We start from the raw sequence: 57540 nt of genomic DNA, 5'->3' as shown, positions 1-57540 counted from the left end.
AGCGTCGCATGGGCAATCCCGGAGCTGGCCTCCCATCGCGGGACTCGATAGGCATGAGCCCAATGATTAATTGAAAGATGTTTTCAAAGGCTTGTCCGAACTGAATCAAGCCACCTGGCCCGCGCTTTCAATCTCCCGCGCATGCCCCTTCGCGGTCTTGCCCGCCTGCTGCACGGCCCATTTCATGAACTCCGCTATCGCCCATTCTTCCCGCCGTTCTTTCGCGCAATACACGAAATAGTCGAACTTGAGCTCCGCCGTGGCATTGGTGACCTGCACCAGCCGTTTGCTTTGCAGAGCCTCGGAAGCGAAGACGCTGTTGACCAGTGCGATGCCCTGGCCGGCACAAGCCGCACTTATCAACAGGGACTCGTCGCCATAACTGGAACCCTGAATCATCTTGCGATTGCTCATGCCGAACGCGTTCATCCAGACCTTCCAGTAGTTGCGCTCGGTGTCCTGCAGCAGCGGGAACGTCAGACAATCCTGCGGGCTCTCGATACTGCGCTGGGTGCTGAGCAGGTGCGGGCTGCACACGGGGATCAGGTAGGACGACCACAGGTGCGTCGCGTGGTTGTCGCAACAGGCCGCCGTCTCACGCTGTATGCAGATATCCACATGGCCGTGCTTGAGCTCCGAAAGACCGTTACAGATCTGAATCGATATCTCGACGTTGGGGCAGCGCTCCTTGAAGCTGCTCAGTGCCGGGATCAGCCAGGAGCTGGCAATCGTAGAGGTCGTGCTGATCACCAGGCGCGTCTGACGTGGCGCCTTGAGTGCGGCGCGCGACCAGGCTTTTTCGATGACGTCAAAGGTGCCGGCGAGTTCGTCGAACAGGCTGCGTCCGGATGGGGTGAGCTGGATGCCCTTGGCGTCTCTCTCGAACAGGCGCCTGCCGATCTGGTCCTCCAGCCCTTTGATCTGCTGGCTGATGGCGGCCGGCGACACACACAGCTGATCCGCTGCACGTTTCATGCTGCCGGCCTTGCACACCTCAACGAACGTGCGGAGGGATATCAACGGGATCGCTCTGCTCATCCTGCATACCTCGCCGTGAGAGTGCTGTCAGTGAGCCAAGTGACGGAAAAGTGTCTTTGAGTTGCCATCGGATGAATCCCCAAAGCGTTCTTATCACCCGACGCTGGATATTTCAGGCACAGCCGGGCCCGGCCGGGTGTTTACCCGGCGCCGATATCAAGTGTGGGTAACGTTGCTGTCAGGTTGTGGCGGCGCGGTCTTGAGGAACAGGTGCCGGCTTCGGCTTGCTTTGGCTCAATACGAACCAGACGGCCAGGCAGATGAGGCCGCCGCCGTAAAGGTGTCCGGCGGAAACCTTTTCCCCCAGGAACATCACCCCCCACAGGACGCCGAAGGGCGGGATCAGGAAGGTCACGGTCAGCGAACGGACCGGGCCGATATCGGCGATCAGGCGGAAGTACAGAATGTAAGCGCAGGCCGTGCACACGAAACCAACGGCTGCCAGTGATAGCCATACGGTTGAGTCGCCCCAGGTGGCTGGCGGGTTGACGGTCGCGGAGACGGCGAAGAAGGGCAGCAGGAACAGCGTCGCGCCAATCTGGCTGCCGAACGCCACGAGCTTGGCATCCAGTCCTCCCCGATCGCCGATCCACTGACGGGTCAGGAAGCCTGCGGCGCCGTAGCAACTGGTCGCCACCAGGCAAGCGAGTGCGCCCATGACCACCGATGTGGTGAACGTCACCGGGCCTGTGGTGGTGAGTAAGGTTATGCCCAGTAAACCAAGAAATACGCCTATGGCTTTCTTGGGCGTCAGTGAATCACTGAAAAACACAGAACCTATTAATACGCCCATCAATGGAGTGGTCGCATTCAAGATGGCGGAATAACCTGCGGGCAATAACAGGGCCGCCATGCTGTACATCAAAAACGGAATGCCGGAGTTGATGATGCCAAGGATCAAGGTGGATTTGAACTTGCCGTTGAACTCATGCCGGGTTCTTAAAATGGCCAGAATCACCATCAAGCCAATAGCGCCGAGCAACACGCGAAAGAAAGCGGTCGGCAATGCGCCCAATACCGGTGCAGCAACGCGCATGAACAGAAAACTGGCTCCCCAGATGGCGGCCAGAACAATGAGTCGAACGTAGTCGGAGACTTTCATTGCGCTTCCTTTCTTGATCCGTATCGCTGATCCGCTGACCGAAAAGTTGTTGATTGACGCTCCTCGAGTCAGGGTGTGATGATTTGAGCAGTGTCTAGGGCGGTGCTCAAGCGAGCTTTTCTTAAGCACATTAGATTTTCTTAACCGAGGTCAGGCATGAAATTCCCGCCCCTGCACGCGCTGTTGTGTTTTGAAGCGACGGGGCGCCACGCCAGCATGAAAGGCGCGGCCGGTGAGCTGTTTGTGACCCCTGCGGCCATTAGCCAACAGATCGCCAAGCTCGAAAAAGCCGTTGGCGTCACGCTGTTCATCCGCAACACCAAACGCCTGGAGCTGACGGCCGAGGGCAAGATCTACCTGCGGGCCATTCGTCCCGCGCTCGGGCAGATATCCGACGCCACCCAGCGTCTGATGAGCGACAACGGCCCCAATACAATCACTGTCAGCTGCACCAGCGGCTTTGCGATGCAATGGCTGCTGCCCCGCCTGCCTGATTTCCAGGCCATCTGCCCCGGCATCGAGGTGCTGATCAGTACCACCAATCGGCTGGTTGATTTGCTCGGCGACGGTGTCGACTTCGCCGTGCGCCACGGCCTGGGGCGTTACCCCGGTCTGGAAGTGGAGATGCTGATCAACGACCGACTGCAGCCTGTCTGCAGCCCCTCTCTGCTGCCGGATTCCCGGTATCTGTCCTCGCCCATTGACCTGAAAAGCTACAACCTCCTGCACGACGAACACCGCGAAGACTGGGCGTTATGGCTCCGTGCAGTGGGTATCGAAGATGGCGAGGCCGCTGTTCACAAAGGTTCGGTGTTCGTAGATTCCAACGGGGTCATCGAGGCTGCCCTGGCGGGAATGGGCATTGCGCTGGTGCGTCGTTCGCTGATTCGGGAAGAGCTGGCGTCCGGCCGATTGGTCGTACCGTTTCGCGCGACGATCGACACGCCGATTGCCTACTACCTGGTTTATGACGAGACGGCCATTCTTCCCAAATCCAGCAAACAGTTTCGCGACTGGCTAGTGTCTCAGGCCGTCGCCAGTCAGCGTGAATTCACCACGCGATAGTTCGCGATCATCCACCCTCGATTCTGCGTTGTGGCCACTGACGTTTTCCCGGCTAAAGCCGGTCCTGCAGTAATTATGTGTAGGACTGGCTTTAGCCGGGAAGCGGGCAGTGCGTACACCCTCAATTTCTGCGGTGTCATAAAGCGTTGGTTAGTTATCAACGCAGTTAAGTCCTGCTTCAGTGTCCGCGGGTGATACACCCGCGCTGATAAATCCAGTCAACTTACTGATTATTCAAATAATTTAGCCAACGCCTGTTAAGTCAAACTTAACCGCTGCTTGCGGATTTCTAGTTTGCCCACTGGGGCACTTTTCTTCAGTTTATCCCTTAACTGGCACGCGCCCGTCAGCTCAGTCTGGCGCCGATAAAACAGCGAGCAGGATGCTCTGGCTGAAGGAAAACCTCATGACTGATTTCGATATTTTTCGCCCTATGGCGTGGGACAAACTGGTTCATGAATATGACCTGGATGGCGCAAGGTTACTGCCGTGGAACGGCTATCCGACGCCCATCGGCGGTGGCTGGTGCGTCGTGCGACCCCACACCAAATCCTTGTCGCACACCCAGATAGACCAGGAATTCTTTATCGGCATCAAGGGTACCGCTCAGTTGATCGTGGGAGATCAGACCTACCCATTCACCATGGGTGACATCGCGGCCATTCCCAAACACACCGATCACTATGTGTTCAACAACACTGACGAAGACTTCCACTTCTACGTCGTGTGGTGGGATCGAGATTCCGCCAACCGCTTTCTCGATGAAGATGCCCGGCAGGCAGTGGCCTCCAATGAGTTCGTCCTGCACAAGGCGACGGTTCATGACGTGTCCGATCAGAGGGCGTCGTGATGGGCAAGTTACTCGTGACGATCACGCCGCCCACGCCAAATGGTGATTTGCATATCGGTCATATGGCGGGGCCGTTTCTCGCGGCAGATATCTTCACCCGCGCCCAACGTCAACGCGGTCACGATTGCACCCTCGTCTCATACTCCGATGACTATCAGTCCTACATGTTGCGGCGAGGAATCGAGCTGGACCGGGCCCCTCAAGCACTTGCGCTGGAGAACACCGACAAGATCAACGACACGCTGAAGAAGATGGGGATTGAAGTCGACTTCTGGATGCGCCCGTACGGCAACAGCTACTTCAAGAATGCCGTCGAGGAGATGTACGAGCACGCGGTAAAGGCGGGGGCCATTTACAAAAAAGTCAGCCAGGAACCGTATTGCGAAGACTGTGATAAGTGGGGCTACGAAGCCTTTGGGCGGGGCAACTGCGACCACTGTGGCTCGGACTCGGATGCCAGCCAGTGCGAAGAGTGCGCGCACACGCCCAATGCCTCGAAAATGAGCAACTTCCGCTGCAAGTTATGTGCGACGCCCATGATCTGGCGTCCCATTGAGCGTGAATTTCTGGCGCTGTCGAATTTCCGCAACCACCTCAAAAGCACGTTCGAACATGCGCCACTACGGCCATTCATTCGCCGTTTCCTGGAGGAGGAATTCGAAATCGGTCCGGCGGACTGGGGCATTACCCGGCCTTACGATGGCGGGCTGGATCTCAAGCCCGATGGCAGCCGGCGCATACACACCTGGGTCATGGGCCTGTCCGGTTACTTGGCGGCCTTTCGCGAATACCTCAACGAACACAAGCTTGCGCCGTGGGAGTACGACGAATACTGCCGCTCCGGCAAAGGCCGCCTGGTGCACTTTCTGGGCTATGACTGCGCCTTCAGCCACATGATGGTTTACCCGTCGCTGCTGCAGACCATGCACGGCTATCGCATGCGCCAGACCTTCTACACCAACCAGTTCCTGACCTTGAACGGCAAGAACCTTTCCACCAGCCGCAACTATGCGATCTGGGCGCGGGACCTGGTGGCCGACGCCTGCACTGACAGCGCGCGCTTCTATCTGGCGTTGATCGCGCCGGAGCAGGACACCGATGACTTCGATGTCCAGAAGTTCTCCGCCTGGCGTGAACACACCTTCAATGAGGTCCTGGCCAAACTGGCCACCCAGGCTGAGCGCGAACGGGTGGACGGCGACAGCCTGAAAGTCAGTGCGGCAGACGCTGCGGCCCTCAAGATTCTGGTCGCGCGCTGGTTCGAAGCCACGTCGGTGGATCATTTCAGCATGAAGGGGCTCGCCGTGCTGCTGTCGGACATCATCAACGCCGCCCGTGATCGTCAGACCCTCGGCAAGCGGATTCTGCCGTACATGGCGCTGATCGGTGCCATCGGGGCGCCGGTGTTCCCGGATCTGGCGAAACAGATCCTGCGCTATTGCCGCTTTACTGAAAAAGAAGTCCTGCAGCAGCTGGTGTATGTCAGCGCGGTCGAGTACGAAATCTGACCGAGAGGCGCGCGACGACGATGAAAACTTCATTTGATGTGATCGTGATCGGGGCCGGCATCATGGGCGCTTCGATCGCAGCGGCGCTGGTTGAAAGCGGCCTCGATGTGGCGCTGATGGAGAAAGGCATCGCTGGCGCCCAGGGCGCAACGCGGGACACGGGCGGCATCGTTCGCGGTCTGGAGCTGGACGCCGCGCTGCGTCCGTTGACCCGGCGCGGATCACTTTACGGCAATCCAGGCATCGTCCACGCCTTCTACGAAAGCGCACTGAATCGCAGTGGCGTCGCTTACATCGCCAGCGCCGAAGTGTGCGGGCAATACCTGGAGGCGGTGGACAGCCAAGGCTGCGAGGGCATTGAACTGCACGCCTCCGTCGATGCATTGGATAACGGCCGTTTCTCGCCATTCTGCGCCGGGGAATGCCTGCTTATCGAACGCAATGGCGGCACGGTGGATGCCCGTGTCACGGTTTCGAACCTGTGCCGCTACGTCAGTGAAAAAGCAACGTACCTCGATCACCTTGCCGTGGATCGCTGCGTCGAACTGGACGGCCATGTTCAAGTTCATGCCGGCAAGCTGTGCCTGGAAGCGACGTGGTTGGTCGATGCCTGTGGCGCCAGCGGCCCTTTGCCCCGGCCGAGCAACGCCGTGCACGCGCGGACGATCCCCTTCACGCGTTTCGGCTGCGACCAGGCTCCGAGCATGCCGATCGTTGCTCACCATCTGAATACCTACCTGCTGCCGCTGGGACGCAATCTTGTGCAAGTGGGCGGCCAGCGACGGCAGCGCGCAGAACATGCGGATCAGCTGAACATGGCGCCGCTGGATAACGAGCAAGACGTCATGGACCGCGTCTCTCGTCTCGGCTACGACCGGCACCACAGTTTGCCGGTGGTCACACAGGTCGGCTGGGATGCGTACACCGAAGACGGTCGCCCGCTGATCGGCCGTTCCAGCGCCAAGAGCCACGTCTTTGTAGCCACCGGATTTTGCGGGATCGGCTTCAAAATGGCACCCAATGTTGCAGAGCTGCTGGCATTCGAGCTGGGCGGATTGATGTCCGGCGTGTCGATGGATGCGGCTTATAGATCGGTCATGGAAGCGTTCCGCCCTTCGCGGTTCGCAGAGGTGGTGTTGTCATGATGCGCCTGGGTATCTGCGCGGCCCTCGACGTCGGCACCACACTGCACGCGCGCGGTTTCTTGCGCAGCGTGTACCTGTCCAGTCACCTGTTCCCCCATGTACGCCGCGCGCGCCATTTCTATTTTGATGACGGCGCCAGCGCTGACGGCGGCCGTGCGGCGGCAAGGCATTTCATCGACGCGAAGGTGGATGCTGTGATTGGTCATTTTGCTTCGGACTCTGCCGCAGCAGTTGTTGAAAGTTATGCACAGGCCGGAATTCCGTTGATCCTGCCCGCGTCCACCTGCGCAGCCTTGACCGACGCCGGGAAAACCACGTTCCGCATTTGTGCGTCTGACCGACTGTTGGCCACACGCCTTATCGAATTTGCCAAAGCTGAAGGCCTGAACAGGCTCGCTTTGTTCACTGACCCGAGCCTGCATGGGCGTCAACAAATGCATGAACTGCGTGAGGCAGCGCAGTTATCCACAGTCGAAGTGGTCGACGATGTGAATATCGCCAATGCCATTGTATTTTGCGGCCGCTTGAAAGCCAGTCGGCAGTTTCTTGTGGACAACCGCGCTTCCAACTGTGGATTACCCATTTTTTTTACCGATGACGCTGCTTCACCGGCGCTGGTGGAAGGATTGGAAAGAACCGGCACGGTGTTCGTCATCAGCTTTCCCATGGCGGGAGATCTGGCAGAGGCGCAGTCATTCGATGCGACTTATCAACAGGTCTACGCCGAACACGCGCCGGTTTACGCCGTCGAGACGCTTGCAGCGTTTGCCTTGGTGGACCGAGCCGCCGCTGATCAGCGCGAACTGCTGGACGCGCTACGTTTTGATCACTTTGCCACCCCTGCCGGCCCTGTCAGCTTCCGCGACGGGGAGAACAATCACGCACGGGTTTCGCTGTGGGTTTACACCGACGAGCACGCCCATGAACGACGTCTGCTGTGTTGAAGCGGCCTGCCCAAACGCTTGCCACGTCTTTTGAAACTTTCAGGAAGAATAACCATGACTCAGTATGAAACCGATGGTGTGCGTGAATCGCTGGACGTCATTTCGGTCGGCTTCGGCCCGGCCGGTATCGCTCTGGCCTGTGCGCTGGAAGATGACGCGGAAGACAACGGCAGAAAGCCTTTCCAGCGCGTTTGCTTCTTCGAAAAAGGGCGTGATTCAACGTGGCATGGCGCGTTTCTGCTGGCCGGTACAGACATCAACCACCATGTGTTTCGAGACCTGGTGACGCCGCGCAATCCGCGCAGTCGATTTTCCTTCGCCATGTACCTGAAGGAGAAGGGGCGGCTGTACAAATTCGGATTGCTCGGACGTCCGGCCAGCCGGGTCGAATGGTCCGACTACATCGCATGGGTCGCTGCGCAACTCCAGGACTACGTTGCCTACGACGAAGGCGTGCTCGATGTGTTACCGGTGGCGGAAAAGGGCATCCTGAAGGGCGTGGATGTCGTAACGGCCAAGGGCGCTTATCGCACCAAGCGGCTGGTGCTTTCCCACGGCAGCCTGCCCCGGATACCGAACGCATTCAGCCCGCATCTCGGCGGTCGTGTCTTCCACACGTCCCAGTACCTGAAAAACATCCACCTCGGCGGCGGTCCGATCGCGCAACGCTGGCTGGTGCTGGGCTCGGGTCAGAGCGCGGGCGAAGCGGTGACGCACTTGCTCGGTGCCGCACCCACCACACAGGTGCATTCGGTGCACCGCGGTGTGGGTTTCAAGGTGGGGCAACTGGGGCAGTTCCCCAACATGGCGTTCCTGCCGGAGCACGTCGACTATTTCCACGACCTGGAGCCGGGCCGCCGCAACCGGGTGTTTGAAGAAATCCGGTCGACCAATTACGCAGGCATCGACGTCGACGAGAGTCAGTCGCTTTACTCCTTCCTGTACGAAGGCGAGGTGACGGGCCACCGACGTCTGAACCTGCACGCATGGTCCGAAGTGACGTCGGTGGAAAAAGTGGGCGATGCCTATTCGGTGGTGCTGCGTGACAGCAATACCGGCGTTGAAACCGTGCTGTACGTCGACGGGATTGTCCTGGGCACCGGCTACGAACAGCTCGCAGTGCCGCCGCTGCTGACCCTGCTGCAACCCTGGCTGGTGCGCGACGAGGACGGCACGCTTGCGGTCGACCGGCATTACCGCGTTGCCCTGCAGCACAGCGAGGGCGTGCAGATTTTGGCCAACGGCACGTCGGAAAAGACCCACGGCATCAGCGACGCTCAGTCATTTTCCATGGTCGCCCTCCGTGCGCAGCACCTGACCGATGCGTTGCTGGCGACCCAGCCCCGGCAGCGCGCGCCGGTGGTGACCATGCCGAGCTACACCCGGCCTGCACGCATCGAGGCACGGCCATGAACTTCATTTCCCACATCGTCGGCGATTCAAACTTCGTCAGGGTAAAAGGCCTGGGTTTTGAAAACCTGCACCTGAAGCTTGAGTCCTGCAACCCTGCGGGCTCGATCAAGATGAAGACGGCCATTGGCCTGATCGATTCCTACGCCGAGCGCCGACTTATCCACAAGGACACCGTTCTCATCGAGTCCTCGTCCGGCAACCTCGGCGTTGCGCTGGCAATGATCTGCGCCGAGCGCGGCTACGCGTTCTGCTGCGTCGTCGACCCCAACACCAACCTGCACAACATCAAGATGATGGAAGCCTTCGGCGCACAGATCGTCATCGTCACGGAGCGCGATGACAACGACGGTTATCTGGGCACGCGCATTCGGTACATCCGCGATGCCGTGGCCCGTGATCCCCGTCATCTCTGGCTCAACCAGTACAGCAACCCGGCCAACGCCAAGACCCATGAGCACACCACGGCACGGTCGATTCATATCGCGTTTCCGGCGCTGGACTATCTGGTCGTCGGGGCTGGCACCACCGGCACCTTGATGGGCTGCGTGCAGTATTTCCGCAAGCATTCGCCGCGCACCAAGATCATCGCGGTAGACAGCGCGGGTTCGGTAACTTTCGGTCAGGCGCCCGGTCCGCGCTTCATTCCTGGACTTGGCTCCAGCCAGATGCCGCCGATATTCCGCGCCCACCACTTGCACAAGCAGCAAGTGGTGGATGAGCGCGCCACTGTCGCCATGTGTCGCTGGCTGGCGAAGTCGAACGGCGTGCTGGCGGGCGGTTCCACCGGGACCGTGGTGGCCGGGTTGGCAGCGCCCTCGCTGGGGATTCCCAAAGACGCCGTTGTCGTGGCGATTTCCCCGGATGCCGGCGAGCGTTACCTTGAGACGATCTACAACGATGAGTGGGTGATGCAGAAGTTCGGACGTGCCGAGCTGACTGCGCTCAGCTCGCAAACGATCACGCGGTATCTGAAGCAGTACGTCCACACGTTCGAGGGAGAAGCGCTGAATGTCTGACTTTCACGTGATCCCCGGCGCTGTCATCAAAGACATCCTCGACAGCCACGCCCACGACATGGTGCGACGCATTGAGCAGGTGTATCTGCAGCACCATGACGGCCAGACGCTCAACCCGGACAGCTATTTCCTGCGTTTCCCTCAACAACCTGCCAACCGGATCATCGCGCTGCCGGCGGCGCTGGAGGGAGAGGATGCCGTGGCCGGGATCAAGTGGATCTCCAGCTTCCCCGGCAACGTCGCTCAGCAGAAGCCGAGGGCGTCAGCCGTGGTCATCCTCAACGACCGCGAGACTGGCTATCCCTTCGCCTGCCTTGAAGGTGCGCAGATCAGCGCAGTGCGAACGGCTGCTTCGGCGGCGTCGGGCGCTTACTGGCTCAACGGTCAGTCACGTAAGGCTGCATGCGTAGGATTTATCGGGGCTGGGGTGATTGCCCGCACCATCGCGCGAATGCTCAGCGTTGAAGGATGGGACATCGGCCACGCCGTTGTTCACGACTTTGACATGGCGTCTGCAGACGCTTTGACAGGCTTTATCGAAGGTGTCGACTTATGCACAGCCCGGACTGGCTCGCTGGAACAGGCGTTGGCAGCCGATCTGGTGATCTTCGCCACCACGGCCGGCGAGCCTTACGTCAAACCGCCTATGGCATTTCGCGCCGGGCAGGTTGTGCTGAACATTTCGTTGCGGGACATCGCGGCCCAGTTGCTGTTAGAGGCGAACAACCTCTGCGACGACGTCGAGCACTGCATGAAGGCCAACACGTCGCCGCATCTGGCAGAGCAATTGACGGGCAGCCGCGCGTTCATGAACGGCACGCTGGCCGGCCTTATTCGTGGCGAGGTCGAGCTTGATCCCGTAAAGCCCTCGATTTTCTCGCCGTTCGGCCTTGGCGTGTTGGACCTGGCCCTGAGCAAATTCATCGTCGACACCGCACTGGCAGAGTCTCGTGGCGTCGCCATCGAATCGTTCTTCGGAGAAACCTTGAGATGGAACTGAGTGCAGTGCTGGCCGGCGAAAAGTTATCCCCAGGGTCGGATAAACCCGCCATCAGAATCGGCATTGTCGGCTGCGGTTCACGCGGGCTGACGGTGCTGGAGCGTATCGGTGCGCTGGCGGCTGGCACGACGCGGGGCATAGAGGTCAATGTATTCGACCCTCAGCGTCCGGGGCCAGGTCTGCACGCTGTCGATCAACCCGAATACCTGATGCTCAACACCGTCGCCTCGCAGATTTCGATGTTTCCGGACACGGCCGCCCTCAATGGTCACACGGGACGAAAAGGACCGAATTTTTACGAGTGGTGCCTGCGTTATAAATCTTCACGCAGCGTACAGCCCAATGAGTTCCTGCCGCGCAGCTGGCTGGGAGAGTACCTGGCGTGGACTTACGAGGAAGTCATTCGCAGTCTGCCGACAAACGTGCGCGTCATTCATCATCCTCACGCTGTGGATAACATAGAGCACACCGATATGGGCCAGTTTGTACTGTCCACAGCCAAGGTGGAGCGTGCTGTGGATTGGCTGGCAATCACAGTGGGTCATGCGCAGCGGTTGCGGGATAAGCGTGGGGAGCTGCCCAGATCGTTAGCAACGGACCGCCACGCTAATTCGCCTCATTTCGGGTTATCCACAGAAGCGGTTGGCATCGAAGGACTAGGCTTGACCGCCATGGACGTCGTTGCCGATTTGACGGTCGGGCGCGGAGGCCAATTCAGCAAACGAGCGGAAGGCTTACTCTACGAGCCGAGTGGGCGAGAGCCACGAATCTACATGTTCTCGCGCAGCGGTCTGCCGTACCGCACACGGCCGGACATCGTGCCCCATCGGACCTCGAATGCGGCGCTGATTTTTACATTGTCGGCGGTCGCTGATCTGCGAGCGGAGTACCCTGCCGGCCTGGATTTCGAGCAGCAGGTCTTGCCGTTGATCAAAGCTGAAATGCTTGCGGAATACTTCGGGATGATCGCGTCTCAAGAGGGTGAATCGCCAGTGAGGATCAAAGCGGACGTTGCGCGCGCTTATTACTCAGGCCGGCTTGAAACCGTGTCGTCAGAAATGACAGCACGTTTCAACTCGCCGCCACTGGACCAGGCTGTGTATAACCCGCGCATGTCGATCATGAAATCTGCTGACTACGCCCAGGCCATGCGCGCATTCATCGAGCGCGACATCGGGCAGAGCAGTTTGGGACTTGATGCAAGCCCGATTAAAGCCGCGGTTGAAGTGTGGAGAAGTTGTCGTGAGCAGCTCCGCCGCGTTGTGGATAACCGGGGGCTGACAGCTGATTCAAGCCGTGTTTTTTTCGGAGAGTACGCGCCGCACGTCAATCGAATGGTGGCCGGGCCGCAAAAGGAACGTCACCAGGAGCTGCTGGCTTTGGCCGACGCAGGAATTGTCCATTGGGTGCGCCATGCTCAAGTTATCCACAGTGTCGATGGAGCGGGGCCCGAAGTGGTACTCGCGGGCAATCTGGCGATGCCTTTACCTAGAATTATTAAGGCTCACGTCAGCACTGCCTGTGACATATCGTCGCTGCCAAAGATCATTCGCTCGTTAAAGAGCAACGGAATTATCCACAGCCTGGCCAAGAACGGTGAGGGCGTGCTTGTAGACAGTGAAGGCAGGGCACAACCGAATCTGTGGATAACCGGCCCACTGGTGGAAGGGTCGACCTACTACAACCACTATGTCCCATCTTCGGGCAGTTATTCCCGTGCCTTTGTCGATGCCGACCGAATTGCTCGTGAAATGTTGGGGTTGAATGTTGAGGTCAAATCGGAGGTTTAGAGGCTATCTTCAGCGCTCTACCGCATTCGCGCATAGGAGACGCCTAGAAAGGCTTGGTGGCGATGACCTCTAGAGCATGCTGCTGCTTCAGCATCCACGAGGCGGATGCTCTGCACCGAGCTTCTACCAGTCCGATGATGATGCAGAAGTCGGCTTGGAGATCTCGACTGAAAATAGGTTCGTGGTGGGCAATGCGATTTCTGAGCAGTCGCACGTTGTTCAGGTTTTCAAATATCTACTTGCGGTTTTCTGAGGTCGTATTAGCGGGCTCCAGGTTGGGAAAGACTTGGATAAGACACGAGTTCCAGCTTCGATCGTCATGTCGGCTGGTAAACATTTTCTCCCAGAATACGAATTTTAGTTCGGCGACAATCTGGCCTGCAGTGCTGCGCTTCGACTTAAGGCGCTGCAGGTCTGTTAGCGGGTTATAGCCGGGGCCTGCGCACCGAGGAAGGCTGCGTTCGAAGCCAGAACTCCATGGCCAGGAGGGTCCGTGAATTAGTTCTAATGCGTCAGCAACGGCGTTGCGAACAACGACTTCACATATATGCAGGGGTGTGAGCAGTGCGCCCGATACGCGAGCGTTCCAAGCGTAAAGTGCCAAAGCCTCTTCCCCCCCGAACCCGGCAGCCGCAGCCGCACTTCGATACGTTGCCATCCGAGCCGATGAGAGGGTGGTCGAGACAGCGCAGGCTTTTTGCATTGACTTGATAAACCTATGTCCATATAGTTTTTTCACTAGCCACGGGATACGCGGGTGCATGCACCTCCCCCCGAGGACAGACGAAGTAACAAGAACCCTACCTCTCGGTGGGGTTTTTTTTTGAGGTCGGCATTGTACTTTCCAGGTCTGGGATGCGCGCTGCCTACTGTTCCAAGGTTACAAAATGGCTGGCTCATTGATCGGGCTGCTTTCACTTCGCCCTCTGCATCCCCGGCAAGTACTTGCGTCGAATGCGCTCCAGTTCACCCGTCTTGTTCAGACTGTCGATCGCGCTGTTGATCCGCGGTAACCACGAGGCGTATTGCGGCTGAAGCTTGAACACCAGCGGCGCTTCGCTGAGTCGTGCGCCCTGGACGAACTGGCCGGGATCGAGATCATTGCTTGAAATCAGCTCATCAAAGATGTCGTCGACCATGGCGATGGCGTCGACGCGCTTGCTCTGGAGCAGCTTGATTAGCGCCTCGTCTTTGGAGGTTTCCAGCCGGGTCAGGCGGCGCTTCTCGATGGCCGGGTCCAGGGCCCGGTAGTTGTAGCCCCGAACCATGCCGATGGTCAGGTGCTCAAGTTGGGCGATGGTCTGACCGCGCGCAGGGTGATCGGCCAGAAAGTAGAGGTGCTCTTTGACCGTGGAGTAGGGTTTGGAGAACACGTATCGGCGTTGCTCTTCAGGGCCGTTCCAGATCAGCGAGTCAGCGTAGTTGATATCAATCTCGCCCTTGCGCAGCATCGACTGCAGGCGGTTGACCGGGTAGGTGACGAAGGTAACGTCCAGGCTGGCCAGCTTCATTACACGTCGCGCGATGTCGATGGAGATCCCTGCCAGATGACCGTCCTTGTCTTCGTAGGCATAGGGCTTCCACTGGGCTCCGCCCGCGACATACGGCTCAGCCACGGCTGGCAGCATGAGCAGCCCAAGCACACAACCAACGATGAATCTTCCTCGAAGCCCCATACGTTCCCCCGGCAGCGTGTCTGCCCCTGATCGTAAGGTAGCAGCAAGACATGTCCAGTAAATGTCGTATTGCCACTATTCGTCGCTGCAGCACATAAAAAAACCCGCGCTGACAGGGTCAGGCGGGTTGGCACAGGTGCGGTCGTCAGGCGTCGCGGCTCAGACGTCAGGGCTCAGGCGAATGATTTTCGGAAACTCCGTCAGCGTCAGCCGGGCCGAGCAGCGCTGGGCATCGCACACCCACTGCTGCGGGGCGTCGGTCATGCCTTTGTCTGGCGTTTGCGTATCGAGGATGCGCATCGGTCTGTTTTTCATGGCTGGAGCGCTGATGGTGACTTCGTGCTCGCGACCGCTGACCCAGGCCACCAGAATCCGCTCGCGGCCATTGCTGAATACCAGTTGGAAGACGCCGTCGGACTGCAGGCTGTTAGCCGACTCGTAGGTGAAATCAGGCAGGTAAGGGCTGATGGCCTTGAGCACCGAATAAGCCGGTTTCGCACGGAGGTTGATATCGAGCAGGCCGAAGTTGTGCTCCTGCTCGGTACGGTTGGTGCCATCGTTGATCAGGTCATACCACCACATGCCTTTGACGTTCGGCAGCGTGCGGATGAGGAAGTAAGCGCGGGCCAGGTATGCGGACTGGCGCTCGGGGCTGACGCCGCAATTGCCATTGTGGCTCGGCCAGCTCATCTCGGTCAGATACAGCGGGACAGGCCTGCCGACCTTGGCGGTGATTCGACGGTCCAGATCCCGCATCCAGCCGACCCAGCTTTCCGGCGTGTTGCGGTAGCTGCCTTCGCAGTGCACATAGGGATGCAGCGAGAGGCCATCGGCGTACTTCATCACCCCCGCGGCCAGAATGCGGTCGACAAAGCCACTCTTGATACCCAGGTTCGTTACGGCCCCGGCGAGTATGAGCGCCTGGGGATTGTTTTTGCGGATGATGGGTGCCGCGTCACGGACCAGCGCGACGTAGTCATTGCTCAGGCGCGCATCAGCCGGGCCGTCCAGGTCCCACTCGTTCCAGACCTCGTAAAACTTGACCGGATTGCCCAACTGGCGAGTGAGGTAATCCACGTAGTTCAGGTAAGGGATCTTGACCTCAGGCTTGCGCGGCTTTGCGCCGCCCTGATATGAGCTGCCGTATCCCAGAATCACCATCGGCGTGAGATTCAGTCCCTTGGCAGAGCTCAGCCATGCGCGCCACGGCGCAATGATCTGCATCTGGCCCCGCACCGGTTCGGCCGTAGACCAAAAGGCGTCATCGCGTATCGATTTGACGCCCGCCTCGCTCGCCATCTGGAGGCTGCGCAGCGGTTGTCCGGTGTTATTCATAGAATGGGTGGCAACGCCGACGATAAACGGCTCGGCCAGCGCGACGTTGGCGGCGAACAGGGCTGCAATCATTGCCAGAGCGCTCAGGCCGATGCTGCGGATGCTCATAGGGTTGCCTCGATCAACTCAGACCCGGCAGGCCGTTCCATGTGGGTACCTCATGGGGCTTTGGGGCCGGCAGCCTGCCCCGCGATTTCATGGCCAGCGCATGCCCGATGGCCATGCCCAGGAACATGTTGGCGAGGGTCACTTCCAGCGTATCGGTCGTCCAGCTGACAATGCAGATGCAGAAACCTGTCACCAGCAACGCCTGGCCGTAGCGGCTGGCACTGTCGGCCAGGATGAAAAACAGCGGGATGTGCAGGGAGTAGAGAAACAGCCCGGCCAGACCAAACGTCGCCCACAGGTAAACCACGGTGCTGTCGGACACCATGAAGATGTCAGCGCCGGGAACCGGGAAGGCGGCCACGGCGCTGCCAACCAGGCCGAAGCCCACACCGGTGAACGTTCGATCATCGTCCATCAGCGTCCGAATGACGTTGGGCCAGGTGTTGATAAGTCGGTCGTAGATGGACGCCAGCGAACTGGTGGCCGAGATCTTGTTGGGATCGAAGTCGGTCATCATCGCCACGAAGGGCAGCGACATACCGAGTACGACCGCGACAAGGATGGTCGCCCGGGCCGTCCAGCGAAACCGCATCATCATCAGCAGACCGGTTCCGCCGATGAACGCCAGTGCTGGCGCTTTACTTGTGGTCAATATCACCCCGGCGAAGCCGATCACGCAGACCGTCAAACCCAGCAATTTCGAGCGCAGGGTCGCCATCAGGTAAAGGCTGAGAACCGAGATGATGATGGCCAGTGAGCTGGAAATCCGCGCAAAACCCGCCGGGCGGTCCATGTCTTCGGAGGTCCATGCCGTGTTGGCGCTCAGCTCGGTACCGCCGACGGTGTAGCTGTAGCCCTTCCACGGCAGACTGACATACCGGTCGAGGGCAATACCGCCCAACGAAGCCAGCAGGCAAAAGGCAATCGCCCACATGAACAGGCGCTTGTGGCGAATGATCTGGTCGCCGCAGGCGATCCCGAAAAGCAGCGGGCTGATCCCGTACAACGCGAATGCGAAATTCCCGGCCTGGGCGCCATTCAGCGCTGCCCATCCTGCCGACAGCAACAGCACCAGCAGGCTCAGCCAGACGCCCGGCCCGGCCTTGAAACTGCGCAGTTCAAGTGCGAAGAACAACAGACACGCGATCTTCGGTGCGTAGAGCAATACGGAAATCCCTGCCTGATCCAGATAGAAACGCAGGGCCCCGTTGAAGGTCTCCACCAGCATCAGGCTGATCGCAACCAGCGCGATTGCTGTGGATTTATTGAATGAAAGCAATGAAGGTTTTTCAACGTAAACGGGGGAAGTCGACATCATGTGCAGCCCCTCGGGAGCATTTGTACGTGTGATAAGCGTCAGCGTGCGAAGCAAAACGCCGTGCGGGAAAGGCGACTCCCCGGGCAGCGCGGGTGTAGCCATCGACGGCGTGCAATCGCGATGATTTGGGTGGTCGCAGCGGGAGAATGAAGGGCTTTTCGGTTCCCTTGCGAGCGGCGCGACAGGGGTATATCAGCCGCAGATCGGAAGGCTGTCAATCAATTAGTCAAATTTTCAGACGTATTTAATCAGCGCTAAATATCGGCGCTTGTAACCTGTTGATTTTATTGGGGGATAGAAAATTGGCGCTGTTAAAAAGAGAGGAATTCGACGGCGGTTAACGAGTTTCTATGACTCGTTTTCGTTACAAGTGCGGCGTATCCACCGCTGAGTATTCAGCGGGGAATACGCCATTTCCCAAGATTGAATCGCGCTACGCCATTAGCCGGTCACGCTCACGTGTAGCGACGCTTGTCCGCTGCGGGCGGGAAATACTGGTACAGCCAGGTCTCGCTCAGCGTGCGATCACCGGTTTTGATGAACATGCGCATTTCCACCGGCTCCACGGAATCGCTGGTCGGGTACCAATCGAACGTCACGCGGAAACCCTTGATGTCCGGGAGCACCAGCACATTGAAATCCTGGACTTTGCCGTGGGACACGGTGACCACTGGCTCGATGCCCGAACCTTCCGGCAACCGGTCCAGCCCGCCACCGTTGAAGTCCACGGCGAAACGGCGCGCCCAGACGTCCGGGTAGTGCTCGCCCGGTGCCCAGCCTTCGATGAAACCGCCCATGCCCGAGCGCGTGGCGTGCACTTGAGCCAACGGCGTGCTGACCGGGGGCAGGGGGCTCCAGTAGAGCTTGTAGCCGTAGTTCATCGACATGCCGGCCTTGACCGGCACTTTCGGGTTCCAGAACGCGACGATGTTATCCAGGGTTTCGCCGGTGGTTGGCAGTTCCAGCAGATCGATGGAGCCTTCGCCCCATGCCGTCGTCGGCTCGACCCACAGGCTTGGCCTGCGGTGGTACCAGTCCACGGTGTCCTGATAGGTTTTGAAATCGTGGTCGGTCTGCACCAGGCCAAAGCCCTTCGGGTCTTTGTCGGCAAAGGCGTTGAACTGGATCTTGGCCGGGTTATTGAGCGGACGGCAGATCCATTCGCCATTGCCGCGCCACATGGCCAGCCGGTCGGAGTCGTGGATTTCCGGGTGAAGGGTGTCGCACATGCGGCGTTCGTGCGTGCCGCAGCTGAACATGCTGGTCATGGTCGCAATGCCCAACTGCTCGATGTCAGCCCGCGCATTGATGTGCGCGTCGATGTCCATCACCACGCGGTCAGCCTGGCAGTCGATGTCGAAGCGATACGCGCCCGTTGCACTGGGAGAGTCCAGCAGCGCGTAGACCACAAACCGTGTGGCGTCTTTGGTTGGCTTCTCGAACCAGAACTGTGTGAAGTCAGGAAATTCTTCAGGGCTGTGGGCGTAGGTGTCGATCGCCAGACCCCGGGCGGAAAGACCGTATTGCTTATTGCTGTCGATGGCGCGGAAGTAGCTGGCGCCCAGAAACGACAGGATGTCGTTGATCGCGATCTCGGGGGCCTTGAACAGCTTGAAACCGGCGAAGCCCAGGTCGCCCTTGAGCTGACTCTGGTCGATGCGACTGGCTTCGTAGTTGAACAGCTCGGGGCGGAAATGCACTTCACGCGCCTGCTGGGTTGCCGGGTCGACGCTGTACATCCGCACCGGGGTCTTGAAGCCCGCGCCGACGTGGAAGAAATGCACGTCCAGTTGGCCTTTCACGTCATTCCACAGTGAATGGCCGGCGTCGTACTTGATCGCGTTGAACTGCTGAGGCGTCATGTTCGCCAGGGTAGGCGGCAGTGTCTGCTTGGTGCTGACGTAAGGCTTGCCGGCCATCTGTTTGGCGTTGTCCTGCAAGGTCTTGAAGTCAAAGTGTTCGATGTCGCCATCGGCCGCCGCAGCCAGTGCGCGTGCCGCGTAAAGACCTGAGGCGGGCAGCGCGCTGTAGGCTGCCAGCGCCATGGACGCTTTCAAGAGATTCCTGCGATTCATATGGTGAAGCCTCTGAAGATGCTGTGCCTTCCTGCACGAAAAAGTGCGCTTTCCCAATCCTTGCCGAACGCAAATTACCAACAAACAGATAACAATCTCGGCATCTTGTTCGCGCAAAGGGAAAAAAATCGTTTCAGGGCACAACCGATTTCGCTTCAACGTGTTGCTCGCGCGGCCGATTTGGCCGCGCATTTCAAGCCTGGGTGGTATGCCCCCCGACAGCCATCGCTGCCTGCCGCAGCGCCTCAGACCGTGTCGGATGGGGGTGGCAGGTCAGGGCGATGTCCTCGGCAGAGGCGGCGAACTCCATCGCCACGCAGTACTCCGCGATCATCTCGCTGACGCTGGGGCCGACGAGGTGTACACCGAGAATTTCATCGGTGCGCTCATCCGCCAGCACTTTCGCGAAGCCGTCCGTTTCGTGATTGACCTTGGCGCGGCTGTTTGCGCTGAACGGGAATTTGCCGACTTTGTAAGCGCGACCTTCCTCCTTCAGCTGCTCTTCCGTCTTGCCGACGCTGGCCAACTCGGGCTGGGTGTAGATGACGTTGGGGATCAGGTTGTAATTCAGCTCACCCTTCTTGCCGACGATTCGTTCGACACACACGCCGGCTTCATCTTCCGCCTTGTGCGCAAGCATCGGGCCGGACGTCACGTCGCCAATGACCCAGATGCCATCTACCGCCGTTCGATGCCCCTTGTTGGGCAAAACGCCGCGCTTGTCCACCTCCAGGCCGACGGTTTCCAGGCCCAGCCCTTTCGTCACCGGGCGACGGCCGATGGACACCAGCACGTAGTCCGCTTCGATTTGCTCGGCTTCGCCACCGGCGGCGGGTTCGACGGTCAGGGTGACGCCGGTTTCCGCAGCGACGGCTGAGGTGACCTTCGAGCCGAGTTTGAATGCCATGCCCTGACGCGACAGCGAGCGATGCAGCGTCTTGCCCGCCTCAAGGTCCGTGCCGTGGGCGACATGGTCGAGAAATTCGATCACCGTCACCTTCGCCCCCAACCGGCGCCAGACCGAGCCCAGCTCAAGACCGATGACCCCCGCGCCAATTACCACCAGATGCCTGGGCACCTCGCTCAACGACAACGCGCCGGTGGAATCGAGAATGCGTTTGTTATCGATGGTCACGCCTGGCAGGGGCGTCGGCTCGGAGCCGGTGGCGATGATGATGTCTTTGGCGGTCAATTCGGTTTCGGCACCCGCAGCGTCGGTGACGATGACCTTGCCGGGCCCTGAGAGGCGGCCCCAGCCTTTGATCCAGTCGGCTTTGTACTTGCGAAACAGAAACTCGATGCCCTTGGTCAGGCCCGTCACGCTTTCGACTTTTTGCGCCATCATCTGGGTCAGGTTCAGCGTCGGCGTGACCTCGATGCCGAGCTTCTTGAATGCCTCGCCGGTCGCCGCTTCATACAGCTCGGAGGCATGAAGCAACGATTTCGAAGGGATGCAGCCTACGTTCAGGCACGTGCCGCCCAATGTTTCACGGCCTTCGATGCACGCCACTTTCAAGCCTTTCTGGCCCGCATGGATCGCCGCGTTGTAGCCGCCGGGGCCGCCACCAATGATGACAACGTCGTAATGACTCATGAACGTACTCCTTCAGGGAATCGACAATGGAGGGAAGCGTAGCCGTGTCTGGGCAAATGTCGCTCGTCAGCAAGGTCGCTTAGATGATGGGTGTAATATTTCTTCCCGAGCACTTCAAAGTCAAGTGGGTGGACCCGTCGCTATTCCCCGCGCATCTCGTAGGACCGGCTTTAGCCGGGAAGGCGCACTCCTGTCTGTCTAGGGATTCAAACCGATATGACGGCAGGCGACATTTACCTGTCTGCTGGCTGTCTGACCCCGCATCCAGCGCTGCGCAAACGAATAATCAGACGAAAATTTCACGACTTCTGTTATATCGTAACGCCCTGTGTCAGCGTGGCTTGGCGCCGCGTAATTGCAACGCCGGAGAGTGGGCGGAAGGGTAATGATTACAGCGTTATACGGGCTTTGGAGTTGCAATGCGGGTTGATCTGGATGATGAGGGCGTTGCACCGGCGAGCCTACCGAGGTTTCAGCAGGCGGCTGTTCAATCGACACGTCTTTCACGGCTGACGTATCTGACAGGCGCAATGGGCATCATCGGCCTGGTGGTGTCGCTTTTCGTTGACCTTTTTTCTCCCAACTCGCTGTGGACGGCGGTGCTGACCAACAGCGCCGCGAGTCTGCTCGTACTGGCCGGGGCGTTGCAGTCGGTCCACGTGGTCAGCCAGTGGCGCGCCGGCGTCATGGCACCGCCCTCTGCGGCTGCCTCTGACGATGAAGCGCTGCTTAATGGCGATGAGCAGGGCTGGTACGACCGTGTGCTCGGACGCATCAGCGGTGCTGGCACTTCGATGGTCGGCCAGGTCGGATTGCCAGTGTTCTGGCTGGCAGGCTGGGCGTTGCTGTCGCTGGTCAGCATTGGCCTGATCTGGAACCTTGCCTTGGCAGGCAGCAATGTCGGCCTCGTCGGTAACGTAGTCGGCGGATTGCTCCTGTTGATCGCATTTGCGCTGCTGGTGCTGGAGCGGCAATTCAGCAATGAGTCCGACGCCAGTTGGCCTGAAGCCGAGCAGCTGGCGCAGATCACCAAGGTCGCCATCGGGACACTACTGGTCACCGCGTTGTGCCTGTTTTTCTCTTCCGCTGATCGCGTATGGCCCGCCCGGCTTGCGGTGTTGATCGGCCTGTTGCCTGGTCTGGTCGCCGTCGAGTTACTCATCCGTGCCTTCTTGTCCGTCTTTAGCCCGCGCAACGAACGCCTTGAACCGCGCCTGATCGCCAGCAGCTTCGTTGCCGGCCTGTTGCGCTGGCCGCCGCGTCCGCTGCTGGCGCTGCAAAACGAACTGCACAACCGCTTCGGCATCGACCTGCGGCAGATCTGGGCGTTTACCTACATGCGCCGCGCCTTTCTGCCGGTGATGGCGGTCATCGTGGGTTTGGGCTGGTTGCTGAGCGGTGTTCACGAAATCCCCATGCAAGGCCGTGGCATTTACGAGCGGTTTGGCAAACCGGTTGAAGTCTTGGAGCCAGGTCTGCACGCCGGTCTGCCCTGGCCCTTCGGAACAGTGCTGGCGGTGGAAAACGGTGTGGTTCACGAGTTGGCGACCAGCGTTTCGGAGGGGGCGGGCGCAGAGCAGACCCTTGACTCTGCCGAAGGCCCGCCGCCTGCCATTGCCAACCGGCTGTGGGACGCCACACACATCAATGACAAATCGCAAGTGATCGCCAGCGGTTCCGGTGATAAGCAGAGCTTCCAGATCGTCAACATGGACGTGCGCTTTGTGTATCGCATCGGGTTGACGGACGAAGCCGCGCTGGCCGCGACTTACAACAGCGCCGACATCCCCAGTCTGATTCGCAGCACCGCCAGCCGCGTGCTGGTACACGACTTTGCATCCCGCACTCTCGACGAGTTACTTGGCGAGCAGCGCAATGATCTGTCGGCCGACATCGGCGACGCCGTACAGCGCGACCTGAAAAAACTCGACAGCGGTGTAGAGATTCTCGCCACCGTGGTCGAGTCGATTCATCCGCCAGCAGGTGCGGCCAACGCCTATCACGCGGTCCAGGCCGCTCAGATCAGCGCTCAGGCGTTGATTGCCCGAGAACGCGGCGCGGCGGCCGATCAGGCCAACGTGGCGCAATTACACGCCAGCATGGCCCATGACCAGGCGGCCGCGAGTTCGCGGGAAGTGATGGCAACGGCGCAAGGTGCGGATTTGCGTTTCAGCGCCGAACAGCAGGGCTACGCCAAAGCGGGCCAGGCATTTCTGCTGGAGCAGTACTTCAGTCAGCTGACCCAGGGGCTGACCCACGCCAAGTTGCTGGTGCTGGATCATCGGCTTGGCGGCACCAGCGCGCCGACCATCGATTTACGATCTTTTACCCTCCCGGTCGACCCCGCATCGTCGACTCAATCAGCTGACCAGCCCTCGGCTGAATAAGGAGCCTTCCCTTGAGTCTGTTTCATTCCCACGATCACCACGACCATTCCGGTCACGACCACGCAGGCCATGGTCATGGCGGCCACCATCATGGTCATCACCATGGCGAAGCCTCCGGCCCGACCGTGTTTCCGTGGCGTCGTGCTGCGTTGGCGGCGGTGCTGATTGCCTTCGCGGTTGCGGCGGCGAGTCTGGTGCAGGTGCGCTCCGGCGAGGCGACGGTCATCACGCGCTTTGGCAACCCCGCCCGGGTATTGCTGGATCCCGGCCTGAGCTGGCGCTGGCCGGCGCCATTCGAAGCAGCGATCCCCGTTGACCTGCGTTTGCGCACCACCTCGAGCGGTTTGCAGGACGTCGGTACCCGTGACGGCCTGCGCATTATCGTTCAGGCGTACGTGGCGTGGCAGGTGCAGGGCGATCCGGACAACGTGAAGCGCTTCATGCGCGCCGTGCAAAACCAGCCGGACGAAGCCGCGCGGCAGATCCGCACCTTCGTCGGCTCTGCACTCGAGACCACCGCCGCGAGCTTCGATCTGTCGAGCCTGATCAACACCGACGCCAATCAGGTGCGCATCGCCGATTTCGAAAACCAGCTGCGTCAGCAGATCGACAAGCAACTGCTGACCACCTACGGCGTTCGCGTCCTGCAAGTGGGGGTCGAACGTCTGACGCTGCCTTCGGTGACCCTCAACGCGACGGTCGACCGCATGCGCGCGGAGCGCGAAACCATCGCCACCGAGCGCACCGCCATCGGCAAGCGCGAGGCGGCGCAGATCCGCTCCGCTGCCGAACGCGATGCGCGGATTGTCGAGGCCGACGCCACCGTGAAAGCCGCCGATATCGAGGCGCAATCCCGCGTTGAAGCGGCGCAAATTTACGGCCGCGCCTACGCCGGTTCGCCCCAGCTGTACAACTTGCTGCGCTCGCTGGACACCCTCGGCACCGTGGTGGGGCCGAGCACAAAACTGATTCTGCGCACCGATGCCGCACCGTTCCGGGCGCTCGTGGACGGCCCGCCGACTCTGGATGGCAAGGCTGGAACGCAGCCATGACCGAGCACGACGCTGCGCACATCGAGCGGCCGGTGGTGAACAGCCCTTGGCTGCAGGCCAGTCGCCTGGCGTTTCTGGGGTTGTATGTCGTGACCCTGTTGGCGGCGCTCGGCTGGGCGGTCTCCAACGTGCGAGAAATCGATCCGCAGAACCGCGCCGTCGTGTTTCGATTCGGCGAGTTGGACCGTGTGCAGAACGCCGGTTTGCTGTTGGCCTGGCCGCAACCGTTCGAGCAGGTGGTGCTGCTGCCTTCCGCTGATCGCGTGATCGAGCGGCACGTCGAAACGCTGTTGCGCTCACCCACTGCGTTGGCGGCCGACAAGATCACCAGTTTTGCGACGCCGATGAGCGACGCGCTGGCAGGCTCGGGCTATCTGCTCACGGGTGACGCTGGCGTCGTACAGCTCGACGTGACGGCGTACTACAAAGTGACAGACCCACGGGAGTTCGTTCTGCAGGGCGAGCACGTGCTGCCGGCGCTGGATCGTCTGGTCAATCGCAGCGCCGTCAGCCTTGCTGCAGCGCGTGACTTGGACACCATTCTGGTGGCGCGTCCCGAGCTGGTCGGCTCTGACAGCCAGTCTGCCGAGCGTCGAGAACGCCTGCGCGGCGATCTGGTGCAGGGCATTAATATGCGGCTTGGCGAGCTGACGGCCACCGGCGTGGGTCTGGGCGTTGAAGTCGTGCGGGTCGACGTGCAGTCCAGTCTGCCAGCGGCTGCGGTAAACGCGTTCAACGCGGTGCTGACTGCGAGTCAACAAGCCGATCAGGCCGTGGCAAACGCGCGCACTGACGCAGAGAAACTCAACCAGACCGCCAATCAGCAAGCCGACCGGACCCTGCAGGTCGCCCATGCGCAAGCATCCGAGCGGCTGGCCAAGGCGCAGACCGACACCGCTGCGGTGACCGGGCTGGCGATGTCGATCCAGAACAAAAGCGATCCCGGATTGCTGCTGCGGATCTACCGCGAGCGGGTGCCCGCCATCCTGAAACAGGCGGGTTCAGTGACCACGGTCGACCCCCGCGACGATTCCCGTCTGATCATTCAGGGAGCTGACAAATGAGTGGCGAAGCCGTGCATAACCATTCCCACGACCCTTCTCACCAGCATGCAGAGCCCGCCGCGCCCGGCAGCATGCTAACCAGTCGCGAACAGCGCAGCGCCGCCCGGCAGTTGACGCTGGCGATGCTTGCCCTCGGCCTGCTCGCGCTGGGGCTGGTCTGGCGATTTTTCTCGCCCGAGCAAGTTGGGGTCAGCCAGCTGCTGTTGGGCGCCGCCTCTCTGCTGGTGGCCATCCCGGTGGTCAGCGCCGGCTGGCACAGCTTGCGGTACCCGAGTCTGCACGGCATTACCGATCAACTGATCGCACTGGCCATGCTGGGCGCCTGGGCGACGGGCGATCTGATGACAGCCGCGCTGCTGCCAATCATCATGATCTTCGGCCACGTGCTGGAGGAGCGCAGCGTGATCGGCTCTCAGGAAGCTATTCAGGCACTGGGCCGTTTGACCCGCAGCCATGCCCGGCTGATCGATAAGGATGGCGCCATCCGCGAAGTCGACAACGGTACGTTGGTTGCTGGTGACCGCGTTGAAGTGCGCGCCGGTGACCGCGTACCGGCTGACGGCTTGGTGATCTCGGGGCAGGCCAGTCTCGATACGGCCCCCATCACGGGCGAGTCCGTTCCGCTCGAAGCGCGGGCGGGCATGGAAGTCTTCGGTGGCGCGATCAACCTCGACGGGCTGCTGCGTATTGAAGTGACGCGTATCGGCAACGAGTCGACCCTGGGCAAGGTCATCGCGCTGATGCAAAGCGCCGAACGCTCCAAACCGCCCATCACTCGCCTGTTGGAAAAGTACGCGGGCAGCTACATGGTGCTGGTGTTGTTGATCGCGGCCGTGACCTGGTTCATCACCAATAACGCCCAGGCCATGCTGGCGGTGTTGGTCGCCGCGTGCCCCTGCGCGTTGGTGCTGTCGGCGCCGGCGACAGCCATCGCCGGTATTGCAGTCGCCGCTCGCCACGGCATTCTGATCCGCAGTTCGGCATTTCTTGAGGAGCTGGCCGACCTCACTTCGCTGGTCGTCGACAAGACCGGCACGCTGACTTATGGGAGTTTGCGCCTGCAATCGGTCCAGGCCGAGGAGGACGCGGGCGATGATGTGATCGCGTTGGCAGCAAGCCTGGGTTCGGCGAGCAGTCATCCGGTCAGTCGCGCGCTGGCCACGTTGGTCGAAAAGGATCATCTGCTCCCTCTGGATGACATTCGTGAGCGCCAGGGGCTGGGCGTCGTTGCGCGGACCGCGCGGGGTGAAGCTGCATTAGGACGGCCTGAGCTGTTCGCACAGTTGGGAATCGCGACCTCGCCTATCCCCGATCACGATGGCCCGATTGCCGGGCTCGCGCTAAATGGCCACTTCCTGGCCTGGCTGCTGTTGGCCGACAGCCTCAAGCCTGAAGCACGTCAGGCGCTGAGTGAGTTGCGCGAGCTAGGCTTGGGTCGACAGTTGCTGCTGACGGGGGATCGGCAGAGTGTCGCCGACAGCTTGGGTCAAGAGGTCGGCATCAGTGATATCCACGCCCAGGCGTTGCCCGAGGACAAGCTCAATCGGGTCATGAGCGAAATAAAAAAGGGCTTTCGCCCAATGGTCGTCGGCGACGGTATCAACGACTCGCTGGCGTTGAAGGCCGGCGTAGTCGGCGTCGCGATGGGGGCGGGTGGGGCGGACATCGCGTTGGCCTCTGCCGACATCGTCTTGATCGGCAGTGACCTGCGCCGCTTGGGCACCTGCGTGCGCCTGAGCCGCCAGTGTCGCCATACCTTGCAGGTGAATGTGATCATCGGACTCGGCTGGACGCTGGCCATTGTTGCCATGGCGGCTTTCGGCGTGCTGGGTGCGGCAGGCGCCATGATCGCTGCGGTCTTGCACAACCTCAGCACGCTGCTGGTGCTGGGCAATGCCGGGCGGTTGCTGCGTTTTCATGAGCCCATCGCGAAGTTTCACAATCCCTCCTAAGCCAGATTCCCCGGCGCCTGCATTGAAAGCGTTGGGTTAGAGGCCTCCACTAAGTATTAAAATTTGCTTGAGCTTTGAAGAACTCTGTTACAAATTAAGTTCAGTCTTGTTCGGGGTGCTCCATTTGCAGGCGTCAAACTGGCTCGAATTCTGGGGCACAGGGTCGTACCCGTTGTAGATTCGTCGTCGTTCAAACCAGCCGATCGCCTGACGGCTCCTGATCTGGGGCCGGTTATGGACTACCCTTTTCCATGTAGCTGGATCAGGGGGATTTCATATGCTCGCGCAACTTCCACCGGCGTTACAGAACCTTCATTTGCCGCTGCGTCTCAAGCTCTGGGACGGCAACGAACTCGATTTGGGAAATGACCCCCGCGTCACGATCGTGGTAAAGGACCCGTCGCTTGTTTCCGATTTCACCCACCCAAGTCTGGGCCTTCTTGGCAGTGCTTTCGTTGAGGGTCGGCTTGAGCTGGAAGGCTCGATCAGCGAAGTGGTCCGGGTGTGCGACGAGCTGACCAAGGCGCTGGTGGACGAGGACGACGACAATCTCCCTGTGCGCACCGAGCACGACAAGGCCACCGATGCTGCGTCGATCTCCTACCACTATGACCTCTCCAATGACTTCTATCGCCTGTGGCTGGACCGGGAGATGGTCTACTCCTGCGCGTATTTCAAGACCGGCAACGAGACGCTCGATCAGGCACAACAGAACAAATTTCACCACCTGTGCCGCAAGCTACGGCTCAAACCCGGGGAGTATTTGCTCGACGTCGGCTGTGGCTGGGGAGGCCTCTCCCGCTTTGCCGCGAGTGAATACGGCGTCAAGGTATTCGGCATCACGCTGAGCCGCGAGCAACTGGCGCTAGCCCGGGAGCGGGTGCGCGCGGACGGTTTGCAGGACCGTGTCGAACTGCAGCTTCTCGACTACCGGGATCTGCCTAAAGACGGCCGTTTCGACAAGGTTGTCAGCGTCGGCATGTTCGAGCATGTCGGCCACGCCAATCTGGAGCTGTACGCGAAATGTCTGTTTGATGCGGTGAAGGAGGGCGGTCTGGTGATGAATCACGGCATCACCGCCAAGCACACCGACGGGCGACCTGTAGGGCGGGGCGCCGGTGACTTCATTGATCGCTACGTCTTTCCCAACGGTGAGCTGCCGCACCTGTCGATGATCACTGGATTCATCAGCGAGGCGGGTCTGGAAGTCGTCGATGTGGAAAGTCTGCGCCTGCACTACGCCAAGACGCTCGAACACTGGAGCGCGCGTCTGGAGGAGAAGCTCGACGTCGCCGCTGCGATGGTGCCGGAGCAGGCGCTCAGGATCTTTCGGTTGTATCTGGCTGGCTGCGCGTATGCGTTTTCCAAGGGCTGGATCAATCTGCATCAGATCCTGGCGGTGAAACCCCATGCGAACGGCAACCATGATTTGCCGCTGACCAGGGACGATATCTACGCGTAATGGCGTCAACTTGTGGGAGCGAGCTTGCTCGCGAAGACGTCGGTACATCCACCGAATCATCGGCGGTTGAAATAACGTCTTCGTGAGCAAGCTCACTCCCACACTTGGCCTACTGCTCACTCACCTTTACAGAATCGGCGAAATCAGCCTGGCTACCCGCATCCCCAACTGCTGCAAATGATGGGTCTCTTTGCTTTCTTCGCTGGAGATTTCGTGGGAAAGGGCGAAGTCGTCGACCAACATAGCTTCGACTTCGCGTGCGAAGTCCTCGTCCACGGTCAGCAGCATGAGTTCGAAGTTGAGCCGGAACGAACGGTTGTCCAGATTGGCGCTCCCGATCGCCGAGATCGCGTTATCCACCAGCACCACCTTCTGGTGCAGAAAACCGGGCTTGTAGCGAAAGATACGAACGCCTGCGCGGACGGCTTCAAAGGCGTACAGGCTGGACGCGGCATATACCGTGTAATGGTCGGGGCGCGACGGCAGCAGCAGGCGCACATCTACTCCGCGCAAGACCGCCAACCTCAGCGCCGCCGATACGGCTTCATCGGGGATGAAATACGGTGTCGTGATCCACACCCTTTCGGTCGCCGCGTGAATGGCTTCTACGAAGAACAGCGAGCAGGTTTCCTGCGCATCGGCCGGGCCGCTGGCCAGTAACTGGCACAGCACGCCGTCTTCCGGGTAACTGTCTGGCAGGATCAGCGGTGGTATCTCACGGGTTGCCCAGAACCAATCTTCGGCAAACGATTCCTGCAGACACGCTACGACAGGTCCGACAACGCTGACGTGGGTGTCGCGCCATGGCGCCAGCGGCGGTTTGAGGCCGAGGTATTCATCGCCCACATTGTGCCCGCCAACGAAGCCTTTGATCCCATCCACCACGACGATCTTGCGGTGATTACGGAAGTTGATCTGGAAGCGCGTCAGCCAGCCGCCCCGGGTTGCGAACGCCTTGATCTGCACGCCGCCGTCGCGGAGCTTGTCGATGTAACGCGTCGGCAGCGCGTGGCTGCCGATGCGGTCGTAGAGCACATGGATGGCGACGCCTTCTGCGGCTTTTTCCAGCAGCAGCCCTTGCAGGCGGCGACCGAGATCATCGTCGTGGATGATAAAAAACTGCACGAACACCACTTGCCGGGCGCTTTTAATGGCCTCGAATATTGCGCCAAACGTTTCATCGCCGTTGATCAACAGCTTCACTTCGTTGTTCGCCAGGCACGGCATGCGTCCCAGCTTCGGCATCGCGCGCAGGGATCGATAAGCGTCGGATCGCCTTGCTGCTACTGCCTCTTCAATCCATGGCTTCCAGTTGAAGTCGGCGATCGCCGCGCGCATCTCGGTATTCGCCTGACGCCGCGCCTTGATGTACGCGTCGAACGTGCTCCTCCCGAAAACCAGATACGGAATCAGCGCGACATAGGGGATGAAGATCAGGGGCATCGCCCAAGCGATTGAGCCTTGAGCCGTACGCACAGTGAGTAAGGCGTGGATTGCTGCGACAATGCCCAGCAGGTGAGTGAAACCCAGCAAATAGCCAAAGAAATACGGGCTGTGGTAATCCATGCGCAACCTTGTGCCATAAGCTTATTGGTGTCTAACAGACCACATGACGCCGGGATTGTCGCTATTTTATTGAGGCTGCAACTGGCTGCCAGATCTGTCGTCTAACCGTCATCGTTCAGTGACCTGCCAGCAGGTCGCATCAAGATGCCCAAGAGTCCTAAAGGAAATCCGATTCATGAAAAAGCGCGTACTGGCGTTGATGGTTTGTCTGGCTGCGCCTCTTGCACAGGCTCAGGTGTTGCAGCCCGGGCTGTGGGAGTTGAGCTCAAGCAACATGCAGGTGGACGGCCAGCAGATGCCGGACTTGCAGGTAATGCTGTCCCAATTGCAGATGATGGCGCCGCAGCAGCGCGCAGCCATGGAACAAATGCTGGAAAAACAAGGCGTTACTCTGGGCGGGAAGGGTGTTCGTATTTGCCTCACGCAGGAGCAGGTCAAGAATGAGCAAATTCCGCTGACTGATCCGAAATCGGGCTGCACCCAGCAGATCACAGAACGTACCGGCGCTACCTGGAAGTTCAAGTTCAGTTGCGCTCGCGCTCAAGGCACCGGCACTGCACAGTTCCTCAGTGACCGGGAGTTCAACACCCATGTTATTGGCTCGTTCAATGCCACAGGCCAGCAACAGAACGGCAGCATGGACACGCGCGCTGTATGGCTCGGTCAGCAGTGCGGCACTGTAAAACCAAGGACCTGACTTTCTCTGCTTACTAAGCGCCCTGACTTGTCGGGGCGTTTTTGTTTGTACAGATGACGGGCCGTGTTCCACGTGGAACATCTTGTTGTTTCACATGAGCTTTTCCGCCTTAGGCGTTGAAGACGCTCAATAAAATCCTGCCTAACTTATAAAAAGCTTCATCTTTGCCCGATATCCCGGCTGTTATATTGTAACCATCGCCCTCCATCTCTGAGCCGGGATGCTCTTCTCCTTCGGAACGTGCCATGCACCGACGTCAAATGCTGCTCAACATGCTTTTGGCCAGCGCCGCCTTTGCGCTTCCATTCTCAGTCAACGCGACGCAGATCCGAAACGCCCGCCTGTGGCGTTCCGATAGCAAGCTGCGGCTCGTGTTCGACCTTAGCGGCCCGGTGCAGTACAAGACCTTCACGCTCAGCGCGCCCGAGCGGATCATCATCGATGTCAGTGGCGCGCGGCTTGATGGCAACTTCAGTCAGTTGGCGCTTGAAAACACGCCGATCAAATCGATTCGTTCCGGTCACTTCGGCCAGAGCGACACGCGCATCGTGCTCGATCTGACATCGCCCGTGCAGCTCAGCAGTTTTCTGCTGGGGCCCGAAGGCGCGCAGGGCAACCGGCTTGTTGTGGACTTGGGGCATGACGTGCTTTCTCGTCCTCCAGTGCAGCTCGCCGCAGCAGCGCCTTTGGCGAAAGAGCCACCCGCGCAGAACCCTGGAAGGGACCGTTCCAAGCGCGACATCATGGTGGTCGTCGACGCAGGTCACGGTGGCAAAGACCCCGGCGCCGTCGGCTCGAAGGGAGAGAGGGAGAAGGACGTCGTGCTGTCCATCGCGCAGTTGCTCGCCAAGCGGCTGAAACGCGAGAAGGGTTTTGATGTGCGCCTGGTTCGCAACGACGACTTTTTCGTGCCGCTGCGCAAGCGCGTGGACGTCGCACGCAAATACAACGCTGACATGTTCATCTCGGTCCACGCCGACGCCGCCCCTCGGCTGACGGCCTCCGGCGCGTCGGTGTTTGCCTTGTCGGAGAACGGCGCGACGTCTGCGACAGCACGCTTCATGGCCCAGCGTGAAAACGGCGCCGACCTGATCGGCGCGACCAGCCTGTTGAACCTGAAAGACAAGGACCCGATGCTGGCCGGTGTCATTCTCGATATGTCGATGAACGCCACGATCGCCGCGAGTCTGGACTTGGGTCACACCGTACTGGGCAGCCTGGAAGGGATCACGACGCTGCACCAGAAACGTGTGGAACAGGCCGGTTTTGCGGTGCTGAAGTCACCGGATGTACCGTCGATTCTGGTCGAGACCGGCTTCATCTCCAACAGCCGCGACAGTCAGCGCCTCGTCACCGCGCGCCATCAGCAGGCCGTTGCCGATGGCTTGTTTGATGGCATGAAGCGCTACTTCGAACGCAATCCGCCTGCAGGCTCGTACGTGGCCTGGCGGCAAGAGCAAAAGGCGAATGAGGCGTTGGTCTGACGGACTAAGTCATGAGGCAGAATGTGCAAGTTCGCTCTCATCAAAATTGACACCACTGCACATGCACCTGCCTAAACACCCATTGTGGGAGCGAGCTTGCTCGCGAAGAGGTCGGAACATCCGCTGCATGTATAGCGCCTGGAACACCGTCTTCGTGAGCAAGCTCACTCCCCCATGGACAGTGTTTGCCAGGGAGCCAGCACGGCGTCTGGACGACGGAGTCTTCCCTCATTCCTGCAGGGGTCAGGTCACCGACAACCCATCACTCGGTCGCAGGTGATCTTGGTCCGGCTCCCACTCGAACTCGATACCCGACTGATCGTCGTCCACCCGACTTTCTGGATGTACCCCACCCAGATTTCACCGTCCGATGCCAGCCCCGTGAAGAACGTCAGCGAGCCATAACGGCTGTTAGTCTGAGCCCAGCGGCGCTTGCCCGCGCTTTCAAAGCCGCGCACGAACATCGTTTTCCCTGCCACCGCCACGCTGTACGTGTTGTCGCCGGCATCAATGCAGGCCAACAGCATCGCAGTGCGCGTGCACAACGCCTTGTCCAGCCTTGGCGAGGGAGGGAGCGCAAACGCCTGCGTGCTCAGAGCCAGCGAACACCCTGCCAACAACGAAAACAACCGAGTCATGAAGCTGCCTTAAAAAAGATTAGCGCCTGCGTATCGTTATACTATAACGTAAAAAGCGATCACATCCGCACTTTGGTGAAACCTTCATGAACCGCCTTCCCGTTACCGTTCTTTCCGGCTTTCTTGGCGCGGGCAAAAGCACGCTGCTGAATCACATCCTGCGCAATCGCGACAACTTGCGCGTCGCGGTGATCGTCAACGACATGAGCGAGATCAACATTGACGGCAGCGAGGTTCAGCGGGACGTCAGCCTCAATCGCGCGGAAGAAAAGCTGGTGGAGATGAGCAACGGCTGCATCTGCTGCACCCTACGCGAAGACTTGCTGGAAGAGGTCAGTCGGCTGGCCCATGAAGGCCGTTTCGACTACCTGCTGATTGAATCCACGGGCATTTCCGAACCGCTTCCCGTGGCTGAGACCTTCACCTTTCGCGATGAACAGGGCCGGAGCCTGGCCGATGTTGCCCGCCTCGACACCATGGTGACGGTCGTCGATGGCCTGAATTTTCTGCAGGACTTCAATGCAGCAGAAAGCCTGGCCTCCCGCGGAGAGACCCTGGGTGAGGACGACGAGCGGGCGATCACTGATTTGCTGATTGAGCAGGTCGAGTTCGCCGATGTGATTCTGATCAGCAAGATCGACCTCATCAGTTCAGCCGATCGCCGGGAGCTAATGGCAATTTTGCGCCGTCTTAACAGTGAGGCGGAGATTCTGCCGATGGTCATGGGGGCCGTGCCCCTTGGCAAGATCCTCGACACCGGTCGTTTCGACTTCGAGCGTGCGGCTCAAGCACCGGGCTGGCTTAAGGAGTTGCGTGGCGAACATGCGCCGGAGACCGAAGAATACGGCATCGCGTCCACGGCTTATCGGGCGCGTCGGCCTTTTCACCCCCAACGCTTTTTCGACTTTCTGAATTCGCCGTGGGAAAACGGCCGGCTGCTGCGCTCGAAAGGCTTTTTCTGGCTCGCCAGCAAACACCAGGACGCCGGAAGCTGGTCCCAGGCCGGCGGCTTGATGCGTCACGGTTTCGCGGGTCGTTGGTGGCGCTTCGTGCCCAAAGCGGAGTGGCCGCAAGACGCCGAAAGCACGCAGGTGATCATGCGCAGCTGGGAGGCGGAGACCGGTGATTGCCGTCAGGAGCTGGTGTTCATCGGGCAGAACATCGACTTCGGCCGTCTGGCCGCCGAGCTCGATGAATGCCTGCTGACTGACGCCGAGATGGCGGCCGGCGTTGCAGACTGGCGCTCCATGCCCGATCCGTTTGGCGACTGGTACGGCGACGCGGCGTGAAACCCCTCAGTCTTACTGCGTTTTCCAGATGCCCTTGCTCTGCTGCTCGCAGAACGGTTTGAGAAACGCGGCGTCGCTGGCCACGCCGTAATAGTGAATGTTCTGCCGATAAGGCATATTGGCCACCTGCGCGTTGCTGCACTGGCCAAATGACCCGGAGGGGCACTGTTCCGAGTACGTGACGTCGGTTTTCTGATCCTTGAGCTGGGGTTTGCAGAACCCGTTATGGAACAGGTCTGGCGGGATGTTCAGATTCTCCTGACAGACCTTGACGTCCACTCCCTCGCCTTGGCTGTGCACGACGCACGACTCCGCCCAGACCTGCGTCGACGTCATCGCCAACAGCGTCCACCCCAGCCATATGGGCAGCCAGATTGCTCGCATCAATTACCTCCGTCAGCGCTCACTTCAGGAGCGATCTCAAGAATGGCCGACATGCTGCAGAACATCCCGACTCATGTCATTACTGGCCCGCTAGGTGCCGGCAAGACGAGCCTGATCAGGCATCTTCTCAAGCAGAAACCTGTGGGCGAGCGCTGGGCTGTGCTCATCAATGAGTTCGGCCAGATAGGCCTGGATGCTGCGCTGCTGACGACCGGCGACGATGGTATCGCACTTGGCGAAGTGGCTGGCGGTTGCCTGTGCTGCGTCAATGGCGCGCCTTTTCAGATTGGCCTCGGCCGGCTGTTACGCAAGGCCAGACCGGACCGCTTGTTCATCGAGCCCTCCGGGCTGGGGCATCCGGTTCAGTTGATCAAGCAATTACAGGAGGCGCCCTGGGTTGGGGCCCTGACGATCCAGCCCAGCGTCATGGTGCTCGACGCCCAGGCACTTGCCCAAGGCAAAGCGCTCCCTGACACCCAGCGAGAAGCCCTCGCACAAGCTGGCCTGCTGCTAATGAACAAGTCCGAAGGGCTGAACGCGTCCACGCGAAAGGCGATCACCGATGCGCTGCCTGTTCGCCCGCTGCGCTGGACTGACCACGGTGTATTGTCTCTGGCTTCGTTGCCCGGCATCGACGTCAGCGCTCAGGCTGGCTCAGACAATCCGGCCGTCCCCCGGTCATTGGCCCAACCCCCCGCAGTGTGGGCAGAGCCGATGACGCCGGTCTGCCTGAGCCAGCAACAGGCGGAGGGCTGGAGCATTGGCTGGCGCTGGCACCCTGAGCGAGTATTCAATGCGGCGAGCGTGCAGATTTGGCTGCAAAGCATGGGCTGGCAGCGGGCCAAGCTCGTTATCCACAGTGAGAAGGGGTGGATCTCGGGCAATGCGCTGAACGGGAGTTTGCTGGAATGGGCGTCGAGTGAGTGGCGCAAGGATTCTCGCCTTGAGCTGATCTTCGACGTGCCCCAAGACGAAGATGCTTTGCAGAGAACCCTGGCGGCCTGTCTGCGCTAGAGCAAGTTATCCACAGAGGGTTACTGCTTCCACTTGTTGTGTTCCTGGCGCCACTGGCTCAGCTGGATGATTTCGGCGGTGGGCTTCGGGTCTTTGATTTCGAACGGGTAGGGCGCCAGCTCGATCTGCGCCGCGTGGGCACCGAACATGGTGATCGTGCCGGGATGCCGGTGCTCACCGGTAACCGTGAACTCGAAGTTATACACCCGCGCCAGGCGCTTGCGGCCCTCATTGTCGCGCTTGAACGCGAGTCGCTTCAGCGCCACGTTGCCGTCGAGCAACTCGAGATCAAGTTTGGCGCAGTGCTGTTTGACGCGTTCGAGCGCCCGTTCACGCAGGCCATGGGCGTGCCACAGCCAGGCGCCGGCAGTCGCCAGCAGCATGAGGACGAAAATGTTGCCCAAGGTCAGCATGGAAAAGGAACTCCAAGAGAAGGCTTGCAGCTTAACTGCGTCGGGTGACAGACAGCCATAGCCCGAAAGTTTAATTTCGCTTCACTTCGTCCGGCATCGCCACTAATGTGCCTTCCCGGTCTCAGGAACCTGTCATGAAACGTACGCCCCATCTACTCGCCATCCAGTCGCATGTCGTGTTTGGCCACGCTGGCAACAGCGCAGCCGTGTTCCCCATGCAGCGTATCGGCATCAATGTCTGGCCGCTGAATACCGTTCAGTTCTCCAACCACACTCAATATGGACACTGGGCGGGGGAAGTTCTGGCGCCGCAGCAGATTCCGGCGTTGGTCGAGGGCATTGCCGCGATAGGCGAGCTGGGCAATTGCGATGCGGTGCTGTCGGGTTATCTGGGTAGCGCATCGCAGGGACGGGCGATTCTGAGCGCCGTTGCGCAGATCAAACGCGCCAATCCACGCGCGCTGTATTTGTGTGATCCGGTAATGGGGCATCCGGAAAAAGGCTGCATCGTGCCGCCGGAGGTCAGCGATTTCCTGCTCGATGAAGCCGCTGCGGTTGCTGACTTCCTTTGCCCGAATCAGTTGGAGCTGGACAGCTTCTCCGGCCGCAAACCTGAATCGTTGCTCGACTGCGTGGCCATGGCGCGCGCATTGCTGGCCCGAGGCCCCAAGGCGGTAGTCGTCAAGCACTTGGCCTATCCGGGAAAACCTGCGGACGTATTTGAAATGCTGCTGGTGACCGAGCACGACACCTGGCACCTGCGCCGACCGCTGCTGGCGTTCCCTCGGCAACCGGTGGGCGTGGGCGACCTGACGTCCGGGCTGTTCCTGTCACGCGTTCTGCTCGGTGACGACTTGCGCAGCGCCTTCGAATTCGCGGCGTCAGCGGTGCATGAAGTGCTGCTGGAAACCCAGGCCTGCGGCAGCTACGAGCTGGAGCTGGTGCGCGCGCAAGACCGAATCGCTCACCCGCGCGTCAGGTTCGAAGGAGTCCGGCTTTAAACTGAACCGGGTGCTGGCTTAAACTGGCTCATCCTTGATTTCACGATAACGCTTCTCCAGTTCCTGACGGATCTGGCGGCGTTGTTGTGCCTGCACGTAACGGCGCTTGTCTTCGCTGTTGGCCGGCGTCAGTGGCGGTACGCTGGCAGGTTTGCGCTGGTCGTCCACCGCCACCATGGTGAAGAAGCAGCTGTTGGTGTGACGAACCGAGCGCTCGCGGATGTTTTCGGTCACCACCTTAATGCCCACCTCCATGGACGTATTGCCGGTGTAGTTGACCGATGCCAGGAACGTGACCAGCTCGCCGACGTGAATGGGCTCACGGAAAATCACCTGATCCACCGACAGGGTCACCACATAGCGGCCTGCGTAACGGCTCGCGCACGCGTAGGCCACTTCATCGAGGTACTTCAGCAGCGTCCCGCCGTGCACGTTGCCGGAAAAGTTGGCCATGTCCGGGGTCATCAATACAGTCATCGACAGCTGGGCGTTTCCGGGTTCCATAGCGTGCTCACGGTCTAAAGGGTCAGAAGGCACCTTGCTCAGGTGCTCGAATGCAGATTGGCGAAAAACCATCGATACCGGGACGCCAACGGCCGCTCCGCCGTCACGCTCTGTACCCATCTGTTTCCATATATTGCACTGGCTTCTCGCGCTTTTGTGCGGTGTTAACCTGCGGAAGCCCTTGGATGGGGTAAATCCTGCGTCTCAGTCGGAATAATCGGACCTCGTTGGCGAGTTTTCGTACAGCAGTCGTCTCTCTTTCAGGCGGATACGCGTATTTCACCGATTGCCAGCAGGAGCAGCGCCCATGCATGCCATCAGTTTCATTCAAGACTTGGCTGTGATCATGCTCGTCGCTGGCGTCGTAACGGTGGTGTTTCATCGGCTCAAGCAACCGGTGGTGCTGGGCTATATCGTCGCCGGCTTCATCATCGGCCCGCATACCCCGCCGTTTGGCCTCATTCACGACGAGGACACCATCAAGACCCTCGCCGAACTTGGTGTGATCTTTCTGATGTTCTGCCTCGGCCTGGAATTCAGTCTGCGCAAGCTGTTCAAGGTCGGCGCGACGGCGTTCATTGCCGCGTTTCTAGAAATCATGCTGATGATCTGGATCGGTTACGAAATCGGCCAGTTCTTTGCCTGGAACACCATGGATTCGCTGTTCCTGGGTGCCATTCTGGCGATCTCGTCCACCACCATCATCGTCAAAGCGCTCAACGACCTGAAGATGAAAAACCAGCGCTTCGCCCAGCTGATTTTCGGTGTGCTCATCGTTGAGGACATCCTCGGCATTGGCATCATCGCGCTCTTGTCAGGCATCGCCGTGAGCGGCACGGTCAGCTCCGGTGAGGTGTTTTCCACAGTCGGCAAGCTGTCGCTATTCATGATTGTCGCGCTGGTCATCGGCATTCTGGTCGTGCCGCGGTTGCTGGCTTATGTGGCGAAGTTCGAAAGCAACGAGATGCTGCTGATCACGGTGCTAGGCCTGTGCTTCGGGTTTTGCCTGTTGGTGGTCAAACTCGAGTACAGCATGGTGCTGGGCGCATTTCTCATCGGTGCGATCATGGCCGAATCCAGGCAACTGGCGAAGATCGAGCACTTGGTCGAGCCCATCCGTGACATGTTCAGCGCAATCTTCTTCGTCGCAATCGGCTTGATGATCGATCCGAAGATTCTGCTCGATTACGCCTGGCCCATTGCAGTGATCACCGTCGCCGTGGTGCTGGGCAAGATGATTTCCTGCGGGCTCGGTGCTTTTATCGCCGGCAACGACGGCAAGACCTCCTTGCGGGTGGGAATGGGGCTGTCACAGATCGGCGAATTTTCCTTCATCATCGCAGCGCTGGGGATGACGCTGCAGGTCACCAGCGATTTTCTCTACCCGGTTGCCGTGGCGGTTTCCGCGATCACCACGCTCTTGACCCCTTACCTCATCCGCGCAGCCGATCCGCTGTCGCACACGCTGGGCGCCATTGTTCCTGCACGCATGGCACGTGTGTTCGGAATGTACGGGGAGTGGCTGCGCAGCATTCAGCCACAGGGGCAGGGCGCAGTGTTGGCGGCGATGATCCGGAAGATTCTGCTGCAAGTCGGTATCAATCTGGCGCTGGTCATCGCCATCTTCTTCACCGGGGCATTTTTTGCGGAGCGGATTGGTGTGTATTTCAGCGATTGGGTCAGCGATGTCGGGCAGCAAAAAGCCTGGATCTGGGGTGCGTCGTTGCTGCTGTCACTGCCGTTTCTGATCGCTGCTTATCGCAAGCTCAAGGCGCTGTCGATGCTGCTGGCAGAGATGAGCGTGAAGCCGGAGATGGCGGGCAGGCACACAGCGCGCGTCCGTCGGGTGATCGCCGAAGTGATTCCGCTGCTGTCATTGATGGTGATTTTCCTGCTCATCGCATTGCTGTCATCCAGCATGCTGCCGACGCGTGAGTGGTTAATGCTGATCGTCGTTGTGGCGGCCGTAGTGGCTGCGGTGCTGTGGCGCTGGTTCATCCGGGTGCACACGCGGATGCAAATCGCGTTGCTCGAAACCCTGGGCAATCATCCAGAGCCCTGAGCCCTGAGCCCTGAATCAGCCTCGAAGTGCGTGCCTTGAGGCTCATTCAGGAGAGAGGCGATAACTCTCAGCTTTCCAGCCAGACGTCCCGTGCCCAGTGCCAGACGGACTCCCAGCTTTCTTCGGTGACGAGCTCTTCTTCGCCAGACCACAGCACCACAGTGCCGTCTTCTTCAACGCAGTAGTAATCCTCGCCGTCCTGACAAATCGGGATCAGCTCGCGTGGCACGCCGATGTCCCAGGCTGTCGCCGCCACTTCCGGCAGATACGTATGCGAGCCCGGATCGGTGACGGTGACGGGCTCAAGGCTGCCGTAGACCACGTCGCTGACGGTCAGCAAGAACTCCTTGAAGACGAAGGGGATATTGATGAACAGTTGCTCCTCAACCTCGACCAACTGATCTTCATCAGGCAGCTCGAGCGGGACAGGGACCGGTTCATTGGCTTCACGGAGTTGTTCGATGACTTCTTCCACGACGTGGATCCTCTAACGATTTGCGCGGGTTATACAGTAGCTCAAAGGCATCGCCAAATTAACTTGGCTTCTATAAAAAGCAGAACCCCGGAACAAGTCCGGGGTTCAGTTGCAGCAGCTCAGCGGTATTAGCCGTTCTGGCGGATACCTGCCACCAGCCAAGGCTGGTTGTCGCCCTGAGCGCGTTCCATGTTCCAGCTTTCGCTGAAGACTTCGCCCTGATCGAAGCGCGACGTTTTCGAGACACCGCTGAAGGTCAGCGTGGCGATGGTCTTGTCGGCGCGGTCATCCAGACCGTCGAGCTGCACGGAAAGGTTGTCGATGAACGTGGACTGAAAGCCTTCACCGAGATCGGCGCGTTCTTTCTTCAGGAACTGCAGCATCTGCGGGGTCACAAACTCGGAGATCTTATCCATCTCGTTCGCATCCCAGTGCTGTTGCAGCGACTGGAAGTGGCTGCGGGCCGCCTCAATGAAGCGTTCTTCGTTGAACCAGGCTGGCGCGTTGATCACTGGACGGGCTGCCGCTGCTGGAGCGGAACCGCCAAAGATCGAGTTCTGGGCCGGTTGTGGTTGTTCGAAGGTTTCACGCTGGTAAGGAGCACCGGCGGGAGCCATCTGCGGCTGCTGTTTGCGTCGACGGGCCGCGATGAAGCGGAAGATCACAAAGGCGATGATCGCCATGATCAGGATGTCGAAGAACTGCATGCCCTCGAAGCCACCGCCCATGAACATGGAGGCCAGAAGACCACCGGCAGCGAGACCGGCCAGTGGGCCCAGCCATTTGGAAGCACCGCCCGCAGCAGGCGCAGGACGGCCAGCGGCGTTAGGTGCTGCGGCAGGAGTAGAAGGAGCTGTTTGACGCGCCTGGTGACTTGGCGCCGAGCCCATGCTCTTGCCACCACCGAAACGCGCAGCATTGACATCAAGGCTCATGGTGAGCCCGATGATCATTGCCAAAGCGATGCTAAGAAAACGTTGCATAAGGGAATTCCCGTTTGTGGATTGCACGCGCGCCATGTTGCACAGGACAAATGGGGATGACCAGCGGCCATATGTTTCCGGCTTTTGCGTGAATCTTCACCTGCCTGTCCTACTTGGGTTGTAGGCAGATGAAGAAAGTTCTGTAGGAAAGATGGGGGGTGGATGTGGGAATGCAAGGGTTGCATCAACGCATCGCCAGTCGTCGATCAGACAGGCTCAAGCTTCGCGTACCCCAGCATCAGCCACTTGCTGCCTTCCGAGAAATTCACCTGGACCCGTGCCTGAGCGCCTGAACCCTCGAAGTTGAGGATCACGCCTTCACCAAACACCGCATGCTGCACGTGCTGACCCAGGGAGAACTGGCTCTGCGGAATGGCTTCGCCATCGAACAGACGACTTGGGGCCATGGTTTTGGAGCCGCCGAACGGACGGGTCACGCTGTTGGACAGCCGCACTTCCTGAATCAGGTTGGGCGGTACCTCCCGTACGAAGCGCGAGACCTTGTTGTAGGTTTCGCTGCCGTACAGGCGTCGGGTTTCTGCGTATGTCATCACTAGATGCTGCATCGCGCGGGTAATGCCCACGTAAGCCAGACGACGCTCTTCCTCCAGACGCCCCGGCTCTTCCAGGCTCATCTTGTGCGGAAACAGGCCTTCCTCCATGCCCACCAGGAAGACGTACGGGAACTCCAGACCTTTGGCGCTGTGCAGCGTCATCAACTGAATGCTGTCTTCGTGCTCATCCGCCTGCGTATCGCCTGCCTCCAACGAGGCGTGCCCGAGGAATGCAGCCAGCGGCGTCAGGTCTTCCTCTTCGTCACTGTTCTCGAAAGCGCGCGCGGCGCTGACCAGTTCCTCAAGGTTTTCCACCCGGGCCTGGCCTTTCTCGCCTTTTTCTTCCTTGTGGTACGTGATCAGGCCGGACTGCTCGATGACCGTTTGGGTCATCAGGTGCAGGGGCATGTCTGCGGCCTTCGCGGCGAGGTTTTCGATCAGTTCGATGAACGCGCCCAGCGCGCTCGCCGCACGACCGGCCAAGCCTTTGTTGGCGACCAGCAGGCGCATGGCCTCCCACATCGACACGTCGGCATGGCGCGCGTGCTCGCGAATCGCTTCGACGGTTTTCTCGCCGATACCGCGAGGTGGAACGTTGATCACCCGCTCCAGCGCTGAGTCGTTTCCGCGACCGTCAAGCAGGCGCATATACGCCATGGCGTTCTTGATTTCGGCGCGCTCGAAGAATCGCTGGCCACCGTAGATACGGTACGGGATGCGCTCGCGCAGCAAGGCTTCTTCAAGTACCCGCGATTGGGCGTTGGAGCGGTACAGAATGGCGATGTCGCTGCGCGCGAGGCCGGTCTTGATCGCGCTTTCAATGGTCTCGACCACGTAGCGCGCTTCGTCGTGTTCGTTGAATGCTGCGTAAAGGCTGATCAGTTCGCCATCGCCGACGTCCGTCCAAAGCTCTTTGCCCAGACGCCCGGTGTTGTTGACGATCAAGCCGTTGGCGGCCTTGAGGATGCTCGCGGTGGAGCGATAGTTCTGCTCCAGGCGAATGGTCTCGGTGTCAGGGAAATCTTCGGAATACTGATGAATATTCTCGATCTTCGCGCCGCGCCAGCCGTAAATGGACTGGTCGTCGTCGCCGACCACCATCAGGCTGTCGCCCCCTTGGGCGAGCAGGCGCAACCAGGCGTATTGAACGGCGTTGGTGTCCTGGAATTCGTCCACCAGCACGTGGCGGAAACGACGCTGGTAATGCGCAAGCAGGCTCGGGTTGTCGCGCCAAAGGTCCAGCGCCCGAAGCAGCAACTCGGAGAAGTCAATAACGCCAGCGCGCTGACAGGCCGCTTCGTACGCCTCGTAGACCGACTTCATGGTCGTCAGAAACAGGTCGCCCGAAGCCTGAATGTGTTTGGGGCGCAGCCCTTCGTCCTTCTGCCCATTGATGAACCACTGCGCCTGCCGTGCCGGCCAGCGCTGCTCATCAAGGTTCAGCTCGCGCATGACGCGCTTGACCAGTCGCTGTTGGTCATCGCTGTCAAGAATCTGGAAGCTCTGATTCAGCCCCGCTTCCTGCCAGTGCGCCCGGAGCAGGCGATGCGCCAGGCCGTGGAAGGTGCCCACCCACATGCCGGCCGGGTTGATACCCATCAACTGCTCGATGCGATGGCGCATCTCGGCAGCGGCCTTGTTGGTAAACGTCACCGACAGGATCGAGTGGGGCGAGGCGTTCTCGACCTGGATCAACCAGGCGATACGGTGCACCAACACACGGGTTTTGCCGGAACCAGCGCCGGCCAGGACCAACTGACGACCCACGGAGGCAGCTACGGCCTGGCGTTGGGCATCGTTGAGGGAGTTAAGCAGAAGGGAGAGGTCATCGCGCATCGGGGCATTCTAGGGTGCCGTGAGGGCATGGGCAAACCCTAACGCTGGCCGGTCGTGATGTTGCCGGTCCCATTTTTGCCGTCTGTAGATTTTAATTGATGACTGTTTGGTCTCGACGATCCCTTGTGTATCCTCCGCGAACGTTCAAGGCCCCCAATTATAAGAACCGCCATGACCTTCAGCTCCGAAGCCCCGGCAGACGCGGTGGCGACACGTCGTGTCATCTGCAAGCAGTTCGCGACTCAGCTCGCCGCCGAGCGCACCCGCCTTCTTTATCAGGGATCGCTGCTGCCGACTCTGTTCATGTTCATCAATGGTTTGCTCTGCGCCTGGCTGCTCTGGAGCCCCGAGCGTTACGTGCTGGTGGGCGTCTGGCTGGGCTGGCTGTCAGCGCTGGTGTGCCTGCGCGTTCTGCAAGTCGCAGCGTTCAGGTCAGCATCACTCGATCGTCGATCGCAGCCGATCTGGAATCGCATGTTTCTGGCCGGCGCATGCGTCAGCGGTTTCACCCTTTCCAGCGCTGCGCTGGTGCTGATGCCGGCGCAAAGCCTCGCTCAACAGGCTTGGGTGTTCGGTCTGATCGGCGCTGCGACGCTTTCTGCCAGCGTGGCCTATGCTGTCAGTATTCCGGCGTTCCTCACGTTCACGCTGCCGTGTCTGCTGCCGCCCATTGTCTATCTGTTCGGGGACGGTGATTCGCAGCGCCACGGCTGGGGTTGGCTAGGATTGATTTTGCTGCTGGCGCTGATCGTGGTGGCCGCTCAGGTCAACCGCTTGATCGAGCGGGGCCTGATCCGGCGATTTCAGAACGTGGCGCTCATCGAACACCTTCAACAGGCCCAGGCTAAAAGCGACGAGCTCAACCGCGAACTGACGCGCCAGTACGAAGAGCGTACGCGTTACCTGACCCATTACGATGAGCTGACCGGCCTCGCCAATCGCGCCCTGTTCAATGAGCGACTGCGTGAGGCCAATCAGCGTGCGCGGCATGGGGGGCGGACGCTGGCCCTGCTGCACATCAACCTTGATCGCTTCAAATTGCTCAACGACAGCCTGGGTCACGACATTGCTGACCAATTGCTGCGCCTTGTCGCGCGCCGGCTGAATGCCAACGTGGCAGATGCCGATACCGTCGCGCGTTTGTCGGCGGACGAGTTTGCCGTGCTGTTCGATAGTCATGGCAATCTGACCACGCTGGCGCGGATCACGACGCGCCTGCTGGCGAAGCTGCGCTCGCCCATATCGGTTTCCGGCCATGAGCTGGTGGTCAGCGCCTCCATCGGCATCGCGTTGCTGCCGGGTTCTGCCCGAGACATCGCCGCGCTGGTCAGCCAGGCGAATATGGCGATGCAGCACGCCAAACATCTTGGCGGCGACAATTTCCAGTTCTACAGCGAGAGCCTTGAGGCGGGGACGCCCGGTCGCCTGCAGCTGGAAATTCAGTTGCGGCGCGCGATTGCAGAAGGGCAGCTGGAGGTTTTTTACCAGCCGAAGCTGGAGCTGGAAAGCGGGCGCCTCAATTCCGCGGAGGCCCTGGTGCGCTGGCGTCATCCCGAGCGCGGTCTGATTGCGCCTGGTGAGTTTATCGGGTTGGCGGAGGAGACCGGCCTGATCGCCAACATCGGGGAGTTCGTGCTGCGCAAAGCCTGCCATCAAGCCTGCGAATGGGAGCGCGAGGGCCTGGCTCCAATCAGGGTATCGGTCAATTTGTCGGTGCATCAGATGCGGCAGGGCAAGTTGGTCAGCCTCGTGCGCCAAGTGCTTGAAGAAACAGGGCTTGCGCCGCAATACCTGGAGCTGGAGCTCACCGAGAGTCAGTTGCTCGAAAGCGTCGAGCACATCATCACAACGTTTCAGCAGTTGCGCGCACTTGGGGTGAAACTGGCCATCGACGACTTCGGCACCGGCTATTCATCGTTGAGCTACCTGAAACGCTTTCCAGTGCACTACGTGAAGATCGATCAGGCCTTTATTCGAGGTTTGAATGAAGGGGCGGAAGACGCTGCGATTACTCGGGCGATCATCGCGATGGCCCACAGTCTTGACCTCAAGGTTGTGGCCGAAGGCGTGGAAGATTGCGAACAGTTGGAATTTCTCAGGTCTCACGGTTGCGACGAGGTGCAAGGCTATTTGATCAGTCGGCCGGTGGAGGCCTGCATAATGGGCAGTATCCTGCGCAGTCAGCTCATCGAAGCCTGGAGCCCTGTGCGAAAAGCCCTACACTACACAGCGACATGACCCTCAGCAGCAATCGGTTGACTGCGGGAAGATCGTTTAACTGTGCGGTTTGCAGGTCATGTAGTATAACTACAAGAAAGCTACAGCCCGGCCCATCCTTCACTTGAGTCCTGTCCTTTGAATCTGTTGCAGCACATCGCCCAGTCACGCCATCTCCTGCGCAAATCGGAGCTGAAAGTAGCCGATCACGTGCTGCTCGATCCGGCGGCCGTGATGCACAGCTCCATGGCCGATCTGGCGCATGCGGTCGGTATCAGTGAGCCGACGATCGTGCGTTTCTGCCGCGCCATTGGCTGCACCGGTTTTCAGGACCTGAAACTCAAGCTGGCGCAAAGCCTCGCTGCTGGCGCGAGCTTCGGCCAGTTCGCCATCCACGAAGACGATTCCGTCGCCGATTACAGCCTGAAGATTTTCGACACCACGCTGCACACGTTGATAGAAGTGCGCGAAAAGCTAGACCCCCATGCCTTGCAGGCAGCGGTGACGGTCATGGCGGCGGCGCATCGGGTCGAGTTCTACGGTTTCGGCGCATCGGGTGCGGTTGCTGCTGACGCCCAGCATAAGTTCTTTCGCCTGTTGCTGACGGCAGCGTCCTATTCCGATCCGCACATGCAGGCGATGTCGGCTGTGACGCTCAAACCCACTGACGTAGCGGTGTGCATCTCGCAGTCAGGTCGCTCCAAGGACCTGCTGATTACGGCCAATCTGGTTCGCGAAAGCGGCGCCAACCTGATCACCCTGTGCCCGAGTCAGACGCCATTGGCCGAGCTGTCCACGGTCAACCTCGCGATCGACGTGCACGAAGACACCGAAATCTACACGCCGTTGACCTCACGCATCGCGCATCTGGTGGTCATTGATGTCCTGGCGATGGGCGTCGCCATGGCGCGCGGTCCGAGCCTGGTCAATCACCTGAAAAGCGTGAAGCGCAGCTTGCGCAGCCTGCGGTTGTCGCCGAAGTCGATCAAATCGTCCGAGGATTGAGCTGAGCCACGCAGTGCTGAAACCTTCACCAACCTGTAACGCTTCCGACGTCTGATCGTCACCGCATCCCGCCACTCTGTACTCCCGCACACGAATGGGAGACAGGATATGCCTCGGCACTACGATGACTCGCAGCAGCACAGCACCTCCAGCACCAAGACCCGCCGTCAGCAGGAAGACCAGCGCCGCATGGCGTTCCGGCGTGCGATCGAAAGCCATTCCGAAGAACGCCGCCTGAACCAGGAACTCTCGAACTACCTGGATGGCGCCACTGCCCACTTCTGGCAAAGCGCTAGCGCTTCGGAAGGTGGCCATCAAAGCGCGCGACCAGCTCGCTGATTTGCGCACGCTCAGTCCGAATGAATGCCAGGAACGCGTGAGCCACCGGCGACAGACGTTTGTCCCGCGCCTGTACGACGCACCAGCTTCGGTACAACGGCAATTCGGCCACTGGCAGCTCGATCAGCGTGCCAGTGGCGAGTTCCAAGCTCAGCGCATGGCGCGTCAGCAATGCAATGCCGAGCCCCGCCACCACGCATTCACGCTGCGCCTCGGCCGAGGACACTTCCAGCGTGTGCTCGAAATGAATGCGCTTCTCCTTGAAATACTCCTCACACGCCTTGCGCGTCCCTGAACCCTGTTCGCGGACCACCAGCGTCGCTGCTTCCAGATCCTTGAGCGTCGGATTGGGCAATAGCGTCAACGGATGATCCGGCTGCGCCACGGCAACGATCGGGTTATTCAGGAAGGGTAGAAACTCCAGGCCCATGTCTTGGGGGACCATCGACATCACGACCAGATCATCACGGTTATCCGACAGCCGCCGAATCACCTGCGCCCGATTGACGACCGTGAGGTTGAGCATGACTTCCGGGTATTTACGCTTGAAGGCCGCGAACAGGTGAGGAACGAAATACTTGGCGCTGGATTCGATCGCCAGTTTGAGCTGCCCCTGCAGGGAGCCCTGCATGTCGGAGAGCTGCATGTCGAGGTTCTCCAGCCGACCGAAGATGTCGCGACTGGCAAGCTGCAGCGCTTCGGCTGCTTCCGTGAGATAGAGCTTTTTACCCACGTACTCGAACAGCGGCTGGCCAACCAGCTCTTCCAGCTGACGAATCTGCAGACTCACCGCCGGCTGGGTCAGCGACATTTCCTCAGCTGCCCGGCTGTAAGAGCGCAAATCACAGACCTCATTGAAGATCCGTAACTGACGCAATGTCATACGCATCAAAGACTTACGCATTGTTACAGCCCTAGCCGCTTACCTAATACTGGCAACTATAAGGTTTTACTTATGGTTCACCCAATTTTTACTCATTTTTGTTAATTGCTGGTTCGTCATAGGGTGGCCTCACCTGCGAGCAACATGCAGTAACGGAATGTCGCGCGGCATTGACCAGCCTTCTGGTCCATCTGCTAATCGGTCGAGGAAATACCCGTGATAAAAAAAATCCTGATCGCCAATCGTGGGGAAATTGCTGTTCGGATCGTGCGCGCATGCGCCGAGATGGGCATCCGCTCGGTGGCGATCTATTCCGAGGCGGACCGTCACGCGCTCCACGTGAAGCGTGCCGACGAAGCCTACGGCATCGGATCGGACCCCCTCGAAGGCTATTTGAACCCGCGCAAGCTGGTGAACCTCGCCGTTGAAACCGGCTGCGACGCATTGCACCCCGGCTACGGGTTTCTGTCGGAAAACGCGGAGCTCGCGGACATCTGCGCTGAACGGGGTATCAAGTTCATCGGTCCGTCTGCTGAAGTGATCCGCCGCATGGGCGACAAAACCGAAGCTCGGCGCAGCATGATCAAAGCCGGCGTACCGGTGACGCCCGGTACGGAAGGGAACGTGGCCGACATCGCCGAAGCATTGGTGGAAGGCGATCGCATCGGTTACCCCGTCATGCTCAAGGCCACCTCCGGCGGCGGCGGGCGCGGCATTCGTCGCTGCAACAGCCGGGAGGAGCTGGAACAGGCATTTCCTCGGGTCATTTCCGAGGCCACCAAGGCCTTCGGTAAGGCTGAAGTCTTTCTCGAAAAGTGCATCGTCAATCCCAAGCACATCGAAGCGCAGATCCTCGGCGACAGCTTCGGCAACGTCGTGCACCTGTTCGAGCGCGATTGCTCGATCCAGCGCCGCAACCAGAAACTCATCGAAATCGCCCCAAGCCCTCAACTGACGCCAGAGCAGCGCGCCTACATCGGTGACTTGTCCGTGCGCGCCGCCAAGGCCGTGGGTTACGAGAACGCCGGCACCGTGGAGTTCTTGCTCGCCGAGGGCGAGGTGTACTTCATGGAGATGAACACCCGCGTACAGGTCGAGCACACGATCACCGAGGAAATCACCGGGATCGACATCGTTCGCGAGCAGATCCGCATTGCGTCCGGGCTGCCACTGTCGGTCAAGCAGGAAGACATCATCCATCGCGGTTTCGCGTTGCAGTTCCGCATCAACGCGGAAGACCCGAAAAACAACTTTCTGCCGAGCTTCGGCAAGATCACCCGTTATTACGCGCCGGGCGGCCCCGGCGTGCGCACCGACACGGCGATTTACACCGGCTACACCATTCCGCCGTATTACGACTCCATGTGCCTGAAGCTGATCGTCTGGGCGCTGACTTGGGAGGAGGCGATGGACCGTGGCCTGCGTGCGCTAGACGACATGCGTCTGCAAGGGGTAAAGACCACGGCCGCGTATTACCAGGAAATCCTGCGCAACCCGGAATTCCGCAGCGGCCAGTTCAATACCAGCTTCGTTGAGAGCCATCCCGAGCTCACCCATTACTCGATCAAGCGCAAACCCGAAGAGCTGGCCCTGGCCATCGCCGCCGCCATCGCTGCCCATGCGGGCTTATAAAAAAGCCAGCTGCAAGCGCTAAGCCGCAAGCTGCAAGTTGAAGCCGATCCGCTGTGACTTGCCGCTTGTAGCTTGCCGCTTGAAGCTAAAAGGAGATCCGAACATGTCCAAGAAAATCCTCGTCACCGACACTATTCTGCGCGACGCCCACCAGTCTCTGTTGGCGACCCGCATGCGCACCGAGGACATGCTGCCGATCTGCGACAAGCTCGACAAAGTCGGCTACTGGTCGCTGGAAGTGTGGGGCGGTGCGACCTTCGACGCCTGCGTGCGCTTCCTGAAGGAAGACCCGTGGGAGCGCCTGCGCCAATTGCGCGCGGCGCTGCCCAACACGCGTCTGCAGATGCTGCTACGCGGTCAGAACCTGCTGGGGTATCGCCACTACAGCGATGACGTGGTCAGGGCATTCGTCGCCAAGGCGGCGGACAACGGTATCGACGTGTTCCGCATCTTTGACGCCATGAACGACGTGCGCAACCTGCGCGTGGCGGTCGAAGCGGTGAAGGCTTCCGGCAAGCATGCCCAGGGCACAATCGCGTATACCACCAGCCCGGTGCACACCATCGACGCGTTTGTGGCGCAGGCCAAAGAGATGGAAGCGATGGGCTGTGATTCCGTCGCGATCAAGGACATGGCCGGTCTGCTGACCCCTTATGCCACGGGCGAGTTGGTCAAGGCGCTGAAGGCCGAGCAATCGCTGCCCGTGTTCATTCACTCCCACGACACCGCAGGCCTGGCTGCGATGTGCCAGCTCAAGGCCATCGAAAACGGTGCCGACCACATCGACACCGCTATCTCCAGCTTCGCCTGGGGTACCAGCCACCCGGGTACCGAGTCGATGGTCGCGGCCCTGAAAGGCAGCGAATTCGACACCGGTCTGGACTTGGAGCTGCTGCAGGAAATCGGCCTGTATTTCTATGCGGTCCGTAAGAAGTATCACCAGTTCGAAAGCGAATTCACGGCGGTCGATACCCGCGTGCAGGTCAACCAAGTGCCGGGCGGCATGATCTCCAACCTTGCCAACCAGCTCAAAGAGCAGGGCGCGTTGAACCGCATGGGCGAAGTGCTGGCCGAGATTCCGCGGGTACGCAAAGACCTGGGTTATCCGCCGTTGGTGACCCCGACTTCACAGATCGTCGGCACCCAGGCGTTTTTCAACGTGCTGGCCGGCGAGCGTTACAAGACCATCACCAACGAAGTGAAGCTTTACCTCACAGGCGGCTACGGCAAGGCGCCGGGGCAGGTGGACGAGACGCTGCGTCGTCAGGCCATCGGCAACGAAGAGCTGATCGATGTGCGTCCGGCCGACCTGCTGAAGCCTGAAATGACCAAGCTGCGCGGCGAAATCGGCGCGTTGGCTAGCACCGAAGAGGACGTGCTCACGTACGCGATGTTCCCGGACATCGGCCGCAAGTTTCTCGAAGAACGTGCGGCGGGCACCTTGGCCCCAGAGCCTCTGCTGCCGATTCCCGAGCCGGGCGCGGTAGCGAAGGCGGGCGGCGAGGGCGTCCCGACCGAATTCGTCATTGATGTTCACGGCGAAAGCTACCGCGTTGATATCACAGGCGTGGGCGTCAAGGCCGAGGGCAAGCGTCACTTCTATCTGTCCATCGACGGCATGCCGGAAGAAGTGGTGTTCGAGCCGCTCAATGAGTTCGTTGGCAGCGGGATCGGCAAGCGTGCCCAGGCCAGCAAGCCAGGCCATGTCAGCACTTCCATGCCGGGCAACATCGTCGACGTGCTGGTGAAGGAGGGCGATGACGTTCGCGCCGGTCAGGCGGTGCTGATCACTGAAGCAATGAAGATGGAGACCGAAGTTCAGGCGGCAGTCGCTGGCAAGGTCGTGGCCATTCACGTTGCCAAGGGCGATCGTGTAAACCCGGGGGAGATTTTGATCGAAATCGAGGGCTGAAAGAGCCGCTGCACAGTTGGAAGCCTGCCGCGCACAGAGGCGGCAGGCTAAACGGTTACCTCTGGGGGAGCTCTCGTGGCTCCTCTTTTTTTGCCTTAAGCTGGGTGCCTCCGGATGTTCGTTTCAACGCGCTCAGTTGCCGCGCAGCTGCTCCAGCGTTCTGATCTGCTGACCGTCCCTGAAGTTATCCACAGACAACCATGTTTCGAACGCCTGCTGCACCGCGGGCCATTCGCTGTCGATGATCGAGTACCAGGCCGTATCGCGATTCTGGCCTTTGAATACCGAATGCTGGCGGAATGTGCCCTCGAAGCTGAACCCGAATCGTTCGGCCGCGCGTTTGGAGCGGGCGTTGTCGGCGTTGCATTTCCATTCCAGGCGGCGATTGCCCAGCGAGAAGGATTCCTTCGCCAGGAGATAAACCGCCTCTGTGGCTTTTGGCGTGCGTTGCATCGAGGCGCCAAAGGTCACATGGCCAATTTCGATGCGCCCTGCGTTCGGGACGATGGACATCAAGCTCAGAAAGCCGTCGATGGCCCCGGTCTGTTGGTCGACGACGGTGTAGAACCACGGATCGGTCGAGTCTTCCAGGCCTGCGAGATAGTCATTGAATGCGCCGCGCTCTGGAAACGGGCCCACGAACAGGTAATCCCATAATTTGCGGTCTGCGGCCGGGCCTTCCAGTGCATCCCACAGCCCATCGCCATGGCGGGCGGTGTCGAGTTTTTCCAGACGAATAAAGCGTCCTTGCAGCGTGCGGGTATCCGGCAGCTTGGCCGGTTGCCAGTTTTCAAGATTCGACATATCGAGAGTCCCTGTCTTACAACGGTTTGCGAAATTGAATATAGCCCGGGCGCTCAGCGATGCGCTCGTAGAGCTGAATGGCGGTTGCGTTGGTCTCGTGGGTGAGCCAGTGGACTTTGTCGGCGCCGTCCCGTTTGGCGGTCGCGTAGACGTATTCGATCAGTTGGCGGCCAACGCCCGTGCCGCGCTGTTCCGGCACTACCAGCAAGTCCTGCAAATAGCAGGCATTGCTGATACTCCAGTTCGAGCGGTGATAAATAAAATGCACCATGCCTACCGCTTTGCCGTCCTGCCAGGCGAGGGCGGCGTTGGTGGGCTCGCTGTTGTCCAGAAACCGCTGCCAGGTGCTCTGTGAAACCGCATCGGCCAGTGTGGTTTTGTAGAAGGTCAAATAGGCGTGCCACAACGGCAACCAAGCGTCGTGATCTTCGGCGGTGACGGGGCGGATGTGGAGGTCAGACACGCGATGCTCCCTGGCTCATCAACTGAGCGATTTTCTGATCGGATGGGTCCTGGCTCAGTGCCAGGCCTTTGCTGACGCCGGCGATATCTTCGGCGCTGCGGTTCTGGTTGAGCTTGCGTTTGCCTTCCAGCCGCTCGATGGAAATCGCGAAGCCGACAATGCCGTTGAGCATTTTCTCGATGTAACCGGCCGGAGCGTCGGTCACGGCCCAAGGTTCGGCGCGGCCGGCCTCGTGCTTGTCGGTCAGGCCGGTGACGATCCGCAACAGTCGGTCGGGATCAGTGAACACATCGGCACGGCCGTAGGCATGCACCGCCCGGTAATTCCACGTAGGCACCACTTTGCCGTGTTCGGCTTTGGCGGCGTAAAAAGAGGGGCTGATGTAGGCGTCCGCACCCTGGAAAATCAGCAGCGCTTGAGCGCCTGCCTCAAGGGCTTTCCACTGCGGATTGGCCTTTGCCAGATGCCCGTACAGCGTGCCCTGCGGACCCTGCGTCGGTTCGAGCAACAAGGGGATATGGCTCGCCTGCAAGCCGGTCTCGTCAAAGGTGACCAGTGTCGCGAGGCGCGTGGATTCGATCTGCCCGTGCAGGCTGACGAGGTCTTCATCTCTGAAATAGCTGGGTGTGTACATGAGGTTTTCCTTGGCGGCTGAGCCAATCCTAGGCAGCCTATTGGTTCGTTGTAAGAGCCATTAATGGTTAATCTCATAGGGCCAATCCCATGCACTTACACGCACCCGCGCTGACGTTTGATTTCGCTGGCATCGAGTTGAACCGCCGCCATGGTCTCAGCCGCCAGCTCTATCAAACTTTGCGCGAACGCATCCTCGACGGCCGTCTGTCCGGTGGCACGCGCTTGCCGGCAAGCCGGGATTTGGCGCTGTCCCTCGCCATCTCCCGCAACAGCGTGATGCGTGCGTATGACCAGCTCTACGCCGAAGGCTTTACCGAGAGCCGCGTGGGCGATGGTACTTATGTGGCACTGTTGAGGGAGAAACCGCTGGCTGCAAAAAAACTATCCACACACCTGTCCACAGGGTTATCACCAGGCTTATCAACAGGGTTATGCACAATACCTGCTCTTTTGAACGCCGGACTGTCCAACAATCTTATCCACAGCACAGCGATGCATACGCTGGACCAGCATCATTTGCGGCCTCCAAAAAGCGGCCTGCCGAAGGCGTTTCGAACAGGGGTTCCGGCATTCGATTTGTTCCCTTTCGACACGTGGGGCAAGCTGCACGCGGCTTTCTGGCGTAAGCCGGGCCTGCAACACCTGGGTTATGGCGACCCGGCTGGCGAATGGCGATTGCGGGAGCTGATCGCTGCTTATTTGAGGACGTCCCGCGACCTGCGCTGCGCGCCTGAGCAAATTGTGATCACCAATGGCGCGCAGCAGGCGATTACCCTTTGTGCACAGCTGCTGCTGGAGCAGGGCGACGTGGTAGCGATCGAAAATCCGGGGTACCGCGCGGCCGGTCATGCCTTCGGGGTGGCGGGCGCCAGGTTGCAGGGCATGGCGGTTGACGCCGAAGGCATGCGCAGCCCGGCTCTCGATGACTCAGGTTGCAAGCTGGCGTACGTGACGCCCTCCCACCAATACCCGCTGGGCGTGACGATGAGTCTGGCGCGGCGGCTGGAGCTGCTTGCGTGGGCCGAGCGCAATCAGGGCTGGATCGTCGAAGACGACTATGACGGCGAGTATCGCTACAGCGGCGCACCGCTGGCTCCCCTGGCGGCGCTGGATCGCAGCGGTCGCGTGCTGTACGTCGGGACATTCGGCAAGGTCGCGTTTCCAGCGCTGCGTCTGGGTTATCTGGTGTTGCCGCGCAACCTGGTTGAGCCGTTCAGTCGACGCCGGGCCGTGGACATGCGTCATTCCGAGGTCGGCACGCAAATGGTCATGGCCGAGTTCATCGCGGCGGGCCACTTTCAGCGGCACATCCGTCGCATGCGCCGGGCGGCGTTGAGTCGACGCAACGCATTACTGGCCGGCTGGCCCCAGGCCCTTGCGGGTTGCAGCCCGATGATCAAGCCCGTTGCAGGGCTCCATGTGACCGTCGTAGTGGACACGTTGGAGCGTGAAACGGAACTGGTCGCCAAGGCGGAAAGTGTCGGCGTCGAGATAGCGCCGTTGAGTGAGTACTGGCTGCCGGAGTCCGAGACGCCGGTCGATGATCGGGCCGGGCTGGTACTGGGGTTTGCAGCGGTGCCTGAAACGGATATTGCCTCGGCGCTGGCGCGGTTACGGAGCGCCTGGCAGGTTTGAGGGTGCTGACGCCGGTTGCGGGGTCGGCGCGTCATCCAGCAGGCGTCGGCGTATACTCGCGCCCATCGCAATCCTTCTTCGAGATACGCCCATGAGTCTTCCTCTCTCCGCGGCGCCGCAGCGCAAGCTTGGCGCGCCGCTGATCGCCTTCCTTTTGTTGGTGGTCGGCGCTCTGTTTCTGCAATCCGCCGTTGGCGGCAGGCAAGTGCTGTTGCTGATCGTTGGCGCCGCGCTGGGCCTAACGCTGTATCACGCCGCATTCGGCTTCACCTCGGCCTGGCGGGTATTCATCAACGAGCGACGCGGTGCCGGTTTGCGCGCGCAAATGGTGATGCTTGCCGTGGCGGTGGTCATGTTCTTCCCCGCGCTGGGTGCCGGTACGCTGTTCGGCACGCCGGTCACCGGCCTTGTGGCCCCGGCGGGCGTGTCGGTTGTCTTCGGCGCCTTCATCTTTGGCATCGGCATGCAAATGGGCGGCGGCTGTGCGTCCGGCACGTTGTTCACCGTCGGCGGCGGCAATGCGCGGATGCTCGTGACCTTGCTGTTCTTCATCATTGGCTCGCTGATCGCCACGCATCACGTCGACTGGTGGTTCTCGTTGCCGTCGTTCCCCGCCACTTCCATCGTTAAAACCTTCGGCGTGATCCCTGCGTTGCTGATGAGCCTGGCGCTGTTTGCGATCATTGCCCTTGTCACCGTCAAGCTGGAAAAGCGTCGGCACGGACAGCTGGAAGCGGCCGTCACCAGTGAGCATGTTGGCGTGCGCCGTTTCTTTCGCGGGCCGTGGCCGCTGGTGTGGGGCGCGGTAGGCCTGGCGCTGCTCAACTACGCCACGCTGGCATTGGCCGGTCGCCCTTGGGGAATCACCTCGGCCTTCGCGCTGTGGGGCGCAAAAGTCGCCGGTGGTCTGGGTGTGGACGTGGGCAGCTGGCCGTTCTGGCAAATGCCAGCGAACGCCAAGGCGCTGGCCGCGCCGGTGTGGGAGGACATCACTACCGTCATGGACATCGGCATCATGTTGGGTGCGGCAGTGGCGGCCGGCCTTGCAGGACGATTCGCTCCGAGTCTGAAAATCCCGACGCGCTCGTTGATCGCTGCAGTGATTGGCGGGCTGTTGCTGGGTTACGGTTCGCGCCTGGCGTACGGCTGCAACATAGGCGCTTATTTCAGCGGCATCGCCTCAGGCAGCCTGCACGGTTGGCTTTGGCTGATCGCTGCCTTTGCGGGCAACGCAGTGGGCGTGCGGATTCGGCCGTTCTTCTTTGAGGGTGAGCGTCAGCCCGCTGCATTGACCGGATGCTGAACGGGTGATCTGAAGGAAGGAGGGCGCTTGCCCGCGAGTTGCGGGCAAGCGCTCTTACACAGGATTAACCAGCGATTTGCTCCTTCGCCAGTTTGGCGATGTTTTCCGCCGTGAATCCGTACTTGGCCTGCAGCTTGTCGATGGGAGCCGATGCACCGAAGGTGTTCATCACGATCTTTGCGCCGGTCTGCCCGACATACCGATCCCATCCCACAGGCCCCACCTGTTCCACCACCACCCGCGCTTTAACGTCCGGCGGCAGCACGCCGTCGCGATAGGCCTTGTCCTGTTCCTCGAACAACTCCCAGCTCGGCATTGACACCACGCGCGCCGCGACCCCTTCGGCTTTGAGTTTCTCGAACGCCTCGACGGTCATGCCGACCTCGCTGCCGGTAGCGATCAAGATGACGTCCACTTTACCTTCCACCGCATCCGCCAGCACGTAGGCACCTTTGGTCAGGCCCTCGGCGCTGGCGTATTTCGAGCGATCAAGGGTTGGCAGCGGCTGACGGGACAGCACCAGACACGATGGCCTGCTGGTTTGCGCCAGCGCTATTTTCCAGGCTTCGGCCGTTTCGTTGGCATCGCCCGGACGAATTGTCAGCACACCGGGCGTTGCCCGCAGCTGAGTCAGTTGCTCGATGGGCTGGTGGGTCGGGCCGTCTTCGCCGACGCCGATGGAGTCATGGGTAAAGACGAAAATAACCGGCAATTCCATGATCGACGCCAGACGAATCGGCGGCTTCATGTAATCGCTGAACACGAGGAAGGTCGAGGTGTACGGACGGATGTAGGACAGGGCCAAGCCATTCGCGATGGAACCCATGGCATGTTCGCGGATACCGAAGTGCAGGTTTCGACCGCCGTAATTACCTGCTTCGAAGCTGCCCGCCCCATCAAACGTCAGGTTGGTTTTG

At 60.0% G+C, this 57540-nt stretch carries 48 protein-coding genes (1 of these 48 cut by a window edge); 28 read left to right on the top strand and 20 right to left on the bottom strand.

The window, feature by feature from the left end; genetic code table 11:
* Positions 1 to 105: 105 nt before the first annotated feature.
* Both AC3ISG_RS24875 and AC3ISG_RS24870 read right to left on the bottom strand, forming a co-directional pair.
* A complete protein-coding gene (locus AC3ISG_RS24875; protein ID WP_489298214.1) occupies positions 106 to 1038 on the bottom strand; it encodes a LysR substrate-binding domain-containing protein in 933 nt (310 codons plus the stop codon).
* A gap of 178 nt (positions 1039 to 1216) precedes the next feature.
* Positions 1217 to 2140, bottom strand: a complete 924-nt coding sequence (locus AC3ISG_RS24870; RefSeq protein WP_122534247.1) for a DMT family transporter — start codon at positions 2138 to 2140, stop codon at positions 1217 to 1219.
* Positions 2141 to 2296: 156 nt separating this feature from the next.
* Here AC3ISG_RS24870 and gcvA point away from each other — a divergent pair, with 156 nt between their 5' ends.
* The 10 genes from gcvA to AC3ISG_RS24820 all read left to right on the top strand — a co-directional run bounded on the left by gcvA (position 2297) and on the right by AC3ISG_RS24820 (position 13124).
* Positions 2297 to 3205 (top strand): transcriptional regulator GcvA, encoded by a 909-nt coding sequence (gene gcvA, locus AC3ISG_RS24865; RefSeq protein WP_122534246.1) that lies wholly within the window; start codon positions 2297 to 2299, stop codon positions 3203 to 3205.
* A 406-nt stretch (positions 3206 to 3611) separates the two neighbouring features.
* The gene (locus tag AC3ISG_RS24860) at positions 3612 to 4055 is read left to right on the top strand and encodes a cupin domain-containing protein (RefSeq protein ID WP_122534245.1); all 444 of its coding nucleotides are present in this window, start codon (positions 3612 to 3614) and stop codon (positions 4053 to 4055) included.
* Entirely contained in the window at positions 4055 to 5563 is a 1509-nt protein-coding gene (locus AC3ISG_RS24855) for a methionine--tRNA ligase (RefSeq protein ID WP_489298213.1), read from the top strand. Before AC3ISG_RS24860 ends, AC3ISG_RS24855 begins: the two co-directional genes overlap by 1 nt.
* Before the next feature lie 20 nt (positions 5564 to 5583).
* Complete coding sequence (locus AC3ISG_RS24850; protein WP_489298212.1) at positions 5584 to 6708, top strand: NAD(P)/FAD-dependent oxidoreductase; 1125 nt, start codon at positions 5584 to 5586, stop codon at positions 6706 to 6708.
* Positions 6705 to 7652 carry an ABC transporter substrate-binding protein gene (locus AC3ISG_RS24845; protein WP_489298211.1) on the top strand — a complete coding sequence of 316 codons (948 nt, stop codon included), beginning with the start codon at positions 6705 to 6707 and terminating at the stop codon, positions 7650 to 7652. The genes AC3ISG_RS24850 and AC3ISG_RS24845 overlap by 4 nt, the downstream gene beginning before the upstream one ends.
* Positions 7653 to 7706: 54 nt before the next feature.
* The gene (locus AC3ISG_RS24840) at positions 7707 to 9065 is read left to right on the top strand and encodes a SidA/IucD/PvdA family monooxygenase (protein ID WP_489298210.1); all 1359 of its coding nucleotides are present in this window, start codon (positions 7707 to 7709) and stop codon (positions 9063 to 9065) included.
* Positions 9062 to 10081: a 2,3-diaminopropionate biosynthesis protein SbnA gene (sbnA, locus tag AC3ISG_RS24835; protein ID WP_489298209.1), complete on the top strand. Its 1020-nt coding sequence runs from the start codon at positions 9062 to 9064 to the stop codon at positions 10079 to 10081. Before AC3ISG_RS24840 ends, sbnA begins: the two co-directional genes overlap by 4 nt.
* On the top strand, positions 10074 to 11081 hold the full coding sequence (gene sbnB, locus AC3ISG_RS24830) for a 2,3-diaminopropionate biosynthesis protein SbnB (protein WP_489298208.1): 1008 nt from the start codon (positions 10074 to 10076) through the stop codon (positions 11079 to 11081). The genes sbnA and sbnB overlap by 8 nt, the downstream gene beginning before the upstream one ends.
* Positions 11072 to 12871, top strand: a complete 1800-nt coding sequence (locus AC3ISG_RS24825; protein ID WP_489298207.1) for an FAD/NAD(P)-binding protein — start codon at positions 11072 to 11074, stop codon at positions 12869 to 12871. The genes sbnB and AC3ISG_RS24825 overlap by 10 nt, the downstream gene beginning before the upstream one ends.
* Positions 12872 to 12947: 76 nt before the next feature.
* The gene (locus AC3ISG_RS24820) at positions 12948 to 13124 is read left to right on the top strand and encodes a hypothetical protein (RefSeq protein ID WP_489298206.1); all 177 of its coding nucleotides are present in this window, start codon (positions 12948 to 12950) and stop codon (positions 13122 to 13124) included.
* 661 nt (positions 13125 to 13785) lie between these two features.
* On the opposite strand, the gene AC3ISG_RS24815 is transcribed toward AC3ISG_RS24820, so the two are convergent.
* The 5 genes from AC3ISG_RS24815 to lpdA all read right to left on the bottom strand — a co-directional run bounded on the left by AC3ISG_RS24815 (position 13786) and on the right by lpdA (position 20977).
* The gene (locus AC3ISG_RS24815) at positions 13786 to 14499 is read right to left on the bottom strand and encodes an ABC transporter substrate-binding protein (RefSeq protein WP_122534237.1); all 714 of its coding nucleotides are present in this window, start codon (positions 14497 to 14499) and stop codon (positions 13786 to 13788) included.
* A 207-nt stretch (positions 14500 to 14706) separates the two neighbouring features.
* A complete protein-coding gene (locus AC3ISG_RS24810) occupies positions 14707 to 15990 on the bottom strand; it encodes a hypothetical protein (RefSeq protein WP_489298205.1) in 1284 nt (427 codons plus the stop codon).
* A 13-nt stretch (positions 15991 to 16003) separates the two neighbouring features.
* Complete coding sequence (locus AC3ISG_RS24805; RefSeq protein WP_489298204.1) at positions 16004 to 17308, bottom strand: O-antigen ligase family protein; 1305 nt, start codon at positions 17306 to 17308, stop codon at positions 16004 to 16006.
* A 455-nt stretch (positions 17309 to 17763) separates the two neighbouring features.
* Positions 17764 to 19383 (bottom strand): glucan biosynthesis protein D, encoded by a 1620-nt coding sequence (locus AC3ISG_RS24800; protein ID WP_122534234.1) that lies wholly within the window; start codon positions 19381 to 19383, stop codon positions 17764 to 17766.
* 193 nt (positions 19384 to 19576) lie between these two features.
* Positions 19577 to 20977 carry a dihydrolipoyl dehydrogenase gene (gene lpdA / locus AC3ISG_RS24795; RefSeq protein WP_489298203.1) on the bottom strand — a complete coding sequence of 467 codons (1401 nt, stop codon included), beginning with the start codon at positions 20975 to 20977 and terminating at the stop codon, positions 19577 to 19579.
* Positions 20978 to 21396: 419 nt separating this feature from the next.
* Between lpdA and hflK the strand changes: the two genes are divergently transcribed.
* The 5 genes from hflK to cfaB all read left to right on the top strand — a co-directional run bounded on the left by hflK (position 21397) and on the right by cfaB (position 28894).
* A complete protein-coding gene (gene hflK / locus AC3ISG_RS24790) occupies positions 21397 to 23364 on the top strand; it encodes a protease modulator HflK (protein ID WP_489298202.1) in 1968 nt (655 codons plus the stop codon).
* An 11-nt stretch (positions 23365 to 23375) separates the two neighbouring features.
* Positions 23376 to 24416, top strand: a complete 1041-nt coding sequence (gene hflC / locus AC3ISG_RS24785; RefSeq protein WP_489298201.1) for a protease modulator HflC — start codon at positions 23376 to 23378, stop codon at positions 24414 to 24416.
* Positions 24413 to 25480 carry an SPFH domain-containing protein gene (locus AC3ISG_RS24780; RefSeq protein ID WP_122623606.1) on the top strand — a complete coding sequence of 356 codons (1068 nt, stop codon included), beginning with the start codon at positions 24413 to 24415 and terminating at the stop codon, positions 25478 to 25480. Before hflC ends, AC3ISG_RS24780 begins: the two co-directional genes overlap by 4 nt.
* Positions 25481 to 25551: 71 nt before the next feature.
* The gene (locus AC3ISG_RS24775) at positions 25552 to 27432 is read left to right on the top strand and encodes a cation-translocating P-type ATPase (RefSeq protein WP_489299585.1); all 1881 of its coding nucleotides are present in this window, start codon (positions 25552 to 25554) and stop codon (positions 27430 to 27432) included.
* 277 nt (positions 27433 to 27709) lie between these two features.
* Positions 27710 to 28894 carry a C17 cyclopropane fatty acid synthase CfaB gene (gene cfaB / locus AC3ISG_RS24770; RefSeq protein WP_122534228.1) on the top strand — a complete coding sequence of 395 codons (1185 nt, stop codon included), beginning with the start codon at positions 27710 to 27712 and terminating at the stop codon, positions 28892 to 28894.
* A 126-nt stretch (positions 28895 to 29020) separates the two neighbouring features.
* Here cfaB and cls read toward each other — a convergent pair whose 3' ends face one another.
* The gene (cls, locus tag AC3ISG_RS24765) at positions 29021 to 30460 is read right to left on the bottom strand and encodes a cardiolipin synthase (protein ID WP_489298200.1); all 1440 of its coding nucleotides are present in this window, start codon (positions 30458 to 30460) and stop codon (positions 29021 to 29023) included.
* Positions 30461 to 30635: 175 nt separating this feature from the next.
* Here cls and AC3ISG_RS24760 point away from each other — a divergent pair, with 175 nt between their 5' ends.
* Together AC3ISG_RS24760 and AC3ISG_RS24755 are read left to right on the top strand one after the other, a co-directional pair.
* A complete protein-coding gene (locus tag AC3ISG_RS24760) occupies positions 30636 to 31157 on the top strand; it encodes a DUF3617 domain-containing protein (RefSeq protein WP_489298199.1) in 522 nt (173 codons plus the stop codon).
* Positions 31158 to 31402: 245 nt separating this feature from the next.
* On the top strand, positions 31403 to 32641 hold the full coding sequence (locus AC3ISG_RS24755) for an N-acetylmuramoyl-L-alanine amidase (protein ID WP_489298198.1): 1239 nt from the start codon (positions 31403 to 31405) through the stop codon (positions 32639 to 32641).
* 248 nt (positions 32642 to 32889) lie between these two features.
* Here the strand turns inward: AC3ISG_RS24755 and AC3ISG_RS24750 are convergent, their stop codons facing one another.
* Positions 32890 to 33279 (bottom strand): glutamine synthetase, encoded by a 390-nt coding sequence (locus tag AC3ISG_RS24750; RefSeq protein WP_489298197.1) that lies wholly within the window; start codon positions 33277 to 33279, stop codon positions 32890 to 32892.
* Between the two features lie 86 nt (positions 33280 to 33365).
* Between AC3ISG_RS24750 and zigA the strand changes: the two genes are divergently transcribed.
* Positions 33366 to 34568 carry a zinc metallochaperone GTPase ZigA gene (zigA, locus tag AC3ISG_RS24745; protein ID WP_489298196.1) on the top strand — a complete coding sequence of 401 codons (1203 nt, stop codon included), beginning with the start codon at positions 33366 to 33368 and terminating at the stop codon, positions 34566 to 34568.
* 12 nt (positions 34569 to 34580) lie between these two features.
* Here the strand turns inward: zigA and AC3ISG_RS24740 are convergent, their stop codons facing one another.
* Complete coding sequence (locus tag AC3ISG_RS24740) at positions 34581 to 34952, bottom strand: NADH:ubiquinone oxidoreductase (protein WP_272629745.1); 372 nt, start codon at positions 34950 to 34952, stop codon at positions 34581 to 34583.
* A 51-nt stretch (positions 34953 to 35003) separates the two neighbouring features.
* Here AC3ISG_RS24740 and AC3ISG_RS24735 point away from each other — a divergent pair, with 51 nt between their 5' ends.
* Positions 35004 to 35966 carry a CobW family GTP-binding protein gene (locus tag AC3ISG_RS24735; protein WP_489299584.1) on the top strand — a complete coding sequence of 321 codons (963 nt, stop codon included), beginning with the start codon at positions 35004 to 35006 and terminating at the stop codon, positions 35964 to 35966.
* Positions 35967 to 35986: 20 nt separating this feature from the next.
* On the opposite strand, the gene AC3ISG_RS24730 is transcribed toward AC3ISG_RS24735, so the two are convergent.
* Positions 35987 to 36379: a DUF3301 domain-containing protein gene (locus AC3ISG_RS24730; protein WP_074886003.1), complete on the bottom strand. Its 393-nt coding sequence runs from the start codon at positions 36377 to 36379 to the stop codon at positions 35987 to 35989.
* A 134-nt stretch (positions 36380 to 36513) separates the two neighbouring features.
* Between AC3ISG_RS24730 and pdxY the strand changes: the two genes are divergently transcribed.
* Entirely contained in the window at positions 36514 to 37380 is an 867-nt protein-coding gene (pdxY, locus tag AC3ISG_RS24725) for a pyridoxal kinase PdxY (protein ID WP_122623600.1), read from the top strand.
* An 18-nt stretch (positions 37381 to 37398) separates the two neighbouring features.
* On the opposite strand, the gene AC3ISG_RS24720 is transcribed toward pdxY, so the two are convergent.
* Positions 37399 to 37884, bottom strand: a complete 486-nt coding sequence (locus AC3ISG_RS24720) for an acyl-CoA thioesterase (protein WP_122534219.1) — start codon at positions 37882 to 37884, stop codon at positions 37399 to 37401.
* A 307-nt stretch (positions 37885 to 38191) separates the two neighbouring features.
* Between AC3ISG_RS24720 and AC3ISG_RS24715 the strand changes: the two genes are divergently transcribed.
* Entirely contained in the window at positions 38192 to 39946 is a 1755-nt protein-coding gene (locus AC3ISG_RS24715) for a cation:proton antiporter (RefSeq protein WP_172610224.1), read from the top strand.
* A 67-nt stretch (positions 39947 to 40013) separates the two neighbouring features.
* Here the strand turns inward: AC3ISG_RS24715 and AC3ISG_RS24710 are convergent, their stop codons facing one another.
* From AC3ISG_RS24710 to uvrD, 3 genes are all read right to left on the bottom strand, one after another.
* The gene (locus AC3ISG_RS24710; RefSeq protein WP_065988140.1) at positions 40014 to 40421 is read right to left on the bottom strand and encodes an SMI1/KNR4 family protein; all 408 of its coding nucleotides are present in this window, start codon (positions 40419 to 40421) and stop codon (positions 40014 to 40016) included.
* Positions 40422 to 40549: 128 nt separating this feature from the next.
* The gene (locus tag AC3ISG_RS24705) at positions 40550 to 41404 is read right to left on the bottom strand and encodes a Tim44 domain-containing protein (protein WP_122534217.1); all 855 of its coding nucleotides are present in this window, start codon (positions 41402 to 41404) and stop codon (positions 40550 to 40552) included.
* A 206-nt stretch (positions 41405 to 41610) separates the two neighbouring features.
* On the bottom strand, positions 41611 to 43794 hold the full coding sequence (gene uvrD, locus AC3ISG_RS24700; RefSeq protein ID WP_122623598.1) for a DNA helicase II: 2184 nt from the start codon (positions 43792 to 43794) through the stop codon (positions 41611 to 41613).
* 171 nt (positions 43795 to 43965) lie between these two features.
* Between uvrD and AC3ISG_RS24695 the strand changes: the two genes are divergently transcribed.
* From AC3ISG_RS24695 to AC3ISG_RS24685, 3 genes are all read left to right on the top strand, one after another.
* A complete protein-coding gene (locus AC3ISG_RS24695; RefSeq protein ID WP_489298195.1) occupies positions 43966 to 46032 on the top strand; it encodes a putative bifunctional diguanylate cyclase/phosphodiesterase in 2067 nt (688 codons plus the stop codon).
* A gap of 117 nt (positions 46033 to 46149) precedes the next feature.
* Positions 46150 to 47016: a transcriptional regulator HexR gene (hexR, locus tag AC3ISG_RS24690; protein WP_065988147.1), complete on the top strand. Its 867-nt coding sequence runs from the start codon at positions 46150 to 46152 to the stop codon at positions 47014 to 47016.
* A 108-nt stretch (positions 47017 to 47124) separates the two neighbouring features.
* Positions 47125 to 47355 carry a PA3496 family putative envelope integrity protein gene (locus AC3ISG_RS24685; RefSeq protein ID WP_074885980.1) on the top strand — a complete coding sequence of 77 codons (231 nt, stop codon included), beginning with the start codon at positions 47125 to 47127 and terminating at the stop codon, positions 47353 to 47355.
* Here AC3ISG_RS24685 and AC3ISG_RS24680 read toward each other — a convergent pair.
* Positions 47309 to 48259 (bottom strand): LysR family transcriptional regulator, encoded by a 951-nt coding sequence (locus tag AC3ISG_RS24680; RefSeq protein WP_489298194.1) that lies wholly within the window; start codon positions 48257 to 48259, stop codon positions 47309 to 47311. The genes AC3ISG_RS24685 and AC3ISG_RS24680 overlap by 47 nt on opposite strands.
* A gap of 195 nt (positions 48260 to 48454) precedes the next feature.
* Here AC3ISG_RS24680 and AC3ISG_RS24675 point away from each other — a divergent pair, with 195 nt between their 5' ends.
* Both AC3ISG_RS24675 and oadA read left to right on the top strand, forming a co-directional pair.
* Entirely contained in the window at positions 48455 to 49870 is a 1416-nt protein-coding gene (locus AC3ISG_RS24675; RefSeq protein WP_122534213.1) for an acetyl-CoA carboxylase biotin carboxylase subunit, read from the top strand.
* Between the two features lie 103 nt (positions 49871 to 49973).
* Positions 49974 to 51782, top strand: coding sequence for a sodium-extruding oxaloacetate decarboxylase subunit alpha (gene oadA, locus AC3ISG_RS24670; protein WP_489298193.1), 1809 nt, complete (start codon positions 49974 to 49976; stop codon positions 51780 to 51782).
* Between the two features lie 132 nt (positions 51783 to 51914).
* On the opposite strand, the gene AC3ISG_RS24665 is transcribed toward oadA, so the two are convergent.
* Genes AC3ISG_RS24665 through AC3ISG_RS24655 form a run of 3 tightly spaced genes read right to left on the bottom strand, consistent with a single transcriptional unit; the run spans position 51915 to position 53683 of the window.
* Positions 51915 to 52586 (bottom strand): GNAT family N-acetyltransferase, encoded by a 672-nt coding sequence (locus tag AC3ISG_RS24665; RefSeq protein ID WP_489298192.1) that lies wholly within the window; start codon positions 52584 to 52586, stop codon positions 51915 to 51917.
* A 16-nt stretch (positions 52587 to 52602) separates the two neighbouring features.
* Complete coding sequence (locus AC3ISG_RS24660) at positions 52603 to 53049, bottom strand: GNAT family N-acetyltransferase (RefSeq protein ID WP_122623591.1); 447 nt, start codon at positions 53047 to 53049, stop codon at positions 52603 to 52605.
* Positions 53042 to 53683: an FMN-binding negative transcriptional regulator gene (locus AC3ISG_RS24655; RefSeq protein ID WP_489298191.1), complete on the bottom strand. Its 642-nt coding sequence runs from the start codon at positions 53681 to 53683 to the stop codon at positions 53042 to 53044. The genes AC3ISG_RS24660 and AC3ISG_RS24655 overlap by 8 nt, the downstream gene beginning before the upstream one ends.
* Positions 53684 to 53772: 89 nt before the next feature.
* On the opposite strand from AC3ISG_RS24655, the gene pdxR reads away from it, so the two are divergent.
* Both pdxR and AC3ISG_RS24645 read left to right on the top strand, forming a co-directional pair.
* Positions 53773 to 55320, top strand: coding sequence for a MocR-like pyridoxine biosynthesis transcription factor PdxR (gene pdxR, locus AC3ISG_RS24650; RefSeq protein WP_489298190.1), 1548 nt, complete (start codon positions 53773 to 53775; stop codon positions 55318 to 55320).
* A 91-nt stretch (positions 55321 to 55411) separates the two neighbouring features.
* Complete coding sequence (locus AC3ISG_RS24645) at positions 55412 to 56623, top strand: YeeE/YedE family protein (RefSeq protein WP_489298189.1); 1212 nt, start codon at positions 55412 to 55414, stop codon at positions 56621 to 56623.
* Positions 56624 to 56687: 64 nt separating this feature from the next.
* Here AC3ISG_RS24645 and tkt read toward each other — a convergent pair whose 3' ends face one another.
* A protein-coding gene (gene tkt / locus AC3ISG_RS24640; RefSeq protein ID WP_489298188.1) for a transketolase crosses the window boundary here: on the bottom strand, positions 56688 to 57540 show its final stretch. It continues 1259 nt past the right edge of the window; only the last 853 of its 2112 coding nucleotides appear in the window; its start codon lies off the right edge, out of view; the stop codon is at positions 56688 to 56690.

This window comes from Pseudomonas sp. GL_135, assembly GCF_057834665.1.
Note: the sequence above shows the minus strand (reverse complement) of the source record. Positions and strands in the feature narration are given on the sequence as shown.

Excerpts from the sequence above, each read along its gene's own strand:
- AC3ISG_RS24810 (WP_489298205.1), bottom strand. The coding sequence starts at position 15,990 with ATGAGCATCCGCAGCATCGGCCTGAGCGCTCTGGCAATGATTGCAGCC.
- AC3ISG_RS24845 (WP_489298211.1), top strand. The coding sequence starts at position 6,705 with ATGATGCGCCTGGGTATCTGCGCGGCCCTCGACGTCGGCACCACACTG.
- sbnB (WP_489298208.1), top strand. The coding sequence starts at position 10,074 with ATGTCTGACTTTCACGTGATCCCCGGCGCTGTCATCAAAGACATCCTC.
- pdxR (WP_489298190.1), top strand. The coding sequence starts at position 53,773 with ATGCACTTACACGCACCCGCGCTGACGTTTGATTTCGCTGGCATCGAG.
- AC3ISG_RS24685 (WP_074885980.1), top strand. The coding sequence starts at position 47,125 with ATGCCTCGGCACTACGATGACTCGCAGCAGCACAGCACCTCCAGCACC.
- cls (WP_489298200.1), bottom strand. The coding sequence starts at position 30,460 with ATGGATTACCACAGCCCGTATTTCTTTGGCTATTTGCTGGGTTTCACT.
- oadA (WP_489298193.1), top strand. The coding sequence starts at position 49,974 with ATGTCCAAGAAAATCCTCGTCACCGACACTATTCTGCGCGACGCCCAC.
- AC3ISG_RS24780 (WP_122623606.1), top strand. The coding sequence starts at position 24,413 with ATGACCGAGCACGACGCTGCGCACATCGAGCGGCCGGTGGTGAACAGC.
- AC3ISG_RS24840 (WP_489298210.1), top strand. The coding sequence starts at position 7,707 with ATGACTCAGTATGAAACCGATGGTGTGCGTGAATCGCTGGACGTCATT.
- AC3ISG_RS24805 (WP_489298204.1), bottom strand. The coding sequence starts at position 17,308 with ATGATGTCGACTTCCCCCGTTTACGTTGAAAAACCTTCATTGCTTTCA.
- AC3ISG_RS24695 (WP_489298195.1), top strand. The coding sequence starts at position 43,966 with ATGACCTTCAGCTCCGAAGCCCCGGCAGACGCGGTGGCGACACGTCGT.
- AC3ISG_RS24750 (WP_489298197.1), bottom strand. The coding sequence starts at position 33,279 with ATGACTCGGTTGTTTTCGTTGTTGGCAGGGTGTTCGCTGGCTCTGAGC.
- gcvA (WP_122534246.1), top strand. The coding sequence starts at position 2,297 with ATGAAATTCCCGCCCCTGCACGCGCTGTTGTGTTTTGAAGCGACGGGG.
- AC3ISG_RS24735 (WP_489299584.1), top strand. The coding sequence starts at position 35,004 with ATGCTGCAGAACATCCCGACTCATGTCATTACTGGCCCGCTAGGTGCC.
- uvrD (WP_122623598.1), bottom strand. The coding sequence starts at position 43,794 with ATGCGCGATGACCTCTCCCTTCTGCTTAACTCCCTCAACGATGCCCAA.
- AC3ISG_RS24815 (WP_122534237.1), bottom strand. The coding sequence starts at position 14,499 with ATGCTGCCAGCCGTGGCTGAGCCGTATGTCGCGGGCGGAGCCCAGTGG.
- hflK (WP_489298202.1), top strand. The coding sequence starts at position 21,397 with ATGCGGGTTGATCTGGATGATGAGGGCGTTGCACCGGCGAGCCTACCG.
- AC3ISG_RS24720 (WP_122534219.1), bottom strand. The coding sequence starts at position 37,884 with ATGGAACCCGGAAACGCCCAGCTGTCGATGACTGTATTGATGACCCCG.
- sbnA (WP_489298209.1), top strand. The coding sequence starts at position 9,062 with ATGAACTTCATTTCCCACATCGTCGGCGATTCAAACTTCGTCAGGGTA.
- AC3ISG_RS24875 (WP_489298214.1), bottom strand. The coding sequence starts at position 1,038 with ATGAGCAGAGCGATCCCGTTGATATCCCTCCGCACGTTCGTTGAGGTG.
- AC3ISG_RS24740 (WP_272629745.1), bottom strand. The coding sequence starts at position 34,952 with ATGCGAGCAATCTGGCTGCCCATATGGCTGGGGTGGACGCTGTTGGCG.
- AC3ISG_RS24665 (WP_489298192.1), bottom strand. The coding sequence starts at position 52,586 with ATGTCGAATCTTGAAAACTGGCAACCGGCCAAGCTGCCGGATACCCGC.
- AC3ISG_RS24705 (WP_122534217.1), bottom strand. The coding sequence starts at position 41,404 with ATGCAACGTTTTCTTAGCATCGCTTTGGCAATGATCATCGGGCTCACC.
- AC3ISG_RS24775 (WP_489299585.1), top strand. The coding sequence starts at position 25,552 with ATGCTAACCAGTCGCGAACAGCGCAGCGCCGCCCGGCAGTTGACGCTG.
- AC3ISG_RS24730 (WP_074886003.1), bottom strand. The coding sequence starts at position 36,379 with ATGCTGACCTTGGGCAACATTTTCGTCCTCATGCTGCTGGCGACTGCC.
- AC3ISG_RS24855 (WP_489298213.1), top strand. The coding sequence starts at position 4,055 with ATGGGCAAGTTACTCGTGACGATCACGCCGCCCACGCCAAATGGTGAT.
- AC3ISG_RS24655 (WP_489298191.1), bottom strand. The coding sequence starts at position 53,683 with ATGTACACACCCAGCTATTTCAGAGATGAAGACCTCGTCAGCCTGCAC.
- cfaB (WP_122534228.1), top strand. The coding sequence starts at position 27,710 with ATGCTCGCGCAACTTCCACCGGCGTTACAGAACCTTCATTTGCCGCTG.
- lpdA (WP_489298203.1), bottom strand. The coding sequence starts at position 20,977 with ATGAGTCATTACGACGTTGTCATCATTGGTGGCGGCCCCGGCGGCTAC.
- AC3ISG_RS24860 (WP_122534245.1), top strand. The coding sequence starts at position 3,612 with ATGACTGATTTCGATATTTTTCGCCCTATGGCGTGGGACAAACTGGTT.
- AC3ISG_RS24755 (WP_489298198.1), top strand. The coding sequence starts at position 31,403 with ATGCACCGACGTCAAATGCTGCTCAACATGCTTTTGGCCAGCGCCGCC.
- AC3ISG_RS24870 (WP_122534247.1), bottom strand. The coding sequence starts at position 2,140 with ATGAAAGTCTCCGACTACGTTCGACTCATTGTTCTGGCCGCCATCTGG.
- pdxY (WP_122623600.1), top strand. The coding sequence starts at position 36,514 with ATGAAACGTACGCCCCATCTACTCGCCATCCAGTCGCATGTCGTGTTT.
- AC3ISG_RS24825 (WP_489298207.1), top strand. The coding sequence starts at position 11,072 with ATGGAACTGAGTGCAGTGCTGGCCGGCGAAAAGTTATCCCCAGGGTCG.
- AC3ISG_RS24680 (WP_489298194.1), bottom strand. The coding sequence starts at position 48,259 with ATGCGTAAGTCTTTGATGCGTATGACATTGCGTCAGTTACGGATCTTC.
- AC3ISG_RS24800 (WP_122534234.1), bottom strand. The coding sequence starts at position 19,383 with ATGAATCGCAGGAATCTCTTGAAAGCGTCCATGGCGCTGGCAGCCTAC.
- AC3ISG_RS24645 (WP_489298189.1), top strand. The coding sequence starts at position 55,412 with ATGAGTCTTCCTCTCTCCGCGGCGCCGCAGCGCAAGCTTGGCGCGCCG.
- zigA (WP_489298196.1), top strand. The coding sequence starts at position 33,366 with ATGAACCGCCTTCCCGTTACCGTTCTTTCCGGCTTTCTTGGCGCGGGC.
- AC3ISG_RS24715 (WP_172610224.1), top strand. The coding sequence starts at position 38,192 with ATGCATGCCATCAGTTTCATTCAAGACTTGGCTGTGATCATGCTCGTC.
- AC3ISG_RS24820 (WP_489298206.1), top strand. The coding sequence starts at position 12,948 with ATGCTGCTGCTTCAGCATCCACGAGGCGGATGCTCTGCACCGAGCTTC.
- AC3ISG_RS24760 (WP_489298199.1), top strand. The coding sequence starts at position 30,636 with ATGAAAAAGCGCGTACTGGCGTTGATGGTTTGTCTGGCTGCGCCTCTT.
- AC3ISG_RS24850 (WP_489298212.1), top strand. The coding sequence starts at position 5,584 with ATGAAAACTTCATTTGATGTGATCGTGATCGGGGCCGGCATCATGGGC.